The sequence below is a fragment of the Erwinia sp. PME.40.26/001 genome (assembly GCF_055556675.1).
The window spans coordinates 113,220-170,890 of sequence record NZ_JBVHNP010000002.1; the positions used below are offsets into that span (position 1 = coordinate 113,220).

Here is a 57,671-nt window from a genome sequence, read left to right on the forward strand (position 1 = left end):
ATCGTGACGATACTCAATGTAGCTGCGTGCCAGCTGGGGGTAACATCCCGCCATCAGCTGGTTTTCCACCGCGAGCTGCACCTCGGCAATATCCACCCGGGGACGGGCGGTCAGCAGGGCGCTGATCTGGCTGGCGGCGGTGGCGCAGTAGTCATTATCGTCAATGCTGGCTGCCTGTGCGGCAGCACGAATCGCTGCCTCAATACGTGTTGGATCGAAGGCGACCTGACAGCCGTCCCGCTTGATTACCTGAGTTGCCACCGCTGCTCTCCTGAAGGAAGAAAACTATATGTAGGTTTCGGTGGCTATAGTAAGCGCTATATGTAGTGTTTGTGCGGAGAATAATGGTGGTTTTATTGATTTACCGCATGGAACTTAAGAGTGGAAAATCTTTCCCGCAGCCCCCCTCAGATAACGGTTGAACGTTTCAGGCAGAGCAACGCGGCGATAAACAGCGCCAGGGCGCCGATAATGATCGACATCCTCAACGGATCCGCGTGGCCGTGGAACCATCCTGTCATCAGTGGCCCGCAAACCTGGCCGACACCATAGGTGAACGTCACCAGCGCCATCAAATTGATACCGGAAGGAACCGGCAGTTTCTTCGCCAACGGCATCACCAGTGCGGTGGTACCCATAAAAGTGAAGCCAAATCCGAGGCAGCAGAGGATCAGGAGTAAAGGTGAATGGCCATTCAGTGAGAGCAGTACGCAGATCGCCTGCAGGATAAGATTAAACATCAGGGAAAGCGTGATGCCAAATCGATATTCCATCAGCAGCCAGAAAAAACAGCCGGGAATAATGGCCAGCCCGACCAGCGACCAGAGGTGTTGAGAGATCGTGCTGTCTGAAAGCTGATGGGAGATGAGCGGCAGAAAGGTGGCGACAATAATATAGCCGAAGCCGGCCAGGCCATAAATAATGATCAGTTGCCACCAGCTCACCACGGCGCTTTTTCGCACCTGTGTCTGTTGTGACTCCGGCGTGAACGCAATGGCTTTGGGGGAAAGGATAACCAGCAGAATCAGCAGGACCAGGCCCACCAGGCCCGCACCGAACCAGAGATCATAAGAGGTTAAGTGGTGGCTGATGCCCACATTCACACATTCATTGCCGAGTAAAATCCCGACGCCAACCCCTGAAAACAAGGACGCTGTCACCCGGTGATTATTGGTGTGGTGCAGGACCGTCACTGAACCAAAGATCATTAATGCCGCACTGGCCACCCCAGCCAGAAAGCGCACGGCCAGGGCAAGGCTAATCTGAGTGACGCCCCACATCGCGAAGAGCAGAACAACGGAGAGCGTCGCAAAAATAAACACCATATGTTGCGAATGGGGGCGGTGAAAACCACTCCAAGAAAATACCAGACTCCCCACCAGATATCCGGCATAGTTGGCACTCGCCAGCCATGCAAGTTGTGGGAACGTGAAAATATGCTCTCCCAACATGGCGGGTAACATCGGCGTGTAAAGGAAACGACTGAGTCCGACCCCCAGCGCAAGTAGTAATACGCCATAGAAAGCTATCCGGATATCTTTGCGCACAAGGGCTTTTTTGGTTTTATGCAACATACCTGCAATTCCCTGACCCATCATTGATGGAAAATAAATTAGCACGAAGATAAACGATAGCGAGGTAACGATAAGTGTGATTAGGGTTATATTTTTTTTAAAGCCTTAATTTGTTCATTTAAGCATTTATTGTAGTATTAATGCGAAAAATAAAATCCGCACTTTGAGTGAAAAAATAAGAGGGATGTTCTTGTCTGATTATTCGTAACGGTTAACAGGGGGGGCAGATGGAAAAAATAAACATAGCTATTATTGGGTGCGGCTCTCGAGGTATCAGTGTATTAGAAAGGATAATTACGCTCTATTCTTCGTATTGTCAGGGTAAAGAGATTAAGATATGGCTGATTGATAAAGATAAATTGGGGTTTGGCGTTCATCGCCCTGAACAGCCAGATTATTTTTTGGCCAATACGGTTGCATGTCAGATTACTATGTTTGGAGATGACACCTTGACTGACGCGGGGAAAATCCGTAAAGGCCCCGACTTCTGGCAGTGGGCATGCACACAGGATGCTATAAATCCAGATGGTTTTTTTTCAGACCGAAAGCAAGAAAAATTAATATTACCAGACGACTACCTTCCCAGGAAAATGTTGGGTAATTACCTTCATTATGTTTATTTGAGTATTATACATGATCTTCCTCAAGAAATTACGGTTCAAGAAATCCATGGGCAAGCTGTGCAAATAAGTACATTTTCTAATCATAAAATTAAAATAAAAATAGACACAGGCTTTAAATTGAAAGTAGACTATCTTTTTCTTTCAACAGGGCATGGTGATGAATTTCCTACAGAAGATGAAGAAAAAATTCAGCGCTTTGTATCTGAAAAATCACGCCAAAACACAGCGTTACGCTATATTTCAAGGCCTTACGATCTCAACAACTACAGTAAAATTAGTTCTGCCAATAAAGTATTGATAGAAGGTATTGGTTTAACAACTTACGATATTATTTCCAACTTGACTTGTGGCTGGGGTGGTCAGTTTAGTGATTGTGACGGCAGGCTGATCTACCATCCGTCTGGCAATGAGCCTGATATTTATATCTACTCACGCCAGGCCTTACCTGCTGGAAGTCGCGGTGTTAATCAGAAAGGATCCAGCGGACAGTATTTACCTCATTTCTTCACTAGGGGGGCTATTGATCGGTTACGTACGAAAACGCCTGAGGGGAAAATTGATTTTGTCACCGACCTGCTGCCGTTGTTAACTAAGGAGATGAGTTATGTCTACAGGTGTGTCCAGCAAGATGAATGGCTGGATGCTGAAGACTATCATGCTGGCCAATATGAACGTGATGCAATAAATCAACTCTTCTACCCTCATCATAATTTAATTTTTCCAAACCTGAAATCGTATCGAAATTGGTTTAAGGTATTTCTGAAAGCTGATATCGCTGAAGCTGAAAAAGGTAATGTTTATGGTGGTTTAAAAGCTGCTGCTGATGTTATCAGAGATACCCGTGATATTATTCGCTATGCCGTTAACTACGGTGGGCTGACCCCGCAATCGCATCGTCAGTTTCTGCACGAGTTTTGTCCTATATTCAACCGGATTTCCGTGGGGCCTCCTTTGAGACGCAATAAAGAGTTACTGGCTTTGCTGGAAGGCGGTGTAGTGACACTGGGCGCAGGACCGAGGCCCCAATTAGTTTGCCAAAACGAGAGTAATTGTTTCGCATTGAACAGCACATTTCTTTACGAAAATAGTGTCACATTTGGGGATGTTCTGGTGAAAGCTCATATCCCGTCTTTTTCACCCATTAGAGACAATTCTTTGCTATACCATAATCTGCTGATGGAAGGAGTGATCAGGCCCTATGATAATGGAGGGTTTCGCGCGGGTGGTATTGATATTGACAGACAGCATCATGTCATCAACAGGAAAAAAATAAGTCAGAAGAATATTTATGCTATTGGCAATCCCGTCGAAGGCGCAAATTTCTATACTTACATTCTACCCCGGCCCGCAGTCAATTCGACAGCCTTAAAGGAAGCGGCTTTGTGTGTCATCGACATGTATAAAAATATCTGCCAACACCCTGTCAGGTGACTCGCCCTGCTGCCTTTCTGAACGCAGCGCTATTTTTTGCCGCTCATACGTGCGGTGATGGTTGCATTCAACCCTGAGGAATTACTACTATTGTCGGTTGCTGTGGAGCGAACCCTCTTTTGCTCTGGTTACTCAGGGATATTGCCCGATGTCGTCCGTCGCTTATAACGAAAAACAGGTCATTCGCTGGCTCGGCTCGCGAACCGTTGCGCGCGCGCGCGATCTGGTCGCCAGCGTACAGAATGTTCAGTGGCAGAATAACCTGTTAACCGGTGAGGTTCCGGGCCGTAAAGCGGAACCGTTCAGCGTGATGGTGCATTTCAGCCGCCCTCAGGGCCGCCTGCTTGCCAGCGGTGAGTGCAGCTGTGCGGTAAAGAATAACTGTAAGCACGTTGCGGCGCTGATGCTGGCTAATCTTCAGCCGCGCCAGCAGGACGTCACGGTGGTGCTCGACACGATCCGCGCGACGCCCGTTCCGGTGCTGCAACTGCAGTCACGGGCCAAATTTATCAGCGGCTACGGCCATTACGGCCACCGACAAAAACGCCTCGACTTTGCCTCCGTCAGCTTTGATTACGCCGGGGTCAGCGTGGATGCCGGCAGCCGTGCGGAGAGCTTCAGTGATCGTTCGGGACTGCGTTATCACGTTCAGCGTCATACGGAAGAAGAGCAGTCCTGGCTGGCTCAGATTGACTCGGCCGGGCTGAACGCCATTCCCGCCGGGCATATCTACACCCCCGCACCGCTGCCCCCGGCTATTTTTGCCCCGGCAACGCCGCCGCAGTGGCGCGACTTTATTAAAAAAGGCCTGCCGGCGCTGCGCAAACGCGGCTGGCGCATCAGCATGGATGATGATTTTACCTGGAATGTCTCCGAGGTGGATGCGATAGAAGGGCGCGCGATCCAGGGGGATGATGGCTGGTTCGATCTGGAGCTGGCGATGAAGATTGGCCGCCGTCGCGTGCGGCTGGAGCCGCTGCTGGCAAAGCTGTTCGAGCATGACCGCCGCTGGACGTCAGGCAATCTCAGCCTGATCGCAGACGATGAACAGATTGAACTGCGCGATGATAAAAATCAGCGCCTGCTGTTCCGCGCCGCTCAGCTTAAGCCGCTGGTGGGCAACCTGATCGATCTGTTTGACACCGCGCAGCCGCTCAGGCTGGCAGCGTGGGACATCGGGCGGCTCAGTCAGTCGGACGATCGCAGCCGCTGGATTTTTGACGGTGATAATGCCGTTCACCAGCTGGCCGAACGGCTGAGTGGCAACAGCGGCATTCAGGCCATTGCCCCCCCTGCCGGATTGCAGGCGACCCTGCGTGACTATCAGCAGCAGGGGGTGAACTGGATGCAGTTCCTGCGTCAGCATCAGCTGGCGGGCGTACTGGCCGATGATATGGGGCTGGGAAAAACCATCCAGACGCTGGCGCATCTGCTGCTGGAAAAAGAGGCCGGGCGGCTGGATCGTCCGGCGTTAATCGTGGTGCCGACCACCCTGGTGCATAACTGGTGCTGCGAGGCCCGGCGCTTTGCGCCCGGTCTGCGCGTGCTGGCCCTGACCGGGCCGCAGCGCAAAGATTTTTACGACCAGCTGGAGCAGTACGATGTGGTGATCACCACCTATTCGCTGCTGTGGCGCGATCAGCCTCAGCTGGTGGCACACTTCTACCATATGCTGATCCTTGATGAAGCGCAGTACGTGAAGAACAGCGCTTCGCGTGCCGCCTCGGTGATCCGCACTCTGAAGACGCGCCATCGCCTGTGCCTGACCGGGACACCGCTGGAAAACCATCTTGGCGAGCTGTGGTCGCAGTTTGATTTTCTCCTGCCGGGCTTCCTGGGCAGCGAGCGCGACTTCACCCAGAACTGGCGTATCCCGGTCGAGCGCAACGGTGACAAAGTACGGCGCGACCTGCTGGCAAAACGCGTGCGGCCGTTTATGCTGCGCCGCCGCAAGCAGGAAGTCGCCAAAGAGCTGCCGCCGAAAAACACCATTGTCCGCAGCGTACCGCTGGACGGCGCACAGCGGGATCTGTACGACCAGGTACGGGAAGCCATGCAGGATCGGGTGCAGCTGGCGATGCAGCAGCAGGGGCCGGGGCGCAGCCATCTGCTGGTGCTGGATGCGTTGCTGAAATTACGGCAGATCTGCTGCGATCCACGCCTGATGTCTGACCCGCGTGCCGAACGGGTCAAACAGTCCGCCAAGCTGGCGCTGCTGCGCGAGATGCTGCATGACCTGCTGGCAGAGGATCGGCGCATTCTGATCTTCTCGCAGTTCACCACCATGCTCGGCATTATCGCGGAAGAGTTACAGAAAGCACGTATTCCCTACGTGATGCTGACCGGCAGTACGCGCGATCGCAACGAACCCGTGCGCCGTTTTCAGGAGGGAGAGGTGCCAGTGTTTCTGATCAGCCTGAAGGCCGGGGGCGTCGGTCTGAACCTGACGGCGGCAGACACCGTGATCCACTACGATCCCTGGTGGAACCCGGCGGCAGAAAATCAGGCCACCGATCGGGCTTACCGGCTCGGGCAGGATAAACCGGTGTTTGTCTACAAGCTGATTGCCGCCAACACCATTGAAGAGAAGATCGTCGCCATGCAGCAGCAAAAAGCCGATCTGGCCGGTGAGATCCTGGATGATGAACTGAGCGAACCGGCCCAGTTCAGCCCGGACGATCTTACTGCGCTGTTTTCGTAACCAGGATGCGGGCCGGCCGGAACAAACGATCGGCCCCTACCGCAGGGTGTTCTGATACCACCACACCGCCTCCCAGGGACGCAGCATCACTTCACCCGGCGTGACGTGCGTATCCGGATAGTTGCTGATTAACACTTCCCAGTGGCCGCTATAAGCCGGGGGATGCCAGACCTGCGTTTCACCACTGAAGTTGGTCGCCACCACCAGCGTTTCCCCCGCTATCCGGCGGCAGTAACACCACAGGCGCGGATGGTCGGGCAGCAGGTCAAGGTAGTCCCCGTGGGTCAGGATGTCGTAGTGTTTACGCAGCGCGATCAGCTTTTGATAGCAGTAAAAGACGGAGTCCGGGTCTGCCAGCGCGGCGGCCGCATTCACGGTGCTCACATTGTCGCCCATGCCGATCCACGGTGTGCCCTGGGTAAATCCGCCGTTCTCACTGTCGTCCCACTGCATCGGCGTGCGGCCGTTATCGCGGGATTTACTGGCGAGGATCGCCAGCAGGTTATCGCTGTCGCGGCCCTGAGAACGCAGCTCCGCGTACATGTTGTGACTTTCAATATCGCGGTAATCGATAATGCGGGTGAAGTGCGGATTGGTCATTCCCAGCTCTTCCCCCTGGAATATATAGGGGGTGCCCTGCATGCCGTGCAGGGCCAGGGCCAGCAGCTTGGCGGATTCGACCCGATAGTTAAACTCATCCCCCCAGCGCGACACAACCCGTGGCTGGTCATGATTACACCAGAACAGCGCATTCCACGCCTGGTTGTGCATCCCCTGCTGCCAGTGGGTAAATATCTCCTTCAGTGCCACCAGATTGAGCGGCGTCAGCGTCCACTTCTGGCCCTGATAAAAATCGACCTCCACATGATCGAAGCTGAACACCATCGACAGCTCCTCGCCACTCAGCGCCCCGTAACGCTGGCAGTGCTCCAGCGTGGCGGAGGACATTTCGCCTACGGTCACCAGCTGACGCGGAATAAACACTTCGCGGCTCATCTCCTGCATAAATTCGTGAATACGCGGACCATCGGTATACAGCCGCAGCCCATCCCCCCCCGGATCATCGGCAAAATCCTGCTGCTTGGACACCAGGTTGATCACATCCAGGCGCAGGCCGTCGATGCCCCGGTCGGCCCAGAAATTGACCACCTGCTTCAGCTCGGCGCGGACACTGTCATTTTCCCAGTTCAGCTCGGCCTGCTCCGGTGCCCACAGATGCATATAGTACTGACTGCTTTCCGGGTGCCAGCGCCAGGCGCTGCCGCCAAACTTGGACATCCAGTTATTCGGCAGCTGGCCGGGAGCGCCGTCGCGCCAGATATAGTAAGCGCGATAGGGGCTGTCGCGATCCAGCGCCTCATGGAACCAGTGATGCTGAGTAGAGGTATGGTTAAACACCATATCCAGAATAATGCGCATCCCGCGCCGGTGGGTTTCCTCCACCAGATTATCGAAATCATTGAGGGTGCCAAACTGCGGATCGATGGCGGTGTAATTGGCCACGTCATAGCCGTTATCGACCTGCGGAGAAAGATAAAATGGCGTCAGCCAGATGGCATCAACGCCCAGCGTTTGCAGATAGTCCAGCCGCTGAATTACGCCGGGCAGATCGCCAGTACCGCTGCCGGTGGTGTCCTGAAAACTCTTGGGGTAGATCTGATAAATCACGCCGTTCTGCCACCAGGGTGGAGTATTTGTCATTGCTGAATCCTGATATCCAGTGGGTTGCTGAGAGCGTTATTCCCTAAGATTAGCCACAGAGAGCCAATTCCGCATAGTGTGTACCGATTTATGACATCAACGGGAGTAAATGTCGCGCAGAGACCGCTTTCGTCATGTGTAACTTGATGTGACAAGCGAATTATGTTTTAAGAGTGCATCACAAAAAAAGGATGCCCTGATATGCCACGGTCACTGCGCTGCCTGCTGCTCGCCTGTTCCCTGATGCTGCCGTTATCGCTTTCTGCCAGTCCGGCAGGTGCGTTGCCGCTGATGCCGTGGCCGCAGCAGGTGGAACTGCCGCAAGGAGGAGGCCGGCTGACGCTGACCACGCCGCTGGCGATCCAGGTGCAGGGTGACAGCCTGCGTGAGGCGCTGCCGCGCTGGCAGAAACGGTTGGCCCGGCAGACGGGAAGTCCGGTGCTGCCGACCTCCGCCAGCGCCACGCCTCTGCAGATCCGCATCGCCCGGCCGGTTGCGGCAATCCCCCAGCCGGACAGCGATGAACACTACCGGCTGGTGGTCAGCGCCGACGGCATCGTGCTTGAGGCCGCTACCCGTTTTGGCGCAATGCGCGGCATGGAAACGCTGCTGCAGCTGGTTCACAACGGCACCGTTCCCCTGGTCACCATTAACGACGCTCCGCGCTTTCCCTGGCGTGGCATCCTGATCGACTCTGCCCGCCACTTTTTACCCATTGACACCCTTAAGCGCCAGATTGACGGTATCGCGGCGGCGAAAATGAACGTCTTTCACTGGCACCTGACCGATGACCAGGGCTGGCGCTTTGCCTCGACCCACTATCCCCAGTTGCAGGAGAAAGCCAGCGACGGTCTGTGGTACAGCCAGCAGCAGATGCGCGAGATCGTCAGCTATGCGGCCAGCCGGGGCGTGCGCGTTGTGCCGGAGATCGACTTCCCCGGCCACGCCTCTGCGCTGGCGGTGGCGATGCCCGAGCTGATGTCGGCCCCGGGGCCATATCAGATGGAGCGCGGCTGGGGGGTGTTCAAACCGCTGCTCGACCCGACCCGCGAACAGGTTTATCAGTTTATTGATACGCTGGTGGGGGAGGTGGCGGCGATTTTCCCGGATCCGTACCTGCATATTGGCGGGGATGAAGTTGATGCCAGCCAGTGGAACGCGTCGGCGTCGATCCGGGAGTTTATGCAGCAGAAAGGGCTAAAGGACAGCCACGCGCTGCAGGCGTACTTTAATCAGCGCGTGGAGGCGATCCTGGAAAAACACCAGCGGCGCATGGCTGGCTGGGATGAGATCTATCACCCCGATCTGCCGCGCAGCATCCTGATCCAGTCCTGGCGCGGCCAGGATGCGCTGGGCGAAGCGGCAAAGAATAACTACCGCAGCATCCTCTCTACCGGTTTCTACCTCGATCAGGCGCAGCCTGCCGCTTTTCACTACCGCAACGAAGTCTGGCCGCAGGGGCTGAACGATGCCGACCGTATCGGCGAGGGGGAGGTGGCTCAGAGCTGGCAGTTTACGCTGCCCCGGCTGAAGGGCAATCCGCTGAAAGGTAGCGTAACGCTGATTGACGGGCGGGGAGGATGGCGTGGTTTTATCGACTTCGACGGGCGTTCACGCCGCATGGTGCGCGAGATCCGCTGGCTCTCTCCCACCCAGTTTACCTTCCGCGTTGACAGCTGGATGGGGGAGCTGCGTCCGGTGCTGACCCTGGCCGGCGACACGATGAGCGGCTACTGGCGCATTGGTAACGTGCGTTATCCAACGGTGGGAAGCCGGCTGGCACAGACCCCGGCGGGGATCCGGCCTGCACTACCGGATGACGCGCAGCTGCACAACAATCTGCTGGGCGGGGAAGCGGCGCTGTGGAGTGAAATGGTTGATGAGAACGTGATTGATGTGCGGCTGTGGCCCCGGGCATTTGTGGTGGCCGAGCGGCTGTGGTCGGCCTCGGACGTCACTGACGAGCAGAACATGTATCAGCGCCTGGCGGCGGTAGACAGCTGGTCAGCGGTTTCGGTGGGGTTGCAGCAGCACGCAGAAACGCAGCTGCAGATGATGCGCCTGGCCAACAGCAGCGACACGGTTGCGCTGCAAATCTTTGCCCAGGCGCTGGAGCCGGCGCAGTTTTACACCCGCCAGCATCTGAAATACCAGGCCGGGCATTACACCCAGGCCGAACCGCTTAACCGGCTGGCGGATGTGCTGCCCAGCGAGAGCAACAACGTGCGTGAACTGGATCGTCAGGTAGACGCACTGATTGCCAATCGGGGGAACCGCCTGGCGGCGCTGGCCATCCGGCGTCAGCTTGAGCAGTGGCGGCAGAATATTCCCCAGGTCGCTCCGGTGCTGGCACAAAGTCCCCAGCTGCGGCCGCTGATGCCGGTTGCCGAACAGGTTGAGGAGATCAGTCAGATGGGCCTGTCGCTACTGGAGGCGATAGAACAGGATCGCACGTTTGGCGCACGCGAAGTGGCCAGAATGCATCAGCGCCTGGATCAGGCGGCGCTGACCCAGGATGAAGTGGTGATCGCGCTGGTCTATCCAATCGAAAAGCTGTTACGTTACGGAAAATAGCCAGGAAGGGGCGATCGCCCCTTCCTGTCGCGCGTCGGTTAACGACGAACGGCAATCGCCTCGATTTCAATCTTCACATCTTTCGGCAGACGCGCCACTTCCACACACGAACGCGCCGGGAAGGCGGCCTGGTGTTCGGTGAAGAACGCTTCATAGGTGGCGTTCACCGTGGCGAAGTCGTTCAGATCCTTCACAAAAACCGTGGTCTTGACGATGTCACCCACTTTCAGGCCTGCAGCTTCAACAATGGACTGCACGTTCTCCAGCGACTGGCGTGCCTGAGCGGCGATATCTTCTGCCACTGCGCCGGTTTTCGGATCAACCGGGATCTGGCCTGAAGTGATGATCATGCTGCCAAGATCGACCCCCTGAACGTAAGGACCGATAGCCGCTGGCGCGTTTTCCGTACTGATTTCGCGAGACATAATTTCTCCTGAATGTGTCTGATAAGAGGGGACAGCCCATCCTGCCCACCGGGGCGGCGAAATGCAAACGGCTTTAGCCGTTTGCCATCACCACATAGTGCGCGAACTCTTTCTCGCAGTATTTGCATTTCAGGTGCAGTTCATCCTGGCGCTGCTTCACCGCAAAGCTGGAGAACACGGGTTCCGTCCGGCTAATGCAGTTGCTGTTCGGGCAGGTGAGCACGCGGTCAATACGATCCGGCAGCGTCGGGGCAATCTTCGCCACCACGTTGTAATCATCAATGCGGTTGACCGTGGCGTGCGGGGCATAGACCGCCAGCTGGTTGATCTGGTCATCGGTCAGGAAGGTGTTTTCGATCTTGATCAAATCCTTACGTCCCAGCTCACCGGAGGGCAGGTTCAGGCCGATGGTAATACGCTGGTCGGTTTCCGTCAGGCGGAACAGGGACAGCAGTTTAAAGCCCACCTGCGCCGGGATATGGTCAATCACCGTGCCGCGCTTGATCGCCTCAACCTGTAATTTATTATCTTGCGTCATGTGCTTATCCCCTTACAGAACCGGTTCGCTGTTCAGTACCAGCGCCAGAAGCGCCTGGCGTGCGTAGATACCATTGCCAGCCTGCTGGAAATACCAGGCGTGCGGCGTGCGGTCAACGTCAGTGTCGATTTCGTCAATGCGCGGCAGCGGATGCAGAACTTTCATGTTCTCACGTGCGCCCGCGAGGTCGGCAGCGCGCAGAATAAACTGGGCTTTGACGTTGGCGTATTCCGACGGGTCGAGGCGCTCTTTCTGCACGCGGGTCATATACAGAATGTCCACCTGCGGCACCACTTCTTCAATGCTGTCGTGGCGCGTCCAGACAATGCCTTTTTCGTCGAGCATGTCGGTAATGTAGGCTGGCATCGCCAGCGCATCCGGTGCGATAAAGTAGAAGCGGTTGCCCTCGAACTTCGCCAGCGCCTGGGTCAGAGAATGCACGGTACGGCCATATTTCAGGTCCCCGACCATCGCCACGCTGAGGTTGCTCAGGCGGCCCTGGGTTTCCTGCAGGGTAAACAGATCAAGCAGCGTCTGGGTCGGGTGCTGGTTAGCGCCGTCGCCCGCGTTCAGCACCGGTACGCCGTTGGAAAACTCAGTGGCCAGACGGGCAGCGCCCTCCTGCGGATGACGCATCACAATCGCGTCCACATACGTGCCGATCACCGAGATAGTATCGGCCAGGGTTTCGCCTTTCTTCCCCAGCGAGGTATTACCGCCATCGGCAAAGCCGACCATCGACGCGCCCAGACGGTGCATCGCCGTTTCAAAAGAGAGGCGGGTACGGGTGGAGGCTTCAAAGAAGCAGCTGGCAATCACGTTATGTTTCAGCAGCTCGGGCTGTGGGTTAGCTTTCAGGCTGGCTGCGGTACGCAACACCAGTTCCAGCTCGTCACGGTTGAGATCGTTAATCGAAATAATGTGTTTTTTATACAGGGGGTTAGCCATTTCCACTCCTTGTGCGGGTCATCAATCCCGGTGCAGCGCGGTGGGGCAGCCTCAGGACGGCGACAGAGCAACGTTTCAGCATTGAAATGCGGGCAAAAAAAAGCCCCTCATTGAGGGGCTTTCTTAACGATCGGTCATGCCACGGAAGGAAAAACGGTGCTGCCCGCCTGTGGAACGGCGCGTCAGTACGGCTTGATTAATGCAGCTCAGTTTCATGTATCCTCCCGGCAAACGGGGAGCATTATACGCATTCACTGGTCGGCGGCAAGTGAAAAACGCGGCAACGTAATCGTTTGCCCGGCCTGACTTATCCCCCCTGCGCCAGTGTGGCGACCATCACGGCTTTAATGGTGTGCAGGCGGTTTTCTGCCTGATCAAACACCACGCTGTGTGGCGATTCAAACACCTCGTCGGTCACTTCCATCCCGCCGTGCAGATCGTACTGCTGCGCCATCTGCTGACCCAGCGTGGTCTGGTCGTCGTGGAAGGCGGGCAGGCAGTGCAGAAACTTCACCTGCGGGTTGCCGGTAGCCTGCAGCATAGCCATATTGACCTGGTAAGGGCGCAGCAATGCGATACGCTCCTGCCAGACTTCTTTCGGCTCGCCCATCGACACCCAGACGTCGGTATAGATAAAGTCCGCGCCTTTCACACCCTGCGCAATGTCTTCAGTCAGGGTGATCGTCGCCCCGGTTTTTTCGGCAACCTGGCGGCATTCGGCCACCAGTGCGGCATCCGGCCAGCAGCTTTTCGGCGCGACCAGACGCAGATCCAGACCGGTCAGCGCGGCGGCCTCCAGTAGGGTATTACCCATATTGTTATGGGTATCGCCCACGTAGGCCAGCGTCATCTGGCTGAAGGCTTTTTCCGGCAGATGCTCCTGCATGGTGAGCAGGTCAGCCAGCAGTTGGGTCGGGTGAAACTCATTGGTCAGCCCGTTCCACACCGGCACGCCGGCATGTTCGGCCAGCGACTCAACCAGCGCCTGGCCGTGACCGCGGTACTGAATGGCGTGATACATGCGGCCCAGCACGCGGGCGGTATCCTTCATCGACTCTTTATGGCCGATCTGGCTGCCGCTCGGGCCCAGATAGGTGACGTTCGCTCCCTGATCGTAAGCGGCAACTTCGAAAGAGCATCGGGTGCGGGTCGAGTCTTTTTCGAAGATGAGCGCAATATTCTTCCCTTTCAGGTGCGGAGTCTCTTCGCCATTTTTCTTATCGGTCTTCAACGTGGACGCCAGCGCCAGCAAGCCGTTGATTTCAGCAGGGGTGAAATCGAGCAGCCTGAGGAAGTGACGTTGATATAACTGACTCATAAAGCACTCCAGGTAACGGATACCCGCCATATTTCAAGCTGTCTGTGCGTTAGCGGCTCTCGTTCATCCGCATCGCTTACCGGAGTAAGCCCATCGTGATTCACGCGTTTGCTGCCATCATACAACTCGAACTATCGTGGGTATAGAATGAATTAAAATTCAATTTAACCGTATTAATATTCACTTTCAACCCCGCAGCGCAGAAACTTGTTTTTAAAGGTAGTGGCGCAGAGGGCACTGTGGGAAAATACGCGAAATAACGCCCTAATGAGGAAGAGATCATGGCTAACGAAGCATTGTTGGAAGAGCAGCGTGAAGAGACGCGGCTGATTATTGAAGAACTGCTGGATGACGGCAGCGATCCGGACGCGCTGTACACCATCGAGCATCATTTCTCCTGTGACAGCTTTGACGCGCTGGAAAAAGCGGCCGTGGAAGCCTTCAAGCTGGGCTATGAAGTGACCGAGCCGGAAGAGCTGGATCTGGAAGACGGCACCAAAGTGATGTGCTGCGATATCCTCAGTGAAGGCGCCCTGAACGCCGAGCTGATCGACGCGCAGGTTGAGCAGCTGATCGACGTGGCCGCCAAATTCAACGTCGACTACGACGGCTGGGGGACTTACTTTGAAGACCCGGACGCGCAGGATGAAGACGACGAAGACGGTGAAGATGGCGAAGCCATCGACGGCGAAGATAACGGTATCCGCCACTAATCGCGCACTGGCCGGGGTGACCCCGGCCACGATCCCTTTACCTCTGGTCTGACTGATGAACACCGAACACCTGCTTGCCCCTGTCCTGGAATTCCTTCACTGCCGTACGCCGCAAGCCTGGATTGACGAAGCCCGTCAGCCGCAGCATCTGCCTCTTCTCCTGACCGACCATCTGGTGTGCGAACTGAAAGCCGCGCAGACCGCTATGTGGCTGATCCGTAAATATGTCGCGGATAAAGCCAGTGGCGATGCCTTGCTGGCCTGGCTCAAGCCCTGGGAAAACTTTGTCCATAACGATCGGGCCGACCTGGCATTTCTTGAGCAGCATAAAGGCCTGTCGAAAACCATTATCAGCCGCGAAGAAGTGCCGTATGGCGATGAGCTGGTGGATAAGATGGTGCTGCTGATTAAAGAGGAGCTGCACCACTTTTACCAGGTGCTGGAGATTATGCAGGCGCGGGGCATTCCCTATATGCGTATTACCGCCAGCCGCTATGCAAAAGGGCTGCTGCGCGAGATTGCTACTTACGAACCGCAAACGCTGGTCGATAAACTGATCTGCGGAGCCTATATCGAGGCGCGATCCTGCGAACGTTTTGCCAGCCTGGCACCTTACCTGGATGATGAGCTGGCGGCGTTTTATGTCTCGCTACTGCGCTCTGAAGCGCGTCACTATCAGGATTATCTTGCGCTGGCGGCGAGGATCTCACCGACCGATATCAGCACGCGGGTGCGTAAAATCGGGGAAACGGAGGCGCGTCTGATTAATGAACCGGACAGCCAGCTGCGGTTCCACAGCGGCGTGCCGGTTTTAGCCTGACGGCGTACCGCAGATAAGGGGCCGGGAAACTCACCCCCCGGCCCTTCAGCCCGCAGTGATTACAGCGTCTTCAGCATGGTGACTTCGCAGTCTACGTGGCCGGTTGACCCCATAGGCCCGTTGATATGCACGAAGCCCAGGTGTTCATACAGGCGGATGGCCCGCGTCAGCGAGGCGGTGGTTTCCAGATAGCAGCGTTTGAACCCCTGTTCGCGGGCGAAGTCCATCGCCTGAATGGCCAGGCGGCGCGCCAGACCCAGGCCGCGTACCGACGGCATAAAATACATTTTCTGCAGTTCGCAGATGTCTGCATCGCTGCACGCCAGCGGAGCGACACCGCCGCCGCCCACCACTTTTCCTTCCACTTCGACCACCCAGAACGCACAGCGATCCGCGCTGTAGACCTCGTAGAGATGGTCAAGGTTCGGGTCAGAGACCGTATAGCCTTTATCTGCCGTCAGGCCAAATTCTGCCGATACCACGCGGATCACTGAAGCAATATGCGGATTGTCAGCGGGAACGATCGGGCGCACGCGCAGGGAGGTCTGTAATACGGTTGTCATACATTTCGCTCATGGTCGGTCGGTTGCAGATAGTGTAATAACATTGCCGGCGAACAGATGCAATGGCGACACGCGGGAGCCGAACTGGTCTTAGGATCATTCTAAATGATAATTATTTATTGTCGGGTTTCTGGCGCCATGCTTAAATAGCCCGGCTATTTATTACGCTTTTTATTTTCTGCAATGCAGAAGACTATTTCTATTTTCAGGAAGAAAAACAAATGGAAAACAATACCTCGAATCAGCAACGCCATGCGGTGCTGTTCCACGGGCGTTCTGGTGAGTATTTTTCTATCTGGCTGGTCAATGTACTACTGACCCTGGTCACGTTAGGCATTTATTCCGCCTGGGCAACCGTCCGTCGCCGTCGCTATTTCTTTGGTAACACTGAAATTGCAGGCGACCGCTTTGACTATCATGCCCGTCCTGTCGATATTCTCAAAGGCCGTATTATCGTCTTTGTGGGACTGGTGCTGTTCTTTATCCTGTCCTCTGCTATGCCAGCTATTTCTCTGGTTTTCCTGCTGGCGTTCTGTGCGCTGATCCCGTGGATTATCATCCGCAGCTGGCGCTATAACGCGCTGATGAGCAGCTTCCGTGGCGTGCGGTTTAACTACCTGTGCCGCGTGGGCCGTGCTTACTGGACAATGTATCTGTGTCCGGTGCTGCTGATTGTCGCTCTCTATGCGGTCATGGCGCTGATTGGTATGGTGGCTATCAACACCGGCAGTATCAGCGTCTCGTTGATCCTCGGCATCGTGGGTTTTGTAGCGTTCCTGGCTGGTCTGGCATCGGTGCAGGGCATCGTGGCTGCACTGAACCACGATCTCTATATCAACAACATGTCCTTCGGTTCGCTGCCTTTTAAAGCTGAACTGAGCAAAAAAAGCTTCATCAAAATGGTGCTGATCAGCTTCCTGATTATGCTGCCGTTCCTGATTGTCGCGGGAATGTTGATTGGTACGTTGTTTGTTTCGATCTTTTATTCCATCGCCATGGGCATGACCGATCCTGAGATGCTGAATTCAATGATGGCGGGGAATATGTTAAATATCTTCCTGACCTTCCTGGTATTACTGTTCGGTGCTTTAGTTTCGTCTGCTTATTTAGTCTCTGCCCAGCGTAATTACGTGTTCGGCCAGACTAAACTTGGTGAAAAACTCCGTCTTAAGTCAACTATGTCTACCGGTTCGTTCCTTGGCCTGACGCTGACCAATACCCTGATCGTGATTTTCACGCTGGGTCTGGGCACGCCGATTGCCGAAGTGCGTCTGGCACGCTATATGGCTAACAGTACGGCGCTGGAAGGGGATATTTCTCTGCTGGACGTGCAGGCGCATAACGATAGTGCCGGTACGGCCGTGGCTGAGGAAGTGGCTGCCGCTTTCGATCTGAACGTTGGCATCTGACTTGCAGCTGAACGGTTTTTATCAGTACCCCGGACGGGCAGCTCGCGAGGCTGCCCGTCTCACATTGTCTGAACAGCATCTGACGCTGGAGCAGGGCAGCCACCGGCAGCTGGTGATGATGAAGGATGTGGCGGTGTCTGATGCGCTGGGCACCATCCCGCTGACTCTGACCTTCCCGGACGGCGGCCGCTTTGTGCCGGAGGATGACAGGGCGTTTCGCCAGTGGTGGCAGCAGCGTCATCGTCCGGGCCTCGTGCACCGGCTGGAGCAGCATCGCCGCGGCGTGTTGCTGACCCTGCTGGGCACGCTGGTGGCGATTGCGTGCTGGATCTGGGTGATCCTGCCGGTGACCAGTCAGGTGCTGGCGCAGCATATTCCTTCCTACGTTGAGCGGCAGATTGGCCAGCAAACCTTTACCCTGTTGCAGAACACCGGGTTCACCGCCGGACGGCTGACGCCTGCACAGCAGCAGCGCATCAACCGCCTGTTCCGCGACACGGTCCCTGCGGAGATGAAAGAGGACCCGACGCCGCTGCGGCTGAAGATCATGCATTTCGACGGCGGGGCGAACGCTTTTATGCTGGCGGACGGTACGCTGATCGTCAGTGATGACCTGGTGCGCATGGCCAAAAGTGATGACGCGATCGCGGCGGTGATGCTGCACGAGATGGGCCATCACCAGCATCGTCACGTGATGCGGATGCTGGTGCGCTCTTCGCTGGTATCGCTGAGCTACCTCTGGCTGACCGGGGACGTCAGCGGCATCGGGGATACGTTGCTGCAGTCGGCGGCCTTCATCGACCAGCTGCAGTATTCCCGCAGCATGGAGCGCGAGGCGGATGACTTCGCTATTGCGCAGATGAAAGCCCAGGGGCGTTCGCTGGCGGCGATGGCGGAGATCTACGGTCAGCTTGAGCAGTCAGCGAAAAAGGAGGGCGGGAATATCGATCTGCCGGAGTGGATGAGTACCCACCCGGATATGCCAGCCAGGATCAAAGCCGTTCAGGCGGCAGAATAACGCCATAAAAAAGGGGCCAGGCATGCCTGGCCCCTGCGGGGAAGGGTGCTGCAGGGACGGGCAAGCCCATCCCGTTACCCTTACAGCGCGGCGATCACCGCCTGCTGTTCAATCAGCTTGATCTTCGCCTGCTCAAAGTCAGCCAGACGCTCACGCTCTTTGGCCACGACGGCTTCCGGCGCGCGCGCCACAAAGCCTTCGTTACCCAGCTTGGTGGTGATTTTTTCCATCTCCACGTCCAGCTTCAATACTTCCTTCGCCAGACGCTCCAGCTCGGCAGCTTTATCCACCAGGTCAGCCATCGGGATCAGCAGCTCGGCACCGTCTACCAGCTTGGTGACGGATACCGGGCCTTTCTCGCCCGCGGGCAGCAGTTCCAGCGTTTCCAGGCGCGCCAGGGTTTTCAGGAAGTTATGGTTGTCGTTCACGCGACGAACCACATCGGCGCTGGCCCCGCGCAGCATCACGTCCAGTGGTTTAGCCGGGGAGATATTCATCTCGTTGCGGATATTACGCACCGCGACGATAGCCTGCTTCATCCATTCGGTATCGGTCATCGCCGCCGCATCGACGCGGCTTTCGCTGAACTCTGGCATCGGCTGCAGCATGATGGTGTCGTCGCTGATGTTTTTCAGGGCTGAAACCTGCTTCCAGATGGTTTCGGTAATAAACGGTATAATCGGGTGCGCCAGGCGCAGCAACGCTTCCAGCACCGTCACCAGTGTATTACGTGTGCCGCGCAGCTGGGCTTCGGAACCGCCATTCATCACCGGCTTGGCCAGCTCCAGATACCAGTCGCAGAACTGGTTCCAGGTGAACTCATACAGGATGTTGGCAGCGATATCGAAGCGATAGCTGTCCAGCGCTGCCCGGTAGGCTTTCACCGTTTCGTTAAATTCGGCGAGGATCCAGCGGTCCGCCAGCGACAGTTCCAGTTCGCCGCCGTTGAAGCCGCAGTCGTGTTCAGCGGTGTTCATCAGCACAAAGCGGCTGGCGTTCCAAAGCTTGTTACAGAAGTTGCGGTACCCTTCCAGGCGCTTCATATCCCAGTTGATGTCGCGGCCGGTAGAGGCCAGCGCCGCCAGGGTGAAACGCAGGGCATCGGTGCCGTGCGGCTCAATACCGTTCGGGAACTGCTTCTCGGTGCGCTTGCGGATTTTCTCCGCCAGCTGCGGCTGCATCATGTTACCGGTACGTTTTTCCAGCAGATCTTCCAGCGAAATTCCGTCAACCATGTCGAGTGGATCGATGACGTTACCCTTCGACTTGGACATTTTCTGCCCTTCATCGTCGCGGATCAGGCCGGTCATATAAACGGTTTTAAACGGAACCTGCGGCTTGCCGTCTTCGTCTTTGATGAAGTGCATGGTCAGCATGATCATGCGCGCAATCCAGAAGAAGATAATGTCAAAGCCGCTGACCAGCACGCTGGTCGGGTGGAAGGTGCGCAGCGCCTCGGTATTCTCTGGCCAGCCGAGGGTGGAGAAGGTCCACAGCCCGGAAGAGAACCAGGTATCGAGCACGTCTTCGTCCTGGGTCAGCACCACGTCGGCTGCAATGTTGTTTTCCGCACGCGCTTCGGCTTCGTTACGCGCTACGTAGACGTTGCCTTCGGCATCGTACCAGGCCGGAATGCGGTGGCCCCACCACAGCTGGCGTGAGATACACCAGTCCTGAATGTCGCGCATCCAGGAGAAGTACATGTTTTCATACTGCTTCGGCACGAACTGGATCTCACCCTGTTCCACCGCTTCCACCGCCACTTTCGCCAGCGGGGCGGTACGCACGTACCACTGGTCGGTCAGCATCGGTTCGATCACCACGCCACCGCGATCGCCGTACGGCACGGTCAGGTCGTGAGGTTTGATCTCATCCAGCAGGCCGAGGGCATCAATCGCAGCCACTATGGCTTTACGCGCGGCAAAGCGCTCAAGCTTCTGGAATTCAGCCGGGATGGTCGGATCGCAGGCGTCCGACTCTTCGCCGTTGGTATCGTAAACCTGTGCGGTTTCACGGATATCACCGTCGAAGGTCAGGATGTTGATCATCGGCAGCTTATGGCGACGGCCCACTTCGTAGTCGTTGAAGTCGTGCGCCGGGGTGATTTTCACGCAGCCGGTGCCTTTCTCCATGTCGGCATGTTCGTCACCGACGATCGGAATACGGCGACCGACCAGCGGCAGCACGAGGAACTTGCCGATCAGGTCCTTATAGCGCGGATCTTCCGGGTTGACCGCCACGCCGGTATCCCCGAGCACGGTTTCCGGACGCGTGGTGGCGACCACCAGATACGCTTTCCCGTCAGCAGTTTTCGCGCCGTCGGCTAGCGGATAGCGGATATGCCACATGGAGCCTTTCGACTCGCGGTTTTCCACTTCCAGATCGGAGATGGCGGTACGCAGTTTTGGGTCCCAGTTCACCAGGCGCTTGCCACGGTAAATCAGATTCTCTTTATGCAGGCGAACGAACACCTCTTTCACCGCGTTGGACAGGCCTTCGTCCATGGTGAAGCGCTCGCGCTCCCAGTCCACGGAGTTACCCAGACGGCGCATCTGGCGGGTAATGGTGCCGCCGGATTCCGCTTTCCACTGCCAGATTTTTTCGATAAAGGCATCACGGCCGTAATCTTTACGGGTTTTACCCTCTTCGGCGGCGATTTTGCGCTCGACCACCATCTGCGTGGCAATGCCCGCATGGTCTGTACCCGCCTGCCACAGGGTATTTTTCCCCTGCATGCGCTGGTAGCGGATCATGGTGTCCATGATGGTTTGCTGGAAGGCGTGACCCATGTGCAAGCTACCGGTAACGTTCGGCGGCGGGATCATGATGCAGAAGCTTTCCTGGCTCGTGTCGCCATGCGGCTTAAAGTAGCCCTGTTGTTCCCAGTGCTCGTAAAGCGGCTGCTCGATATCTTGCGGGTTATATGTCTTTTCCATGTCTGCTATGTCTTAGGCAAAGGTGGCGTTGCCGTATTCAAGTGGAATCCAACGCTGCGATAGGCTTTATAGCGGTCGCGCGCCAGCTGTTTCAAAGATGGTTCATAGGGGACGAAGTCTACCACTTCATAGAAAGCGGTGGCAAAATCTGCAAACTGCGGCAGCAGGCTGATCAACAGGTCGCGCGGCGCGTTGCCGCGACGCTGCGGCCAGGCCAGTTCTACCGGCGCACCGTATTTCGGGCCTTCACCGGCCAGATTATGCGGGACAAAGGCGTTCGCCGGACGCTGCCACAGGGCCTCATCCAGGCGGATGGCCTGCGCTTCGTCCTCACAGGCTATCAGCACGCGTTTCCCGTCACGCCAGCGGGCCTCAGCCAGATCGCAGACCAGCGCTTCCAGCGCGCTCAGTCCGTCAACCGGGGTGTCGGTTTCCAGCAGATAGAAAGTTGCGTTTTTCATGCATTCAGGCCTGGTTGAAATAAACGACAGGGGCGGATCGGTGATCCGCCCCCGGGAAACCCCGGGCGACCTGTGCCGCCCTGCGGGTTAATCGTCGCCGTTCAGACCCGCACGGTTGAGCAGGAACTGCGACAGCAGGGCAACGGGACGACCGGTCGCCCCTTTCGCTTTCCCTGAGCGCCAGGCGGTGCCTGCCACATCCAGGTGAGCCCAGTTGTACTTACGCGTAAAGCGCGCCAGGAAGCAGGCGGCGGTGATGGCACCCCCGGGACGGCCACCAATGTTTGCCATATCGGCAAAGTTGGAGTCCAGCTGCTCCTGATACTCATCGGCCATCGGCAGACGCCATGCGCGATCGCCCGCCTGCTCGGAAGCGCCAATCAGCTCATGCGCCAGCGGATTGTGGTTCGACAGCAGGCCGCTGATATGGTGGCCCAGCGCAATCACGCAGGCCCCGGTCAGCGTGGCCACGTCAATCACCACATCCGGGTCGAAACGCTCAACGTAGGTCAGGGCATCGCACAGCACCAGGCGACCTTCCGCATCGGTGTTTAACACCTCAACGGTCTGGCCGGACATGGTGGTCAGCACGTCGCCCGGGCGGTAAGCGCGGCCGCCCGGCATGTTTTCACAGCCTGCCAGCACGCCGACTACGTTCAGCGGCAGCCCCAGTTCCGCGACCATGCGCATTACGCCATACACCGAGGCTGCGCCGCACATATCGTACTTCATTTCGTCCATCGCTTCGCCCGGCTTGAGCGAAATGCCGCCGGTATCAAAGGTCACGCCTTTGCCGACCAGCACGATGGGACGCGCTTCTTTATCCGGGTTGCCTTTGTACTCAATCACCGACATCAGGGATTCATTCTGCGAACCGGCCCCGACGGCGAGATAGGCGTTCATTCCCAGCTCTTTCATCTGCTGTTCGCCGATCACGCGGGTGGTGATATTCGCCCAGGTATCCGCCAGCTGACGCGCCTGGGAGGCCAGGTACGCAGCATTGCAGATGTTCGGCGGCATATTGCCGAGGTCTTTCGCTGCCTTCACGCCTGCGGCAACCGCCAGCCCGTGCTGAATGGCGCGTTCGCCACTGGTGAGTTCACGGCGCGTCGGTACATTAAACACCAGCTTACGCAGCGGACGGCGCGGTTCGACTTTGTTGCTTTTAAGCTGATCGAAGCTGTACAGCGTCTCTTTCGACGTTTCCACCGCCTGGCGTACTTTCCAGTAAGTGTTGCGGCCTTTAACGTGCAGCTCGGTCAGGAAGCACACGGCTTCCATCGATCCGGTGTCATTGAGCGTATTGATCGTCTTCTGAATGACCTGCTTATACTGACGCTCATCCAGCTCACGCTCCTTGCCACAGCCGATCAGCAGGATACGCTCAGAGAGAATGTTCGGCACATGATGCAGCAACAGGGTCTGGCCGACTTTTCCTTCCAGTTCACCACGGCGCAGCAGGGCGCTGATATATCCATCGCTGATTTTATCCAGCTGTTCAGCAATCGGTGACAACCGGCGCGGTTCAAACACGCCCACCACGATACAGGCACTGCGTTGTTTTTCCGGGCTACCGCTTTTTACACTGAACTCCATGCACTCTCCTGAATCTTAAAGACAACGGCGCTTGCTGCGGCTAGAATGTACCGCTTCCGTAACGTATAGCGCTGGCGCATTACGTCGTTGTCAGATTGGGTTTTGGTGAAGATTGTTATTTTTTTCATCACCAGAACGCGATTGTTGTCATAAAATTTATACTTGAAGTCTGACGAGTATAACGATGACCTGGGCCATTGATGAGAATAAATGGCGTATAAGCGATGAAACTAGCGATTTTCCTGCAAAAAGACAAGTTTTCACAGGCGTACTCAGCGTGATCATTATTAGATATCTGGTTCGGGAAATGCTCAAAAGCCAGCTGGCTATCCTGTTCATCCTGCTGCTGATCTTCTTTTGCCAGAAGTTAGTCAGGATACTGGGAGCCGCGGTGGATGGCGAGATTCCAACAAATTTAGTCCTGACATTACTTGGCCTTGGCGTGTCCGAGATGGCGCAGCTGATCCTGCCATTAAGCCTCTTTTTAGCCATTCTGATGACGCTTGGCCGGTTATACACCGAGAGTGAGATCACCGTGATGCATGCCTGCGGTCTGGGCAAAAGCGTGCTGGTGAAGGCGGCGATGATCCTGATGCTGTTCACTGCGCTGGTGGCGGCGGTCAACGTGGGCCTGCTGGGCCCCTGGTCATCACGCTATCAAAGTGAAGTGATGCAGAACGCCAAGGCGAACCCGGGCGCGGCTGCGCTGGCAGCAGGCCAGTTCCAGCAGTCCGGCGATGGGCAGTCTGTGCTGTTTATTGAAAACGTGAAGGGCAACACCTTCGGCAACGTTTTCCTCGCGCAGCTGCGGCCAAAAGGCAACGCCCGTCCCTCCGTGGTCGTGGCGGACCATGGCAATATGGAACAGCGTCGCGACGGTTCACAAGTGGTGACCCTGGACAACGGCACACGCTTCGAAGGTACCGCGCTGCTGCGTGACTTCCGCATTACCGATTTTAAAAACTATCAGGCGATTGTCGGCCATCAGGAAGCGACGCTGGACCCGAATGACTCTGAACAGATGAGCTTCGGCGAGCTGTGGTCGTCGGATAAGCCTGATTTCCGCAGCGAGCTGCACTGGCGGCTGACGCTGGTCTTCTCGGTGCTGATTATGGCGCTGATGGTGGTGCCACTCAGTGTGGTCAACCCGCGTCAGGGCCGCGTCCTCTCGATGCTGCCTGCCATGCTGCTCTACCTGATATTTTTCCTGTTGCAGAGTTCGCTGCGTTCCAGCGGCAACAAAGGCCGACTCGACCCGGCCGTGTGGATGTGGGGCGTTAACCTCGCTTATCTGGCCCTGGCCGTACTGCTGAATGCGTGGGATACGGTGCCAATGCGCCGGCTGCGTGCGCGCTTCACTCGCGGAGGATCGGTCTGATGTTTGGCGTTCTTGACAGATATATCGGTAAAACGATTTTTAACACCATCATGGCGACGCTGTTTATGCTGGTGTCGCTCTCCGGCATCATCAAGTTTGTCGACCAGCTGCGTAAAACCGGGCAGGGCGAGTACACCGTGCTGGGTGCCGGTTTGTACACCGTGCTCAGCGTGCCGAAAGATATTGAGATCTTCTTCCCGATGGCGGCCCTGCTCGGGGCGCTGCTGGGGTTAGGGATGCTGGCCCAGCGCAGTGAGCTGGTGGTGATGCAGGCTTCCGGCTTTACGCGTATGCAGATTGCCGCGTCGGTGATGAAAACCGCCATCCCGCTGGTGCTGCTGACCATGGCGATTGGCGAGTTCGTCGCACCGCAGGGCGAACAGATGGCGCGTAACTACCGTGCGCAGCAGCTGGTGGGCGGTTCACTGCTCTCTACGCAGAGCGGGCTGTGGGCGAAAGACGGCGATAACTTTATTTTTATCGAGCGCATTCGTGGCGACAGCCAGCTGGCGGGCATCAGTATTTACAGCTTTAATAAAGATCGCCGGCTGCAGACGGTGCGCTATGCGGCCTCTGCCCAGTACAACGCGGATAAAAAACAGTGGGATCTGTCGCAGGTGGATCAGTCTGACCTGACCGATCCGCAGCAGATTAAGGGCAGCCAGACGCTGACCGGCGAATGGAAAACTACCCTGACCCCGGACAAGCTGGGTGTGGTGGCGCTGGATCCGACGGCGCTCTCGATTACCGGGCTGTATAACTACGCGAAGTACCTGAAGCAGAGCGGGCAGGTTTCCGGCCGCTATGAGCTGAACATGTGGAGCAAGATCTTCCAGCCGCTGTCGGTGGCAGTCATGATGCTGATGGCGCTGTCGTTTATCTTTGGCCCGCTGCGCAGCGTGTCAATGGGGATGCGCGTGGTTACCGGCATCAGCTTCGGCTTCCTGTTCTACGTGCTGGATCAGATTTTCGGTCCGCTGAGCCTGGTGTATAACATTCCGCCGGTTCTGGGGGCGCTGCTGCCGAGTGCGGCGTTCTTTGCCATCAGCGTGTTTATGCTGCTGAAACGGCGGTAATAAAGTCGCGATGGTTCATTGCATGGGCGGACCTTCTTTTCCGGTCCGCCCGTGGCGTTCCTCTGGCCCTGGCCGCTAATCCTCTACAGCACCTGCGTCCTTTCCAGCAGCTGCGGCACCAGCGACAGCAGATACAGAATCAACCCAATCACCCCACCGACCAGCGTGCCGTTAATACGGATGCGCTGTAAATCCTTGCCGATGTTCAGCTCCACCTGATGCGACATATCTTTCGCATCCCAGCTTTTCACCGTATCGCTGATATGACGGCTGAGAAACGCCGAGAACTCCGGAGCCACGCTGCTGGCGGCCTCTTCCATATGCTGATTGAGCGAGTTGCGCAGCGGTTCGTCCTGCATCAGGGTTTCGCCAAACCACTGCCCGGCGGCGCTAACCCGGGCGTGCAGCACCGAGTCGGGACGTTCCAGATCCTCCTTCAGCCAGGTTCTGAGGTCGTGCCACAGCTGGCCGATATAACTGTTCAGCGCCTCGTCCTGCTTAAGGTACGCCTTGATCTCCTCCGCTTTCACCGCCATCTCCGGGTCAGTGCGCAGACGGGCGATCAGCCGCTGCACGGCGCGGTTAAAGCCCTGGCGCAGCTGGTGGGATTCATCATGCTCGATCTCGGTGAGGATCGACTGCACCGCGCTGGCCGCCAGATCGGCGCTCTTTTCCCCCAGCCACTCGCTGGGCAGCATCTTCTCTTTCATCGGATGCTCGCGCTTCAGCCAGCTCACTACCTGATGGGCGATAAACTCGTGGGTGGTGGGTTTATTCACCAGCTGCAGGATCTGCGCCAGCGCGTCGTCCAGCAGCTGCTGATGACGGTTATTTTTGGTCAGGCTTTCCAGGATCATCGCCGTCGACTGGCTGAGGTCAACCTTATCGATGGCCTTGTGAATGGCGCGGCGCATAAACCCCTGAATGCGCTGGTCGTCGGCCAGGTCGAGGAAGCCACGCACCGTTTTCAGCACCATTCCGCTGAGTCGGGCGGCATTATCAGGGTGACTGAGCCAGTTGGCGATAATCTGCGCCGGATTATGGCGGCGGATCAGCGCCAGCAGGGAGTCCGTATTGAGGAACTTGTCCTGCACGAACAGGGCCAGGTTGTCGGCGATACGGTCCTTGTTACGCGGGATAATCGCCGTATGACGCCCCGCAAGCGGAATGGGGACGCGGCGGAACAGCGCGCTGACGGCAAACCAGTCGGCCAGCGCCCCGACCATTGAGGCTTCCGCCACCGCCTTCAGTCCGGCGATCCACGGGTTGGGCGGCCAGTACAGCGGCCAGAGAATGGTGGCGACAAACAGCAGTGCCGCCGCCGCCAGTAACAGTAACGGCAGGCGCTTCGCCCGGATTAACTCACGTTCCTTATCCATAAACGTCCTATCTTTTCCTTCCGCCCATAATGCTGCCTAACATGCCGCGAATGATTTGATTGGTGATCTGCCGTGCGGCGCTTTTGGCCACGCTCTGTACCACGCCGTCGTGCTTACCGCCGCGTGGCCCGGTGGTGCCGAACAGAATATCTTTCAGCCCGCCAAGAATGCCGTTATCCACCGCCACTGTCTCGCCTCTGGCCGGTGGCGCGCTGCTGTTGTCGGTGGCTTCCTGCATGCCCTTCTGTAGCCGTTCGTAAGCGGATTCGCGGTCAATGGCCTCTTCATACTTACCGGAAAGCGCAGAGTGGTTGATCAGGCCGTTACGCTCATCGTCAGTCACCGGGCCCATGCGTGAGCCGGGTGCAATCACCATCGCTCGCTGCACCACTGACGGGCTGCCTTTAGCATCCAGGAAGGAGATCAGCGCTTCGCCAGTGCCCAGCTCCTGAATGGCCGCCACGGTGTCGAACGCCGGATTGGCACGCATGGTCTGCGCCGCCACTTTCACGGCCTTCTGATCTTTCGGGGTAAAGGCGCGCAGGGCGTGCTGCACGCGGTTGCCCAGCTGGCCCAGCACCGCATCCGGTACGTCCGAGGGGTTCTGCGATACAAACCACACGCCGACACCCTTGGAGCGGATCAGGCGGATCACCTGCTCGATCTTATCCAGCAGCACCGCCGGGGCATCGTCAAACAGCAGATGCGCCTCATCAAAGAAGAACACCAGCTTAGGCTTCTCCAGGTCGCCCGCCTCCGGCAGCTGCTCGTACAGTTCGGACAGCAGCCACAGCAGGCTGGTGGCGTACAGCTTCGGCATCTGGTACAGCTTCTCCGATGCCAGAATATTGATCACCCCTTTGCCGTTTTCATCGGTGCGCATCCAGTCCTGGATATCCAGCATCGGCTCACCGAAGAAGTATTCCGCTCCCTGCTGCTCCAGCGACAGCAGCCCGCGCTGGATGGCACCCACCGAGGCGCTGTTGATGTTGCCGTACTGGGTCTGGAACGCTTTGGCATTTTCACCGATATACTGCGTGGCGGCGCGCAGATCCTTAAAGTCGAGCAGCAGCAGGCCCTGGTCGTCGGCCACACGGAAGATGATCTGCAACACGCCGCTCTGTACGTCGTTCAGATTCAGCAGGCGCGCCAGCAGCAGCGGCCCGAGGTCGGACACCGTGGCGCGCACCGGGTGGCCGCGTTCGCCGAAGATATCCCACAGCGCCACCGGATTGCCCTGTGGTGACCAGTCCGTCACGCCAATTTTCGCCAGCCGCGCGAGTAACTTCTCTGACTCCGCCCCGGCTTTGGCGATCCCGGTCAGATCGCCCTTCACATCGGCCATAAACACCGGTACGCCGATATTGGAGAAGCTTTCCGCCAGCTTTTGCAGCGTAACGGTCTTGCCGGTGCCGGTGGCCCCGGTGATCAGCCCGTGACGGTTGGCCATGGCGGGCAGCAGGTGCAGTTGGTGTTCAGTGGTCTGAGCGATCAGCAGCGGCTCGGTCATCATCCAGTATCCCTTTGGTTGTGAGGCAGGAGAATAGGTTAGTAAGCATAGCAGGCAGCCTGTGCACGCGGATCAGCGACAATCATGCCTGATGTCATTGCAATCAATAGTAATACATTGAAAGGCACGAAAGAGTCAGTTTTCCTGCAAAAAACGGACGCATGCTGGAAGCGGATTTCTCATTTCAGCGAGGTAACATGATGTCGATTCATGGAAAAGTGGCGCTGGTCACCGGGGCGGGCCAGGGGATTGGACGCGGTATTGCATTAAGACTGGCGCGTGATGGGGCCGATATTGCGCTGGTGGATGTTAATGACGATAAAATCCGGCGGGTAGCGGAAGAGATTATCGCCCTTGGCCGCCGCGCCACATTCATCAACGCCGATGTCAGCCAGCGTGAGCAGGTATTTGCTGCCGTTGAGCAGGCAGAAAAGCAGCTTGGTGGTTTTGATGTGATGGTCAACAACGCCGGCATCAGCCAGACCAATAACCTGCTGTCGGTCACTCGTGAGGAAGTGGAAACGATTTTCCAGATCAACGTGCAGGGTGTGCTGTGGGGTATTCAGGCGGCGGCCAGTAAATTTAAGGCGCGTCAGCAGAAGGGCAAAATCATCAATGCCTCGTCGATTGCCGGGCACGAAGGCTTTGCGCTGTTGGGGATCTATTCCGCCACCAAATTCAGCGTGCGTGCGCTGACCCAGGCGGCAGCAAAAGAGCTGGCGGCGTTCGGCATCACGGTGAATGCTTACTGCCCCGGCGTGGTGGGTACCGATATGTGGCTGGAGATTGATAAACGCATGGCGGAAGAGACGGGCGCAGCGCCGGGCGCAACCTATGAGAAGTACGTTTCCGGGATTGCCCTGGGGCGCGCCGAGACCCCGGATGACGTGGCGGCGTTCGTTTCCTTCCTTGCCGGACCGGACGCTGACTATATGACTGGGCAGGCACCGCTGATTGACGGTGGGCTGGTCTACCGTTGAGTTCCGGTCAGCATCCATGAACAGGCTGCCCGACGCTTAGTGTTGGGTGTCCTGACCCTCAAAAATATTGGCACGGCTGGTTGAGGTCGTGCCGTCACTGTAGTGCGTATCCTGGCCTTTGAATATGTTCTCCCGGCTGCTTGACGAACGCCCGTCGCTGTAGGTTGTGTCCTGGCCCTTAAAGATGTTTTCACGGCTGGTCGAGGTTGAACCATCACTGTTGCGCGTGTCCTGACCGCCAAAAATATTGGCCCGGCTGGACGAGGTGCGCCCGTCGCTGTAGGTCACATCCTGCCCGTTAAAAATGTTGGCGCGGCTGGTGGAGGTGGTGCCGTTATCATAGGTGCAGTCATAGCCATCGAAGATATTTTTACGGCAGCTGTCCGCTTGGGCGCTGGCAGAGACGCCGGTCAGCAGGATAGCGGTTAACGCGGTGAGTAGCCGGAGTTTCATCGTATTTTCCTGTAGGCAAGCCGGAGCGGCAGAACCTCACCATAAGCAAACACTGTGCAGAAAGAATGAAGAACGGGGGGCGGCAATAAAAAAAAGGCCACACAGCGGTGGCCAGGGGGAAGAAGGCGGCAAGGGGACAGCCTGACCGCCTTTAGAGAGACGTTATGAGATAAACTGTTTACCCTGCTTCAGCACCAGGTCGCAGGCTTTGGTTTTCACCTTTTTGCCCATCGGGGTATCACCCAGCGCTTTCAGGTTCACCTGCTGATTGTTGCCGGTATTCAGCAGCCCCATCAGGCCCTGCTTATAATCGGTGGTTTCCTGCTGTTTCTGCGTATCTTCCAGCCCCAGCTTGCCGAGCAGCTGCTCCTTCACTGAAGAGACATTATTATCGACAATATTGTTCTGCACGCAGTACTGCAGCACGCCCGCCGCATTGGTCATGGTACCGGCGCTGAGGGACTGGCTGCCGCCGTTCAGCAGGCCGGCAAGCGCACCCAGCGAGTTCCCGGCTGGCGCGGCGTTAGCGCCGGAGGTATTGGTGGTGCTGCTGCCGTTCTGACCCAGCGCGCTGGCGGCAGAGTTAAGCTGATCCTGCCAGCTGGCCGCACCTGCTGTGGCGCTGAACAGCGCGGTAGTAACAGAACAAGCCAGAACCCATTTCATTGCTGCTTTCATTGATATACCCATTCAGTGTGACGTGACGCACGCCGCCTGCCTGGCAACGCGACGGATCTGTACGTTCCGACTGCCAGATAGCGGGGGAGTTCCCCCACACGGCGTCACATAGCCATTATGGTGCAAGGAATGAGAATTATCTGCACAGGCGGAAAATTTGCCGAACGGGGAACAGGTTACGCACCGGTGCGCACCCCGGCATGCCGCCAGCACGACTCGCAGGAGCGACACTATTTACGGGCACCTGAGAGGCCACGCGGGTGTTTTTTCAGCATTCAGACACACCACATGCGCAAGGGGGTTGCGTATGCAGAGGGTAACGGTATAATCCACAACGTTTTCCGCATACCCTTCAGTGCCGAAGTGGCGAAATCGGTAGACGCAGTTGATTCAAAATCAACCATCGAAAGATGTGCCGGTTCGATTCCGGCCTTCGGCACCAAAAGTATGTTCGAGAACGTCCGTAACAGTCCGTAAGTTACTGAAAAAAAGCCGAAAGGCTTTTTTTTTGCTCCAAATTCGTCCGGGCACATCTGTTGCAATCCGGGCATCACTGGGGGCATCTTCACTCCGATAGAAAATGTGCCCCCAAATGAAGCTCAACGCCCGCCAGGTCGAAACCGCAAAACCCAAAGAAAAAACTATAAAATGGCCGACGGTGGCTGTTTGTATCTTGAGTTGTCCACTAAAGGATCTAAATACTGGCGCATGAAGTACAGGCGTTCTGAAATGTATCCATAAATGAGTCACCCCCTTGCTGTAAAAAAATCGCTTACAACAGCGTAAGCGATTTAATTAAATATATGGTTATTAATTTTCTTCTCGAGCACAGACAAAAAAAGGATTGGAAAGTCCCTGAAATAATACGCCATTACTATTGACGCTTGTCATTTTAGTATAAAATGCAGTACCTATCGCCCTCGGTAGGATGTACCGCTGCCACAATCCCTCTGGCACTGTATCATTATTGTCGATTTCCTCACGTGTAATGGTCGTTTTATTCAAACTGCTTAACTCTGCCTGTTTTGTTATAATAAATGTCGCTCTGCTAACAAGATACTCTTGATCACCCACTTTAAGTGAACCAGTAAAAAATAATGTCCCTCCATTATGGAACGTGAAGATAATGTTGGTGTTTGTATTTAAATGTATTTTTACACCATCTTGTTCTATATGTGAGATCAACTGCGTATCACATCTAAAATTTTGATTTATTTTATAGTGATAGTAAAAAAATCCGCATAGAGAAAAAATAATTAACATTAAAGTGGTTATTGTTTTCATTTTAGCCTACTTAACGATTCTGTAATTCGTACAGTTTTGATATTTTTTAGTATCATCATACCGACACACAGCCATAAATCTTACCTTAAAGAGATTATTCATAGGTCTTGCATCTGTATAGTAAATATCAGCAGCACTATGTATGCAGTCTATACCTTCACTTTTCATCATGCTTTTAGCATTAGCAACTAAGTCGGTTGGTGGCTTTGTGTTGCTTAAGTCATAGATATTACACACACCTATAGTGGTTATAAGATGAGTGTTTTCATTTTTTTTAAAAGTAAATAAAGTAATCCCTGATAGTATTGTTAATAAAACAGAAGCAAAAATAATGATATTTTTTTTGTATTTTATTGCTTCAAAAATTAAATTTTTTAACCTGACTCTTACATGTGTGTACGTCAAGACGGGTGGAGTCGGTACTCCAGACTTTATGACATCCCCTACTTGCTTTGAGATACCCTCTTCATTTTTTATGATCGGGAGAATATCTGCCTCCATTTTGAAGCCAGTTCTTGGTACAGTGATAATTATTTTTTTATTGATACCCAGGCTTTCAAATGCTTTTCTTAACTCGCTTATGTGATTGCTTAGACTGGCCGATGATGGAGTGAATCCATAATCTATCCATACCGTTCTGATAATATCCTCTCGAATAAGAGTGGTGTTGTTATTGTTAATTAACTCGCATAGTAATCTGGTTGCCGGTTTCGATAGCTCAATGGATAGATGTTTGTCATTCTTTAACGTTAAGGTTCTGGTGTTAACATCAAAAACTAAAGTTAGATTTATTATGTATTTCATAATGATTTGTTACCGTTGTATTTTTTTTATCAGCAGTAGTCTTGTTGCGGTGCAGGATGGTGAATTTAGATGATAAGCATCTAATTAGTCAATCTCTTGGTGATATTATTTCATTAATAAAAAATTATTTTTTTTTAATAAAAAATAATTTTTTTTAAGGTAGTTATGAGTACTTGCTGTGGCTTTTGCGGAGTGGTTTTTGGGTTTTTATTTTTAATTTATTTTAATATTCAGAATAAAATATCGACTGTTTAAGTTAAACAACATTAAGTATCTAAGGGCTGTTTTTGGGCCTAAGCTTTGTTCCGTCACGAAATGCATAACGCTGTGCTGATAGTAATATACAGCCAGCCATCGAGTTTTCTCGTTTATGCATTCAATGACCTAACTTAGGATGAAAAATTTTTATTAAGGATAAGTATCAAATGAAACTGAACAAAATCATGCTGGCTGCGGTAATGACTATGGGTACGATTTCTATGGCTAACGCGGCTAACCAGGGTAGTGGTACCGTAACTTTTAAAGGTTCAATCATTGATGCACCATGCTCTATTGAACCAGAAAGCCTGGATCAGACCGTGAAACTGGGCGATATCGCTTCTGTTCAGCTGAAAAACGGTGGCAAGTCTACACCGCAGGACATCCTGATCAAGCTGGTAGGTTGTGATGTAGAAACTGCTAAAGATGTGACCACCACCTTCAGCGGCGCCGAGTCCGAAACCGCTCCTGGTTTATTGGCAATGAGGGGTTCTGCACGTGGTGCCAGCATCGCTATCAACGACGTCGACGGTAAACTGTTACCGCTGACCAAAGCCAGCAAAGCGGTGAAAATTGAAGACGGCTTTACTACCCTGCGCTTCAGCGCCCACCTGCAGGGCGACGGCGCTTCTGCTGCCATCACCCCGGGCGAATTCAACTCTGTTGCTGACTTTACCCTGGCGTACCAGTAAGCCCACGGCGATTAATTCGCACAGTTAATTGCATGCGGGGTAACCCGCATGCTGCTTATTAACTTGTTATGTGGGGAACGGATATGCATCCACATTATGGCAAAAGGATATTGCACAGTGCGGTGTTAGTTAATCTGTTGCTGTGTTCCTCTTTAGCACACTCCGCCAATCAGGGAAGAGGTGAGGTTACGGTGAACGGCAGAATTATCGCCTCCGCCTGCGCCATTGATACCGAAAGCCTTGATCAAACCATTACCCTGGCCACATTACCTGTCAGCCAGATTATTCGTGATGGCCAGGGTGAGCTGCATGAATTCAATATTAAACTGGTGAACTGCACGTTGGAGAAATTCAACCCAGCGCTGGATGACTGGCGATATTTTTCCGTGACATTTGACGGCAGAGAAGACGCCGGACTATTTGGTATTGATGGCAACGCGAAAGGTATTGCCCTGCAAATATCCGATAGGCGGGGGAATGTCGCCGCACCGGGTATGCCTATGGCAAAAAATGAATTACAACCCGGTACCATGGAGTTTAATTATAGCCTGCGCTTGATTGGCAATAATCAGGTAATGAAGGCAGGGAGTTATTACTCCACCGTGCGCTTTAAAATGGATTATTACTAAAGCTGTCTGAACGCGGTAACTGCGAATTAAATAATTATTGATAAGGGTCTGCGGATGTCAACTACTCCGTCATTTGGCTGTATAGGGAAAATACGACCGCGAATCCTGGGGCTGTTGATTGCCTTTATTCTGGCGGAGAATGCTGCCTGCGCCGTAGCTGCTGATATTGAATTCAACACCGACGTACTGGATGTGACGGATCGCGCCAATATTGACCTGGAGCAGTTTTCTCGCGGCAACTTTATTATGCCCGGCGATTATCTGTTTGCCGTGCACATTAATAAACAGACATTAACCGATCAGCCGGTGGTGTTTTACCCGCCGGATGACGATGCCAAAGGCAGTGAAGCCTGTATTACGCCGCAGTTGGTTGAACAACTGGGTTTAAAAGAATCTGCATTACCGAAATTGACCTGGTGGCACCAAAACCAGTGTCTTGATCCCCATAGCCTGGAGGGGATGGAAGTACGCGGCGATTTAGGCGCGGCGGCGCTGTACCTGAATATTCCTCAGGCGTATCTGGAATATACCGCTGAAAACTGGGACCCGCCGTCGCGCTGGGACGAGGGTATTCCCGGCCTGCTGTTAGATTACAACCTGAATGCGCAAAGCCAGCGTCAGCAAAAGCAGGGTACGCAGAGTTATAACCTCAGCGGCAACGGCACGGTGGGCGGCAATCTGGGGGGCTGGCGGCTGCGGGCCGACTGGCAATCGCGGCTGGATCGCCAGGGCGGTTCCGGTGAGTCGACCCGCACCAGCTGGGACTGGAGCCGTTACTATGCCTACCGCGCACTGCCGAAGCTGGGCGCCAGGCTGACGATGGGCGAGGACTATTTAAATTCCGACATCTTCGACAGTTTCCGCTTTGCCGGCGTCAGCCTGGTGACCGACAACAACATGTTACCGCCTAACCTGCGCGGCTATGCGCCGGAGGTGACGGGGATAGCGCGCAGCAATGCGAAAGTCATCATCCGCCAGCAGGGGCGCGTGCTGTATGAAACCCAGGTGGCGGCGGGGCCGTTCCGCATTCAGGACATCAACGATGCGGTCAGCGGTCAGCTGGATGTGCGGGTGGAAGAGCAGGACGGCAGCGTACAGGAATTCAAGATGGACACCGCCAGCATCCCGTACCTGACCCGGCCCGGCTCCGTGCGTTACAAAGTGGCGGCCGGCCGGCCGGAAGACTGGGAGCACCACAGTAACGGACCGCTGTTCGGTACCGGCGAGTTTTCCTGGGGCGTGAGCAACGGCTGGTCGCTGTACGGCGGCGGCGTGGCGGGCGGCGATTACAACGCGCTGGCGCTGGGGGTGGGGCGTGACCTGATGATGTTTGGCGCATTGTCGTTCGACGTCACCCAGTCGCGCGCCAACCTGCCGCAACAGGGCACCCTGAGCGGCGGTTCATACCGCCTGAGCTATTCCAAGCGCTTTGACGACTATGACAGCCAGGTGACCTTTGCCGGCTACTGCTTCTCGGAGCGCAACTATATGTCGATGGGCGAATACCTGGATGCCCGCCGCGACGGTACGCGAAGCAACAGCAGCAAGGAGATGTACACCATCACCTTTAACCAGCAGTTCCGTGACCTGGGGTTGAGTGCCTATCTCAACTACAACCACCAGACCTACTGGGACCGGCCGGCGAATGACCGTTACAACCTGACGCTGTCGCGCTCTTTCGATCTGGGGCGTTTCCGGAATATCAGCCTGTCGCTGACCGGCTATCGCAACAAATATAACGGCACCAACGACGACGGCATGTACCTGTCGCTGTCGCTGCCGTGGGGCAGTAACGGTTCGCTGAGCTACAGCGGCAGCTACAACCGCAACGATAACACCAATCAGGTGGGGTATTACGACCGGCTCAATGAGCGCGATACCTATCAGGTGAGTGCCGGTACTGCGCGCAGCGGCGCGACCGCCAGCGGCTACTACAGCCACAGCGGCGATCTCAGCCAGGTGAACGCCAGCGCCAGCTATCAGGCCGGGCAGTACAGCTCGCTGGGGCTGTCGATGCAGGGTGGCGCGACCGCCACCCTGAAAGGGGCGGCGTTGCACCGCAACAGCATCAGTGGGGGCACCCGTATGCTGCTGGATACCGACGGCGTGCCGGGGATCCCGATCCGCGGTTACAGCTCGCCGACGCTGACAAATGCGTTCGGCAAAGCGGTAGTGGTGGACATCGGCAGTTATTACCGCAACCAGTTCAGAATCGATCTGAATGCGTTGCCGGAAAACGCCGACGTCAGCCAGAGCGTGGCGCAGGCCACCCTGACCGAAGGTGCCATCGGCTACCGACGTTTTGAGGTGATCGCCGGCGAGAAGGCGATGGCGATCGTGCGGCTGGCGGACGGCTCTGTCCCACCGTTTGGTGCCACGGTGCGCAACGGCAGGCGGCAGGAGGTGGGGATTATCAATGACAACGGCGAAGTGTACCTGAGTGGCATCAACGCCGGAGAAGCGATGAATGTGAGCTGGGGCGGCGCGGAGCAGTGCGGCTTCACCCTGCCGCAGACGCTGTCGCCGGGCCAGTTAACCAATCTGTTACTGCCTTGCGGCCCGGTGGCCAACGACAAGGCGTTAAACACTGTTAAAGAGTAGAGAGCAATGAAAATCAATAATCTAGTGACATTAATTGCCAGCGGCCTGGCGGGCCTGCTGTGCGCCCAACAGGCAACGGCCGCCATCGCGCTGGACCGCACCCGAGTGATCTTCAGCGGCGGCGACAAGTCGGTGAGCATGAGCATCAGCAACGAGAACAAGCAGCTGCCTTACCTGGCGCAGGGCTGGATCGAAGACGCCACCGGCAAAAAGATCACCAGCCCGCTGACGGTATTGCCGCCGGTGCAGCGCCTGGAACCGGGTGCCAAGAGCCAGGTGAAGGTGCAGGGGCTGCCGGCCGCCAATAAGCTGCCGCAGGATCGCGAAACGCTGTTCTACTTCAACCTGCGCGAGATCCCGCCGAAGAGCGACAAGCCGAATACACTGCAACTGGCGTTGCAAACCCGCATCAAGCTGTTCTACCGGCCGAAGGCGATTGCGGTAGCCAACCCGGAAGCCAGCGCGCCGTGGCAGGAAAAACTGACCCTGACCAAGCAGGGCAACAGCTACCAGGTGAACAACCCGACGCCGTACTACGTCACTCTGGTTGATGCCAGCAGCAAAAAAGGCGCTGCCAGCGCACCGGGCTTCGAACCACTGATGGTGGCACCCAAGGGCAGTGCGCCGCTGAAGGTTGCTGCGTCTGCACTGGGCAACGCGCCGGTGCTGACCTACGTCAACGACTACGGCGGCCGCCCGCAGCTGACTTTTAGCTGTAACGGCGCGAGCTGCCAGGCGGTGGCGGGCAGCAAATAAGCTTTATTGAAACAAAAGGCGGATAAGTGATGCGAACAACATCCCGGCGATGGAACGGCGGCGGTTACCACTGCTATGAATGGTTGTATGCCCAGGTGATTACCGCAGCGGCGTTGATGGTGTCATTGTGCGTTTGCGCGATGTTATGGCTGCTGCCGTCAGCAATCGCGGCAGACAACTGGCAGGTGGAAGGTGCCCATGGCGTGCTGCATGTGCGCGGCGAACTGACCGAAAGCGCCTGTCGTCTGGAGATGGCGAGCGCGTACCAGGCAGTGTGGCTGGGCAGTACCGCGACGGCACAGTTGGCGAAGGTTGGAGATCGTGGCGTGCCGGTGAACGTGCAACTGCACCTGCGCGACTGCCTGCGCGGCCCTTCCGCCAACCGGGATACGCGCAGCGGTAACCTGCTGTGGAGCGCCCAGCAGCCGGCGGTGTCGGTCCGCTTTATCGCACCGGCGGATGCTGATAACCCGGAACTGGTGAAGGTACGCGGTGCTTCCGGACTGGCGTTGCGTATAAGTGATGAGCGCGGCGGGGATATCCGCCTCGGTAGCCGGGGCGCGCCGTTGGCCCTTGCAGTGGGGCAAAACGCGCTGAACTACCGCATCACGCTGGAACGCACCCGTGCGCCGTTGCTGGCCGGTGCTTATGCAGCGGTGGTGGATTTCCAGCTCAGCTATGACTAAGGGAATGTGCATGAAGGCAAGGTTTAGACAGTGTTTATCCGGCAGCAGTTTAGCCGCATTCATGTTGTTCGGTTCGCTGGCTCAGGCCGCCAGTATGATGGTCAAAGTGACGGTGACCATCGTGGCGCCGCCGCCGTGCGTGATTAACGACAATAATCTGATCGAAGTGAAGTTCGGTAACGACGTGATGACCACCCGCATCGACGGCAGCTACAAGAAACAGCGGGTGGTGTACTCGGTGGAGTGTAAAGACGCGCCGACCAATGCAATGAAAATAAAAATTCAGGGAACCGGCGCCAGCTTTGACAGCGATGTACTGCGAACCAACAACAACGATCTGGGGGTGGCGCTGTTGCGCAACGGTAATCGGCAGCCGATCAACACCTGGGTGAATTTTTCCTACCCCTATATGCCAACGCTGGAGGCAGTGCCGGTCAAACAGGCCGGGGCGACGCTGAGTGGCGGGGCCTTCTCCGCAGGGGCGACGATGATGGTGGAATACCGGTGAAAGGGGCTGAGGCAATGGCGCGATACGGCAGCATTTTTCTGTTAATGGCCCTCGGCGGCCCGGCAGCGGTGGCGGACAACATGCGTTTTTCCGGCACCCTGATCGAACCGCCGCCGTGCGTGATTAACAACAATGACCTGATCGAAGTGAATTTTGGTAACGACGTCATGACCACCCGCATCGACGGCAGCTACAAGAAACAGCCGGTGGTGTACTCGGTGGTGTGCACAAACGCGCCGGACAATGCAATGAAACTGCAAATTCAGGGTACCGGAGCCGGCTTTAATTCTGACGTGCTGAAAACCAACAAGGATGATTTGGGGGTGGCGCTGCTGCGCAACGGCAATCGGCAGCCGATAAACCGCTGGGTGAATTTTACCTACCCCAATCTGCCGACGTTTGAGGCGGTGCCGGTCAAGCAGGCCGGGGCGACGCTGAGCGGTGGGGCGTTTTCTGCCGGGGCGACCATGAATGTGGAATACCAGTGAAAGGGGCGGAGGCAATGGCGCGATATGGCAGCATTTTTTTGTTAATGGCCCTCGGCGGCCCGGCAGCGGCGGCGGACAACACGCGTTTTTTCGGCACCCTGATCGAACCGCCGCCGTGCACCATTAATGACGGTGGCGAGGTGGATGTCGATTTCGGCAACCGGGTCGGGGTCACCAAAGTGGATGGCGTTAACTACCTGCAACCGGTGAACTACCGGATCACCTGTGGACCCGGTGCCGGGGCATGGAGCATGACGCTGGCAGTGGTCGGCACTCCGGCGGATTACGACGAGGCAGCGATTGAGAGCAACGTGGACGATCTGGCCGTTCGCCTGATGCAAAACGGCAAGCGGTTTACGTTGAATCAACCGATCCCCATCAAGTTGAACGCTGTGCCAACGCTTGAGGCGGTGCCGGTCAAACGACCGGGCTCAGCGCTGAAGGAAGGCGCGTTTGAGGCCACGGCTACCCTGCTGGCAGTGTACCAATGAGCCGGAGAAGAACCATGGTGAATAAAACAGGCTGGTGCGCAACGGCCGCACTGCTGCTGTGCAGCCATTTGAGCCTGGCGGCGGACAATATGCGCCTGCACGGCGCGCTGGTGGCTGAACCCTGCGTGATCCCGCCGGGCGATGAAACGGTGGTGCTGGATTTTAACACGGTAATCGACAAGTACCTGTATCTGAACACCCGCACCGCCGGCCAGGTGTTCAAGCTGCATTTGGTGCAGTGTGATCTCAGCCTGGGCAAAACGGTCAGGGTGACGTTCAGCGGTAATGAAAGCACCGCGCTGCCGGGTTTACTGGCGCTAAACGGTGCCAGCCAGGCCAGCGGCATTGCTATCGGTATGGAAACTTCGCAGGGCGAACCGTTGCCCATTAACCAGCAAGGCAAGGCGCAGGCATTGGTGAGCGGGGCCAACACCGTGACGGCACAGGCCTATGTGCAGGGTGAACCGGACGCGTTGAAGCGTAAAACCATTGAACGCGGGCCGTTCAGCGCGGTGGCGACCTTTAGTCTGGAATATGAATAACCACACGGCGGCATGACAAGCCGCATCTGCCGGGGTTGCGCGCTGAGCCCGCTGCCTGGCGGCAGCTTGTTGCACCACGTAGATAACTTTTTTAACGCCCAGGAGGGCCTGTGGTATGCGCGAGACAGGGATGACTTTTTGCTGTTTACCCGCACCCGCTGGCAACTGCGGCGCAGCGTTAAGCGGCTGCATGAATTTTTTGAGCTGGTCAGGTGTGAAACTCACCCGGGCAAGACCCAGCTGGGCAGGAATGCACAGGGTTTTGACTGGCTGGGGATATGGTTTACCCCCACGGGGACCGCCATAGCGCCCAGAGCGCTGGAAAACCATCGTGTACGACGCGCGCGGCTTTACGGGCAGGCTCGCCGACAGGGGCTGTCATCGACAGAGACTGAGTTGCGGGTGCGAACGTACGAGGCACGGTGGGCAATATGGGCACGAAGGATGCTGGGGAATAATTTCGATTGTCTATGACATGCGGATTTATTAATCATATCCGGTACTCACTACGGCGTGAGTGCTTCTGCCTGATTTTCTAATACTTTTTCTGTGGAATATCCATATGTCTCATGTCTGCCGGACTACATCTTATCTCCTCTCCATCCTGATCGTAGGCGTGCTCCACATCCCTCCCGCATCCGCCATCCTGTGGCCGACGGTCACCTCAAGCGAAGTGTACGAGTGCGAGGAAGCGTGGGGTTTCGGCGATCCCTGTACCCACCACTTCCTTCGTGGGACTTCCAGCATGGTAGAAAGGGGGCCAGCTGTCCGTAAACCCCCGGGGCGGAATAATAAACCTTCATGGTACGGGATACACTGCGGCCAAGGGTCCAAAAAAGACGGGTTTAAATCGTGTGAATGGACTCCCCGCACTCACGGGCCATCCACCCCCGAGACTTGCGAGTACCGCGGGGGCCCGTCCGACGAGTACACATGGGAACTCGCTGACACCTGTCAGATTCCTGCTACCTGGCAATGGGGCCCCCACAACGGGGCTCAACCTGGCGGGGAGTGCTCCGTGTTTGGGGTCATGGCGGGACTGAGCCTCAGTACACCATGGTCTTTACTCGACCCAATGACTGTGGCGAACTCAGGGTCCACGTTCTGCGTGAAAGCAAGCGACCCCACGATCCCGTGTTCTGTGGGGTCAATCGCCGAACTCAACCATGGTGAGGTCGGCCCAAGCACCGTTCACACCGTGTCTAAGACTGCGACTGTGAACTGTGGGGGGCGACCCTCGCTCACGGTCATAGGCGGACCTACCGTCGTCCTTAGTGAAGGGGTTTCGTCTCAGCTCACTGCCGAGATGATATCGCCCACCACCCTCCGCGTTGAATCGCGACTGTCTAACCGGGGGGGGATGCCCGGTCGATACAGCATGTCGAAAATAGTGGTTGTGTCACCCGATTAACAACACGGCGTACCTAAACGCTCGCACCGGTGTAAGTTCCACTCGTACACGACCTTGTGTCCAGGCTGCGCGGGTCGTGTGGGATGGATCCCTCCCGCGCCAGTTCTTCTGCGATGTACCAGAAATACCTGGCTGCCCTTGCGGGATATTTTTTGATAATACTGCCAAGTTTTTCTTATGATATTCGGTCGTATTTTTTTCTTATTTGTATTTTTGCTGTTTATTCCGCTGGCGATATATATCTCCAACCCCGGCGGGATTGGATTGTCGCCATCCCGCACCCGCTGGCAACTGCGGCGCAGCGTTAAGCGGCTGCATGAATTTTTTGAGCTGGTCAGGTGTGAAACTCACCCGGGCAAGACTCAACTGGGCAGGATTGCACAGGGTTTTGACTGGCTGGGGATATGGTTTACCCCCACGGGGACCGCCATAGCGCCCAGAGCGCTGGAAAACCATCGTGTACGACGCGCGCGGCTTTACGGGCAGGCTCGCCGACAGGGGCTGTCATCGACAGAGACTGAGTTGCGGGTGCGAACGTACGAGGCACAGTGGGCAATATGGGCACGAAGGATGCTGGGGAATAATTTCGATTGTCTATGACATGCGGATTTATTAATCATATCCGGTACTCACTACAGCGTGAGTGCTTCTGCCTGATTTTCTAATACTTTTTCTGTGGAATATCCATATGTCTCATGTCTGCCGGGCTACATCTTATCTCCTCTCCATCCTGATCGTAGGCGTGCTCCACATCCCTCCCGCATCCGCCATCCTGTGGCCGACGGTCACCTCAATGGAAGTTTGGGGGTGTACTGAATGGGGTGGTATTCCCTGTTTCGAACACGGCCTAAAAGGGACTGCCAGCATGCTTGAAAGGGGGCCAGCTTTTCTCCCCCCCCCGCCGCGGAACACCAGAACTGGGTGGTTCGGGATACATTGCCACGGTGGGAGCATAACCACCGGGTTCTTAGTGTGTAAATGGTGGCACGCCAGCCACGGGCCAACCTACCCCGAGACTTGCGCGTTCCGCGGTGGCCCGTCCGACGCGGACACATGGGAACTCGTTGACACCTGTCAAACTCCTGCTGCCTGGTACTGGAGCACCCACTCCGGGGCTCAACCTGGCGGGGAGTGCTCCGTGTTTGGGATCGAGGACGGACTGAACGTCAGAACCCCATGGGGTGTACTCGACGCTATGACTGTGGCGAACTCAGGGTCCACGTTCTGCGTGAAAGCAACCGACCCGGTGGTCCCGTGTTCTGTGGGGCCACTCGCCGAACTCAACCATGGTGAGGTCGGCCCAAACTCCGTTCACACCGTGTCTAAGACTGCGACTGTGAGCTGTGGGGGGCGACCCAAGCTCCAGGTCGTGGGCGGAACAACCGTCGACCTTAGTGCAGGGGTTTCGTCTCAGCTCACTGCCGAGATGATATCGCCCACCACCCTCCGCGTTGAATCGCGACTGACTAACCGGGGGGGTGTGCCCGGTCGATACAGCTCGTCGAAAATACTGGTTGTGTCACCCGAATAACAACACGCCGTACCTAAACGCTCGCACCGGTGTAAGTTCCACTCGTACGCGACCTTGTGTCCAGGCTGCGCGGGTCGTGTGGGATGGATCCCACCCGAGCCAGTTCTTCTAGCAATGTAACAGAAATACCCGGTTGCCCTTGCGGGATATTTTTTGATAATACTGTCAGGTTTTTCTTATGATATTCGGTCGTAATTTTTTCTTATTTGTATTTTTGCTGTTTATTCCGCTGGCGATATATATCCCCAACCCCGGTGGGACTGGATTGTCGCTGCCGTTTAATTTGCTGGTCTACGGCGGTGCGGCTCTATTAATGGGGGCTTGCTGGCGGGCAACACCGCTGTGCCGAACGGTGATAACGCCGACCTGTCGCGCCATATTTGTCGCATGTGCAGTGCTGGTGCTGCCGGCTATATTTACCCGGCCCGAATGGCAAAGCGCCGCCGTTTGGCGGCTGGCTGGTTTATTTGCCGGAGCGGCGTTCTATTTCACCTGGCTGCAGGTGCGTATGACCGCGCGTCAGCGCCATGCGGTGCTGTATTTGATTTTATCGGCGGCGGTGGTTCAGGCGTCAATCGCGCTGTTACAGCTGTTTGCGCCAGCAATGGCACAATCCTGGATCCCATCCGGCAGCTCGCGCGCCTTCGGCATTTTCCAGCAACCTAACGTGCTGGCGAGCTTTATCGCCACCGGGCTGGCGCTGGCGTTGGCGGCGTATGTGCTGCCTGGGTTCCAGCGGCTGGATCCGCGTGCAGAACGCTGGCGTCGCCGCGCCCTGGCCGCGGTGCTGGTGCTGCTGCCGATGGTGTTGGTGTGGGGGCAATCCCGCACCGGCTGGCTGGCGGGTGCTCTGGTGCTGGGGTTATTTATCCTGTTTTTTTGCCGCCGTCATCCGCAGGCTGTGGCCATTGCCTCGCTGCTGGTTGCCGGCGGCACCGTGGCGGCGGCGCTGGTACTGTGGTGGGGGAGTGAGCTCGGCGGTGCGTTGCGCTACGCCAGCCATACCAGTTCCAACCATGCGCGCTACGCCATGCTGCGCGATACGCTGGCGATGATCGCCGAAAAGCCGCTTTTTGGCTGGGGTTACGGCGGTTTTGAGTACAGTTTTCAGCATTTTCGTATAAACCAGACGCCACCCACGGTGGTGACTGAAATCGCCCGTCATCCGCATAATGAATTGCTGCTGTGGTGGGTGGAAGGGGGCGTGGTCGCGCTGCTGGGTATGCTGCTCCTGGTGGGGGCGGGCATCAAACTGCTGACCCACGCCCACTGGCGCGACAGGCGTGCTGTTGCCTGCGGTAAATCATCGGCGGGTGAGGCACTGGCTCTATGCGTGGCACTGCTGCCGATTGCGCTGCACAGCCAAACTGAATACCCGTTTTACCTGTCGGCACTGCACTGGCTGGTGTTTCTGTTGTTGCTGGCAATGCTCGATCGGCTGGTCAGTCCGCGCCTTGCCACCGGCTGTGGGTTAAAACGATGGCGACTGCCGATGCTGGCCCTGTCGCTGGTGGCGCTGTTCGTGATGGTGACCGGATTTTACAGCGGGCAGGTATTGACCCAGGCGGAGCGCGGCGGGTTGCAGGATATGCGGCAGGTGGACGCCTTGCCGGGCTGGGCAAGTTGGATGCATGACGATCGCCTGCAGTTTGATCGCCAGTTGGCAGGCTTGCTTGCCTTTAACCGAACGGGTGACGGGCAACGGCTGGAAACTTATGCCCAATGGGCGCAGCGTTATCTGAATCACCGCATTGATAAAAACGTTTACGCCAACCTGTGGGTGATTCTGCGCCAACAACAGCAGTGGATGTTGGCTGAGCAGTACCGGCGTGACGCCGCGCGTTTATTTCCCCAGGATGGCCGGTTTACTGATGCAATGACTGGATCAGATTCGGGGTCAGGATCACAAGCCGCTTATCCCTGATTATGAACGGATCACATACGGGGATCGGGTCACCCATTATGGTGTCCCCGCCGGACGATGAAACGGTGGTACTGGATTTTGACACGGTGATCGGCAAGTACCTGTATATGAACACCCGTGCTCACGGCCAACCGTTTGAACTTTATCTGGCACCGATGCAGGCGTATCGGCGGCAGCACGGGCAGCTCTGGCCGCCGGAGAATACGCTTTGGTCTACTGAAAGGATATTCTCGGTTATTACCGGCATATCCGTAAGCAGCAGGCAATCAATCAGCTGAAATGACCTTTGGCCGCTCCGATACTATTCGATGTGATTCGACAATTCGTGCATTATAGCGTAGAAGACGGTGGGGAGTTTTATACCCTGCAAACGGTATCTGCCGGGATTACGCGTTGAGCCCGCTGATTGGTGGAGGCTTGTTGCATCATATCGATAGTTTTTTTAATGCAAAGGAGGGCATGTGATATGCGCGAGATAGGAATGAATTTTTGCTGTTTACCCGCACCGCTGGCAACTGCGCCGCAGCGTTAAACGACGACTTGAATTTTTTGACCTGAGCGGGTTTGAAACCCACCCGGACAAAACCCAACCGTGCAGAATTGCACAGGATTTTGACTGGCTGGGGGTATGGTTTACCCCCACAGGAACCCTCATAGCGCCCATAGCGCTGGAAAACATCGTGCACAATGCGTGCGCCTTCACGAGAAGGCAGGGGCTGTCATTGGCAGAGACTGCGTTACGAGTGCGGACATACGAGGCACGGTGGACATTATTTGCAGAGCGAATGCTGGGTCATCAATGGGATGATATTTAGTGGTAGCTGCCAGATAATAAAACTTCAGAGAAATATACCCATGAATATCCATACAACAGTCTCTGTCCTGTATGTATTTGTTGTCCTCTTCCTCGGAAATGCACATGCCAATGTTACGATTTCAGTGAGCACTGTCCCTGAAGCACCTGGCGGTAATTTTTCTGCATCGATCGTTGGCGCATCGAACCAGGACAAGACCCGCAATCCGTGTTACGCGAGATCTGGGTGCAAGCTTCGGTTCTTCACGATCTCCGAATCCTGGCTTCCCTCCGGCCTGGCGGGATACATGACCAAAGACGGACAGAGTTGGCAACACACCGGTGGGGGGCTTGACCACGAATATGCTACTGTCGGGTCGTGGTGGTCGTCCGTAACAAACAAAGACCGTGTGGGCAGGGACAACCTGCCCACACTATATGGTGATGACCCCTGCGTCGTATTAGCCGCGGACAATGGTGGACAAGCTATGCTTGTTAACACGAACATATCTAACTGCGCCAAGGGTCTGGTACAAGTGCCCAGTTGCAAGGTCAGTCCTGAACAGATCATTGTTACATTCGACACAACCGCAGGACAAGATATCTATGAACAAACGGTCCCGGGCGTGCAGGTGAGCTGTTCTCAGTCTGTGGATTTACGGATAGAAACGAACAGCGCGGAAGAAATTCCTCTCGGTGGTGACAACGCCACTGTAGCCATCCTTGACTGGGGTCGGGGATACGGTCGTCCTGGTGTCTTCAACTTATCCGGAAACGAAAGTCGTCCTGTACCACTACGCGTCAAAACGCGGGGCATCGACCGTCTCGGACCTGGTGTGTACTCAGGCACCGCGATCGTGAATGTCACCTACGACTAACACCGAGATCCGGCCCCACCGCCTGGCCCGCCCGCATTGTGGAAAAGACACCAACCCTGTGCCTGCCGGTGTCCTGGTGCTGGGGCTGTTTGTCCTGTGGTTTTTCCGCCGTCATCCGCAGGCTGTCGCCATTGCCTCACTGCTGGTTGCCGGCGGCACCGTGGCGGCGTAGTGAGCTGGGCGATGCGTTGCATAGCCAAACTGAATACCCGCATTGATAAAAACGTTTACGCCAACCTGTGGGTGATTCTGCGCCAACAACAGCAGTGGGTATTGGCTGAGCAGTACCGGCGTGATGCCGCGCGTTTATTTCCCCAGGATGGCCGGTTTACTGATGCAATGACTGGATCAGATTCGGGGTCAGGATCACAAGCTGCTTATCCCTGATTATGAACGGATCACATACGGGGATCGGGTCAGGCGAAGCTGCTCGTTTAGTATTTATAGAAAGGATATATCGCGATCATCACCACCACATTCAGCACCACACTAATGATGAAGTACGTTTTAAACGGTTGTTTCTGCGTTTTATGGCGAAAGCGTTGCTGACCGGCAATCGCGCCAGGCCATCCTCCCATCAAGCCAAAGACCAGCAAGGTGGACTCCGGTACCCGCCGCCAGCTTTTGCGGGCAGCCTGTTTATCTCCGCCGTAGATCAGAAACGTCAGTGTGCTGGCCAGCAGGAACCACATCACCACAGGGTGAGGCAGGAATGCGCTGCCGGTGGCCGCCAGGGCCAGCAGCAGGTAACAGAACAGATTCAGTGTCATTCAATAAGCCTGTAAGTAGACCCGTTCAGCCCAGTGGACTCTTTTCGGAAGTGGATATCATAATGAATAACATCATGTGGTGTAAGTATCCCATCAAAACGGCCCATTCACGTTCAGAGACCTTCCTGCATACTGATTATGCCACCTGAGAAGATCGCTATGCGTAAGATCCGTTTCATCGGGCACCCGATCATCGTCGTACCGAAATCCGTCGATATCAAAAAAACAAAGATCTTGAGGGTGAGATTCATCGTCTGAAGCAGATGTTGGCCGATCGGAGTCTGGAAAGTCGGGCGCTGAAAGACGTCATCGAAACCAGTGGTGATTAACGCTCTTATACTTTTAATAAGTGCGGTTAATATTATATTAGATCGAATAATTTTCTATATTTTTTAATATTTTCTAAACGGCCTGATAATTTTCATTGGGTTTTAAGTTATCCTCACTTTAACTATTTATAGTGTCTTTACCTGATGATTAGTGTATTTTCTGAAAATTTATATTTTTTCGCAAAAAATACTTGACCTTCCAGGCGTGGTAAGTCGGATAAATACAGCAGGAGCTGCCAAGGCTCAGCAAAACCCATTCGTCTCCAGTTGCGGAAGGTAACATGATGAAAGTCAGAAAAATAACACTGCTCACAGCGGCAATAAGCCTTGCGCTAGCTATTGCTGGCTGCAAAGAAGTCGACTCCACACCGGCGGCTCCAACAGCACCTGTTTCTGCTCCAGTGGCCGAAGTGATTGTCAGGCCAATAACCCCCTTTGCAGAACTCACGGGGTCACTCACAGCGGTTAATCATGTCGAATTACGTCCAAGAGTTGCCGGCTATATACAGAAAGTAAGTATGCCTGAAGGACATTTCGTCGAAAAGGGCAGCGAACTATTTCTTATTGATCCACGGGTGTTACAAGCGGCGTTTAATAATGCAAAAGCAGGTTTGCGAGAAACAGAAGCCGCATTGATGTTAGCTAAAGCTGAATATTCTCGTACTGAAAAATTGTTTGCTCAAAAAATTGTTTCACGCGCTAATCTCGATACTGCCATTGCCACACTGAATGCCAGAAAAGCACAGGTGGATGCAGCCAAAGCAATGCTTGAATCAGCACGGCTTGAGTTAAGTTTTACCCATGTCACCGCGCCAATTAGTGGGCGCGTGGGTCAAACTTTGGTGACTGAAGGGAATTATGTTGCCAGCGGTGTTACACCACTGACGACAATCGTCTCAATTGACCCTTTGTATGTTTATTTTGATATTGACGAACGTACTTATTTGCAGTTTTTCGCTGCAAATCGAGCCAATGCTAAGCTCAAGAGTTCTCCAGCCGCAAAAGTAGAAATCGCATTACTTACTGACAAAAGCTATTCGCGACAGGGGCGTGTTGATTTTCTTTCCAATGGTGCTGAACGTCAAACGGGAACCGTGCGTGTCCGTGCAGTTATCGATAACCCTGATGGAAAATTAACGCCAGGCTTATTTGCCAAAATTAAATTAGAGACGGGGCCATCACAGCCTAAAGTTTTGATATCCGATCTATCGATTGGTGCCGATCAAGGTGGTCGCTATGTATTAGTGGTTGATAAAGAAAATAAGACAGAGTATCGACCGGTAGAATTAGGCACTACCGTGGACGGTTTACGTGTCATAGAGCATGGCTTGCAGCCAGGTGAACGTATCGTCGTCAAAGGGTTTATTCGTCCAGGTATGCAAGTTAAGCCACAATCAGTCGGAATTGATGGCAAACCTGTCGAAGTTACAGAGAAGCAAACTGCAGGAGATAAGCCATGAAATTTCCTCGTTTCTTCATTGAACGGCCAATCTTCGCTATTGTTCTTTCTATTCTGATGGTTCTCGGGGGGATTGTCGCTTTTTTCCAGTTACCCCTCAGTGAATATCCAGCGGTAACGCCCCCGACAGTTCAAGTGACAGCATCTTACCCTGGCGCTAATCCAAAGGTGATTGCTGAAACCGTTGCTGCACCACTTGAACAAGCCATTACAGGTGTTGAGGGCATGTTATATATGTCCTCACAGTCGGCAACCGATGGTCGTATGACGCTTACCGTCACATTTGCACAAGGAACGAATGCCGATATGGCACAAATTCAAGTGCAAAACAGAGTTTCGCGAGCACTGCCTCGTTTGCCTGAAGAAGTACAACGTCAAGGCGTTATCACTCAAAAAACCTCACCAGATATTCTGATGGTGGTTCACTTATTGTCTGCGGATAAACGTTACGATCCACTTTATATTTCCAATTATGCTTATCTCCAGGTTCGCGACGAATTATCACGTATACCCGGTATCAGCGATGTCCTCGTTTGGGGCGCTGGCGAATACAGTATGCGGCTTTGGCTTGATCCTGATCTTATTGCTGCCAGAATGCTGACGGCGGGTGATGTCATTGCCGCAGTTCGTGAACAAAACGTACAGGTTGCGGCAGGTTCTGTTGGTCAAATGCCAAATTCAAATGCAGCTTTCCAGGTAACAGTAAACACACTTGGACGATTAACTGACGAAGAGCAGTTCGGTAATATTATTATTCGTACTGGCGATAATGGACAGGTTACCCGTTTACGGGATGTGGCTCGCATCGAAATGGGTGCTGATGCGTATGCACTACGTAGTCTGCTTGATGGCGAACCGGCTGTTGCGCTTCAAATTATTCAGAGCCCTGGCGCTAATGCGCTTGATGTTGCACAAGCAGTGAGAACAACGATGCAACGGCTTGAAGGTGATTTTCCTGCTGGATTAAGCTCACGTATTGCTTATGATCCGACTGTATTTGTTCGCGCCTCTCTTCAATCAGTGGCAACAACTTTACTTGAGGCAATTTTTCTTGTTGTTATTGTCGTTGTACTCTTTTTACGGAGCTGGAGAGCATCACTTATTCCATTGCTGGCAGTACCTGTCTCATTAATTGGTACCTTTGCCATCATGTACATAATGGGGTTTTCACTTAATACCTTGTCATTATTTGGCCTTGTCCTTTCGATAGGGATCGTCGTCGATGATGCGATCGTGGTGGTTGAAAACGTTGAGCGCCATATCGAAAATGGAGAAACGCCTGTACAAGCCGCAAGGCTGGCAATGGATGAAGTTACGTCGCCGATTATTGCCATTACCTCTGTACTTTCGGCAATTTTCATCCCAACTGCATTCCTGAGTGGTCTGCAGGGTGAATTTTATCAGCAATTTGCGCTAACCATTGCAATATCGACTATCTTGTCAGCCATTAATTCACTCACACTCAGCCCTGCACTTGCAGGCATGTTATTACGTCCACGTAAAGCGCATGTTGTGAGTGACCCACATACTTTGCCTGGACGCGTTAATCTATTTTTACAGATGATCGGCAAGCCGTTTAAGCGAGCACCCAGTGCTTATAGTAACACGGTACGAAAAGTGGTTAGCGTCAGCGGTCTGGCACTTTTAGTTTATGGTGGATTACTTGCGCTAACTTATTTTGGCTTCAAGGCTGTTCCACCAGGTTTTGTGCCAATGCAGGATAAGTATTATCTTGTAGGAATCGCACAGCTGCCTAATGGATCATCGTTAGATCGTACCGATGATGTTGTTAAAAAAATGTCTGAAATAGCGCTCGAAGAACCGGGCGTTGAAAGTGTCGTTGCATTTCCTGGGCTTTCAATCAATGGATTTGTTAATGTTCCTAATGCTGCCGTTATGTTCATTATTCTTGATCCATTTGAAGCTCGTACGACTGATGAGCTTTCGGCCATGGCTATTACAGGGCGATTACAAGCTAAATTTTCAACCATTCCTGATGGCTTCCTGGGTGTATTTCCACCACCACCGGTACCGGGTTTAGGTGCAACTGGCGGTTTTAAAATGCAAATTGAGGATCGCAGCGGTGCCGGGCTTGATGCATTAGTGAAAAATACCCAAATTTTGATGACTAAAGCCACTGAATCCGGGATGGTGACAGGGCTTATGACCAGCTTAGATATTAATGCTCCTCAATTTGATGTCACGATTGATCGAATTCAAGCTAAGAGTCAGGGCGTTAATTTAGCTGAGGTATTCGAAACACTGCAAGTTTATCTTGGCTCTATCTATGTTAATGATTTCAATCGTTTTGGCCGCACTTACAAAGTCATGGCGCAAGCCGATGCCGCTCATCGCATGCAGGTAGAAGCGATAGGACGTTTGCAAGTCCGTAATCTGGCAGGAGAAATGTTACCCCTGTCATCATTTGTAACCGTTACACCAGGCTCTGGCCCCGATCGTGTCATTCATTATAACGGCTATCCTTCTGCTGATATATCAGGCGGTGCCATGTTGGACGTTAGTTCAGGTCAGGCAGTTGAAACCATGGAGCGACTGGCAAAAGAAATATTACCAGAAGGAATGAGTTTCGAATGGACTGAATTGACTTACCAACAAAAAGGGGCTGGCAATTCTGCACTGTTTATTTTCCCGATGTGTCTATTGCTTGCGTATCTTATCCTTGCTGCACAATATAACAGCTGGCTGCTTCCTTTAGCCGTTCTCCTTATCGTGCCAATGTGTTTGTTAAGCGCCATTACTGGTGTTTGGTTGATGGGGGGTGACAATAATATCTTTGTCCAAATAGGTCTTATTGTCCTGGTTGGCTTAGCCGCCAAGAATGCAATTTTGATTGTCGAATTCGCCCGAAGTCTTGAAAGCGAAGGCGTCAGTACTCTGGATGCGGTTATCAAAGCGTGTCGATTACGTTTACGACCTATTCTGATGACATCACTTGCATTTATTGCCGGTGTTATTCCATTAGTTTTGGCCAGTGGCGCTGGGGCTGAAATGCGTCAATCCATGGGAATTGCAGTCTTTGCGGGGATGCTCGGTGTGACGCTATTCGGTTTATTCTTAACCCCTGTATTTTATGTTGTTATGCGCAGGTTGTCTGTGCACTACGAAAAATACCGGGCCAAAGTTAAATTGCACAAAGAGGGGCGTATATCATGAATACACTTTCTCAAAAAGTATTGTTCTCTTTGAGTGCTCTTATTTTACTGTCCGGATGTACAGCTGTAGGTCCTGATTACTCGCCACCTTTATTACCATCCCCTGCAAATTTTGGTGGATCGGTTGCGGGTATGGGTTCCGGCGCTGTTGAAATTGAGTGGTGGAAAACATTTGATGATCCTGCACTCGTTATCTTGATCCAACGCTCACTTGCTGCAAACCATGACATCGGTATCGCCGTCGCCCGGCTTGAAGAAGCAAACGCGATTCTGCGTGAAAAAAGACAAAATTTCTTACCACTGGGTGGTATAGAGAGTGGTTATGAGCATCGTCGGCAAAGCCGGACGGAAACTTCATCCGGCCAGACATCGCAGTTCGATACTTATCGAATTGCGGTTGATTCATCCTGGGAAATAGATCTCTTTGGCCGTGTACGTCGTTCAGTGGAAATGGCCCAGGCACAAGCTGGCTCACGTGAAGCATTATTACGACATGTACAAGCAGGTGTCGCTGCTTCTGTCGCTGCTACATGGTTCGAACTTCGAGGTGTTGAAGCCGAACTTGCCGTTGTTACTGATATTAGCCAAAGTCAGCGCGAAAGTTTCAGGCAGACCGAACGCTCCGTAAAGGCAGGTTCTGCCAGTCAATTTGACCAATTACGAGCAGAAGCTTTGCTGCGCAATATCGAAGCGGCTGTGCCTGAACTGGAACGCCGCCGAACCGCTTCTGTTAATGCATTGGCGATCTTGCTTGGTGAAGTCCCTCAGGATTTTAAATTACCGGCGGCTGTACCTTCAACAACACAAACACACAAAACCCTGGTTCTGCGAACCCTGGACGTGGGTGATCCAGCCTCGCTTCTCTCGCGACGAGCGGATATTGCTGCTGCTGAGCGTTCTCTGGCGGCCGCAACGGCTCGGGTGGGGATTGACACAGCAAGTCTGTATCCTGACGTTCAGATACAAGGTTCTATTGGGCTTGTTGCTGGAAGCCTTAATGCAATGAATGATACCAGTATTTTATCGGGCTTTATTGGCCCGATTATACGCTGGTCTTTTCTCGATACAGCGCGAGTGCGTGCTCAAATTGCAGCCAGCGAAGCACGAACTAAAGCGGCATTAATCGTTTACGATCAGACCGTACTGCGTGCATTACAAGAAACGGATGATGCCTTCAAAGCTTATGATGCGGCAAATAAGACCCTTGAGTTACACCAACTTGAATCAGTCGCACATTCTGATGCCGCACGTCTTGCTCAATTACGGTTTTCCCTCGGTGAGGGGATTTACTCAGATGTACTTGAGGCACAAAAATCTGATTTTATTAGCCGCCGTGCCCTGGCGATAGCCTATACCAATCAGCAACTCGCCATTGTGAGTATTTACAAAGCATTGGGGGGTGGTTGGGAAATTTGTACAGCGAAAAATAGTGATTGTTCAGGGGCTGAGGGCAGGCAATATTCCTATGTTAAAAATTAAATTCAAAATGAATAAAAAAATCCTTGACCTTGCCCTTAGGGTCAACCTTATGTTGCTACCCAACAACCATATTTAAGGGGAATCTCAATGAATACTAACCCAACAATATCCTCAGCCACCCGGCTCAGTTTACCCGTTGAAGGTATGACTTGTGCATCTTGTGTCGGTCGTGTTGAGAAGGCATTAAAAGCCGTGCCTGGCATAAGTACAGCATCAGTCAACCTGGCGACAGAACGTGCTGATATCACAGTGACTGATTCAGGCGATGCACTGTCTGCTGTTCGTGCCATTGAGAGCGCGGGTTATAGCGTCCGTCATGAAATAACAGAACTCGCCATTGAAGATATGACCTGTGCATCTTGTGTCGGACGTGTTGAAAAAGCACTGGCACAGACTCCCGGCGTTATCGAAGCTGGTGTGAATTTAGCGACAGAACGTGCCCGAATTATCCATTTTGCTGGCGTTGTTTCTGTAGCCGACCTTGAAGCGGCTGTCGTTAAGGCTGGTTATACATCTCGTCGATTATCTGCCGAATCGGCAAATACAGAAGATCAAGACAATGAACGTCGTGAAGGTGAAGCGCGTTCATTACGCCGGGCGCTATACACTGCGGCTATTTTTACGTTACCCGTTTTCATACTCGAAATGGGATCGCACGTTATCCCCGGTATGCACGACCTGGTAATGAGAACATTGGGCCAACAGGTGAACTGGTACATTCAATTTGTGCTTGCAACTATCGTTCTGTTTGGCCCAGGAATGCGCTTCTTCCGCAAGGGAATACCGGCACTGTTACGTGGTGCTCCTGATATGAACTCACTGGTTTCTGTTGGCACAATTGCAGCCTATGGATATTCTGTTGTCGCCACTTTTATCCCCGGGGTACTGCCGAAAGGAACAGCAAACGTCTATTTTGAAGCGGCGGTTGTGATAGTCACCCTGATCCTGCTTGGACGTACTTTAGAAGCGCGTGCAAAAGGCCGTACTTCACAGGCAATCAAACGGTTAGTCGGACTTCAGGCAAAAACAGCTCGCGTTGATCGCAATGGCAAAATAGTTGAGATTCCACTCGATCAAGTAGCAACAGATGATGTCATTCTCGTTCGTCCTGGCGAAAAAATTCCTGTTGATGGTGAAGTTGTTGACGGTTCATCTTATGTTGATGAAAGCATGATTACTGGTGAGCCTGTACCCGTATCGAAAGGTATTGGGGCTGAAGTTGTCGGAGGCACCATCAACAAAACAGGCGCTTTCAGCTTCCGTGTGACAAAGATTGGGGCAAACACCGTTCTTGCACAAATTATTCGTTTAGTTGAACAAGCACAAGGTTCCAAATTACCCATCCAGGCCTTAGTCGATAAAGTAACCATGTGGTTCGTGCCAGCAGTAATGACAGGGGCGGGCTTAACGTTCATTATTTGGTTATTCCTGGGTCCAGATCCCGCGCTAACTTTTGCGTTAATTAATGCAGTTGCTGTTCTTATTATTGCCTGTCCATGTGCTATGGGGTTAGCTACACCAACATCTATCATGGTGGGTACTGGGCGTGCAGCAGAACTGGGTGTTCTCTTCCGCAAAGGTGAAGCGTTACAAGCATTGCGTGATGTTAGTGTTGTTGCACTCGACAAAACAGGGACACTGACCAAAGGACGTCCTGAGCTAACCGATTTGGTTCCGGCTGAAGGTTTTGAATACAAGGAAGTATTAGCTTTAGTTGCTGCAATTGAAACACGTTCTGAGCATCCAATTGCTGAGGCCATTGTGGCCGCCGCTAAGCAACAAGATATCACTCTGGCTTCTGTTGAAAGCTTCGAAGCCGTTCCTGGGTTTGGTGTATCTGCTCAGGTTGCAGGCCGGACTGTTGCTGTTGGTGCAGATCGCTACATGACTCAGCTTGGCCTTGATGTAAACAGCTTGCAACCGACGGCGCGGCGTCTGGGTGAACAAGGTAAGAGTCCACTCTATGCTGCCATTGATGGCCGTCTGGCAGCAATAATCGCGGTCGCGGATCCCATCAAAGAAACGACGCCTGAAGCGATTAGGGCGCTGCATGCTCTGGGCCTAAAAGTTGCAATGATTACGGGTGATAATAAAGCTACCGCTGCCGCAATTGCCAGACAACTCGGTATTGATGAAGTGGCAGCAGAAGTGTTACCCGATGGTAAAGTTGCAGCCCTGAAAAAATTCCGTGCTAATGGCGCTCGAGTTGCATTTGTTGGCGATGGTATTAACGATGCGCCAGCACTTGCTGAATCTGATGTGGGTTTGGCCATTGGTACAGGTACAGATGTGGCCATCGAGGCTGCTGATGTCGTGTTAATGTCGGGGGATCTACGTGGTGTTGCTGATGCTATTGCACTTAGCCAGGCGACAATTCGTAACATCAAACAGAATCTGTTCTGGGCCTTTGCTTATAATGCCTTACTGATCCCCGTGGCTGCCGGTTTGCTTTATCCTCTGAACGGTATGTTGCTTTCACCGATGTTTGCCGCTGCGGCAATGGCACTTTCCAGTGTCTTTGTTCTGGGCAATGCTCTGCGATTAAAACGTTTTCAGCCACCCATAAAGCAAACCGTTATGCAAGATGACGACCGTCATCAGATTCATGCAGCTGAATAAATCAAAAGGGCAGCCAGATGTGAATATAACCAATCCTGACGTCATGGCAGAAACCAAAGTGCGTACCGGCGTCCGGGTTGCACCGATCGGCGCGATCGGTGAGCAAATAGTTTACGGTACATTGTCATCACAAAAGCCAAACCTGATTAAGGCTCTCGGCTTGTCGGGTTTATAGAGAGGAAAAAAAATGAATATCGGTCAGGCAGCTAAACTCTCAGGTATCTCGGCGAAGATGATCCGTTATTACGAACAAATTGGGTTGATACCAAAAGCAATTCGTTCTGATGCTGGTTACCGTCATTACAGTTCATCGGATATTGATAGTCTTCATTTTATTCGTCGTTCACGTGACCTTGGTTTTTCTGTTGAACAAATTTCGGGATTAATGAACTTATGGCTCGATGGCGAACGAACCAGTTCTGACGTGAAAACAATGGCGCTTACCCATATTTCAGAGCTAAGATCCAGGATAGCTGAATTACAGGCAATGGCGGAAACGCTTGAGCAATTAGCCCGTGACTGCCAGGGTAATAATCAGCCTGGCTGCCCAATTATCGCGGGATTAATTGAACCCAAAACGCTAACTGAACAACAATCGCAAAAACGTCAAAGAGTTCAAAGAACACCCCGGTTTGGGAGCAGTTCACTTGCTCCATTGCGCAATCGAAGGTCATTGTAACGATCCCAGCTTTGGTTCCAGGCCCTTTTCCAGGGTGGAGATGAATGTCGGCAGATTCGATGTGCTGTACCAAGATCGACTGGA

Annotated in this window: 47 protein-coding genes, 1 tRNA gene and 2 pseudogenes (2 of these 50 cut by a window edge); 32 read left to right on the forward strand and 18 right to left on the reverse strand. The window is 54.5% G+C overall.

The features are described from left to right. Both nrdD and ACZ3HG_RS08080 read right to left on the reverse strand, forming a co-directional pair. On the reverse strand, positions 1–261 hold the 5' portion of the coding sequence (gene nrdD / locus ACZ3HG_RS08075) for an anaerobic ribonucleoside-triphosphate reductase (RefSeq protein ID WP_191935048.1). The gene continues 1,878 nt to the left of window position 1, outside the view; only the first 261 of its 2,139 coding nucleotides appear in the window; its start codon is at positions 259–261; the stop codon falls past the left edge of the window. A gap of 146 nt (positions 262–407) precedes the next feature. After that, the gene (locus tag ACZ3HG_RS08080) at positions 408–1,574 is read right to left on the reverse strand and encodes a YbfB/YjiJ family MFS transporter (RefSeq protein ID WP_465332639.1); all 1,167 of its coding nucleotides are present in this window, start codon (positions 1,572–1,574) and stop codon (positions 408–410) included. Between the two features lie 227 nt (positions 1,575–1,801). Between ACZ3HG_RS08080 and ACZ3HG_RS08085 the strand changes: the two genes are divergently transcribed. Together ACZ3HG_RS08085 and ACZ3HG_RS08090 are read left to right on the forward strand one after the other, a co-directional pair. Next, positions 1,802–3,628, forward strand: coding sequence for an FAD/NAD(P)-binding protein (locus tag ACZ3HG_RS08085; protein ID WP_465332640.1), 1,827 nt, complete (start codon positions 1,802–1,804; stop codon positions 3,626–3,628). 148 nt (positions 3,629–3,776) lie between these two features. Continuing rightward, positions 3,777–6,329, forward strand: a complete 2,553-nt coding sequence (locus ACZ3HG_RS08090; protein ID WP_465332641.1) for a DEAD/DEAH box helicase — start codon at positions 3,777–3,779, stop codon at positions 6,327–6,329. A 36-nt stretch (positions 6,330–6,365) separates the two neighbouring features. Here the strand turns inward: ACZ3HG_RS08090 and treC are convergent, their stop codons facing one another. Continuing rightward, positions 6,366–8,030, reverse strand: a complete 1,665-nt coding sequence (gene treC / locus ACZ3HG_RS08095; RefSeq protein ID WP_191937068.1) for an alpha,alpha-phosphotrehalase — start codon at positions 8,028–8,030, stop codon at positions 6,366–6,368. 201 nt (positions 8,031–8,231) lie between these two features. Between treC and ACZ3HG_RS08100 the strand changes: the two genes are divergently transcribed. Further along, positions 8,232–10,604: a beta-N-acetylhexosaminidase gene (locus ACZ3HG_RS08100; protein ID WP_465332642.1), complete on the forward strand. Its 2,373-nt coding sequence runs from the start codon at positions 8,232–8,234 to the stop codon at positions 10,602–10,604. A gap of 38 nt (positions 10,605–10,642) precedes the next feature. On the opposite strand, the gene ridA is transcribed toward ACZ3HG_RS08100, so the two are convergent. The 4 genes from ridA to argF form a co-directional block, all read right to left on the reverse strand. Continuing rightward, complete coding sequence (gene ridA, locus ACZ3HG_RS08105) at positions 10,643–11,029, reverse strand: 2-iminobutanoate/2-iminopropanoate deaminase (protein ID WP_465332643.1); 387 nt, start codon at positions 11,027–11,029, stop codon at positions 10,643–10,645. Between the two features lie 73 nt (positions 11,030–11,102). Then, the gene (gene pyrI, locus ACZ3HG_RS08110; protein WP_191935053.1) at positions 11,103–11,567 is read right to left on the reverse strand and encodes an aspartate carbamoyltransferase regulatory subunit; all 465 of its coding nucleotides are present in this window, start codon (positions 11,565–11,567) and stop codon (positions 11,103–11,105) included. 12 nt (positions 11,568–11,579) lie between these two features. Further along, on the reverse strand, positions 11,580–12,515 hold the full coding sequence (pyrB, locus tag ACZ3HG_RS08115; RefSeq protein WP_465332644.1) for an aspartate carbamoyltransferase: 936 nt from the start codon (positions 12,513–12,515) through the stop codon (positions 11,580–11,582). Between the two features lie 307 nt (positions 12,516–12,822). After that, positions 12,823–13,833, reverse strand: a complete 1,011-nt coding sequence (gene argF / locus ACZ3HG_RS08120; protein ID WP_191937070.1) for an ornithine carbamoyltransferase — start codon at positions 13,831–13,833, stop codon at positions 12,823–12,825. A gap of 281 nt (positions 13,834–14,114) precedes the next feature. Here argF and rraB point away from each other — a divergent pair, with 281 nt between their 5' ends. Together rraB and miaE are read left to right on the forward strand one after the other, a co-directional pair. Then, positions 14,115–14,546: a ribonuclease E inhibitor RraB gene (gene rraB, locus ACZ3HG_RS08125; protein WP_062744429.1), complete on the forward strand. Its 432-nt coding sequence runs from the start codon at positions 14,115–14,117 to the stop codon at positions 14,544–14,546. A gap of 55 nt (positions 14,547–14,601) precedes the next feature. Continuing rightward, positions 14,602–15,366: a tRNA isopentenyl-2-thiomethyl-A-37 hydroxylase MiaE gene (gene miaE / locus ACZ3HG_RS08130; RefSeq protein WP_191937072.1), complete on the forward strand. Its 765-nt coding sequence runs from the start codon at positions 14,602–14,604 to the stop codon at positions 15,364–15,366. 59 nt (positions 15,367–15,425) lie between these two features. Here miaE and ACZ3HG_RS08135 read toward each other — a convergent pair whose 3' ends face one another. Continuing rightward, complete coding sequence (locus tag ACZ3HG_RS08135) at positions 15,426–15,929, reverse strand: GNAT family N-acetyltransferase (protein WP_465332645.1); 504 nt, start codon at positions 15,927–15,929, stop codon at positions 15,426–15,428. A 221-nt stretch (positions 15,930–16,150) separates the two neighbouring features. Here ACZ3HG_RS08135 and ACZ3HG_RS08140 point away from each other — a divergent pair, with 221 nt between their 5' ends. Both ACZ3HG_RS08140 and ACZ3HG_RS08145 read left to right on the forward strand, forming a co-directional pair. Further along, positions 16,151–17,338, forward strand: a complete 1,188-nt coding sequence (locus ACZ3HG_RS08140; protein WP_465332646.1) for a YjgN family protein — start codon at positions 16,151–16,153, stop codon at positions 17,336–17,338. 1 nt (position 17,339) lies between these two features. After that, complete coding sequence (locus ACZ3HG_RS08145) at positions 17,340–18,356, forward strand: M48 family metallopeptidase (RefSeq protein ID WP_465332647.1); 1,017 nt, start codon at positions 17,340–17,342, stop codon at positions 18,354–18,356. Between the two features lie 80 nt (positions 18,357–18,436). On the opposite strand, the gene ACZ3HG_RS08150 is transcribed toward ACZ3HG_RS08145, so the two are convergent. The 3 genes from ACZ3HG_RS08150 to pepA form a co-directional block, all read right to left on the reverse strand. Beyond that, positions 18,437–21,292, reverse strand: a complete 2,856-nt coding sequence (locus tag ACZ3HG_RS08150) for a valine--tRNA ligase (RefSeq protein WP_191937074.1) — start codon at positions 21,290–21,292, stop codon at positions 18,437–18,439. 5 nt (positions 21,293–21,297) lie between these two features. Continuing rightward, positions 21,298–21,753, reverse strand: a complete 456-nt coding sequence (locus ACZ3HG_RS08155) for a DNA polymerase III subunit chi (protein ID WP_062744424.1) — start codon at positions 21,751–21,753, stop codon at positions 21,298–21,300. An 87-nt stretch (positions 21,754–21,840) separates the two neighbouring features. Beyond that, positions 21,841–23,349 carry a leucyl aminopeptidase gene (gene pepA / locus ACZ3HG_RS08160; protein WP_133843979.1) on the reverse strand — a complete coding sequence of 503 codons (1,509 nt, stop codon included), beginning with the start codon at positions 23,347–23,349 and terminating at the stop codon, positions 21,841–21,843. Between the two features lie 277 nt (positions 23,350–23,626). On the opposite strand from pepA, the gene lptF reads away from it, so the two are divergent. Both lptF and lptG read left to right on the forward strand, forming a co-directional pair. Further along, the gene (gene lptF / locus ACZ3HG_RS08165; protein WP_191935061.1) at positions 23,627–24,727 is read left to right on the forward strand and encodes an LPS export ABC transporter permease LptF; all 1,101 of its coding nucleotides are present in this window, start codon (positions 23,627–23,629) and stop codon (positions 24,725–24,727) included. Next, positions 24,727–25,803 (forward strand): LPS export ABC transporter permease LptG, encoded by a 1,077-nt coding sequence (gene lptG / locus ACZ3HG_RS08170; protein WP_191935062.1) that lies wholly within the window; start codon positions 24,727–24,729, stop codon positions 25,801–25,803. The genes lptF and lptG overlap by 1 nt, the downstream gene beginning before the upstream one ends. An 83-nt stretch (positions 25,804–25,886) precedes the next feature. Here the strand turns inward: lptG and ACZ3HG_RS08175 are convergent, their stop codons facing one another. Further along, on the reverse strand, positions 25,887–27,182 hold the full coding sequence (locus ACZ3HG_RS08175) for a DUF445 domain-containing protein (protein WP_191937075.1): 1,296 nt from the start codon (positions 27,180–27,182) through the stop codon (positions 25,887–25,889). Positions 27,183–27,189: 7 nt separating this feature from the next. After that, a complete protein-coding gene (locus tag ACZ3HG_RS08180; protein ID WP_191935070.1) occupies positions 27,190–28,692 on the reverse strand; it encodes a helicase HerA-like C-terminal domain-containing protein in 1,503 nt (500 codons plus the stop codon). A 200-nt stretch (positions 28,693–28,892) separates the two neighbouring features. Here ACZ3HG_RS08180 and ACZ3HG_RS08185 point away from each other — a divergent pair, with 200 nt between their 5' ends. Continuing rightward, on the forward strand, positions 28,893–29,672 hold the full coding sequence (locus tag ACZ3HG_RS08185) for an acetoin reductase (RefSeq protein ID WP_465332793.1): 780 nt from the start codon (positions 28,893–28,895) through the stop codon (positions 29,670–29,672). A gap of 36 nt (positions 29,673–29,708) precedes the next feature. On the opposite strand, the gene ACZ3HG_RS08190 is transcribed toward ACZ3HG_RS08185, so the two are convergent. Together ACZ3HG_RS08190 and ACZ3HG_RS08195 are read right to left on the reverse strand one after the other, a co-directional pair. Beyond that, positions 29,709–30,125 carry a hypothetical protein gene (locus ACZ3HG_RS08190; RefSeq protein WP_191935064.1) on the reverse strand — a complete coding sequence of 139 codons (417 nt, stop codon included), beginning with the start codon at positions 30,123–30,125 and terminating at the stop codon, positions 29,709–29,711. Positions 30,126–30,287: 162 nt separating this feature from the next. Beyond that, a complete protein-coding gene (locus ACZ3HG_RS08195; RefSeq protein WP_465332648.1) occupies positions 30,288–30,803 on the reverse strand; it encodes a YjjA family protein in 516 nt (171 codons plus the stop codon). Between the two features lie 357 nt (positions 30,804–31,160). Between ACZ3HG_RS08195 and ACZ3HG_RS08200 the strand changes: the two genes are divergently transcribed. Together ACZ3HG_RS08200 and ACZ3HG_RS08205 are read left to right on the forward strand one after the other, a co-directional pair. Beyond that, positions 31,161–31,245, forward strand: a tRNA-Leu gene (locus ACZ3HG_RS08200). A 150-nt stretch (positions 31,246–31,395) separates the two neighbouring features. Next, a pseudogene (locus ACZ3HG_RS08205) lies at positions 31,396–31,526 on the forward strand (Arm DNA-binding domain-containing protein); the annotation flags it as partial. 87 nt (positions 31,527–31,613) lie between these two features. On the opposite strand, the gene ACZ3HG_RS08210 reads toward ACZ3HG_RS08205, so the two are convergent. Next, positions 31,614–32,087: a hypothetical protein gene (locus ACZ3HG_RS08210; protein ID WP_465332649.1), complete on the reverse strand. Its 474-nt coding sequence runs from the start codon at positions 32,085–32,087 to the stop codon at positions 31,614–31,616. A 6-nt stretch (positions 32,088–32,093) separates the two neighbouring features. Further along, positions 32,094–32,891 (reverse strand): winged helix-turn-helix domain-containing protein, encoded by a 798-nt coding sequence (locus ACZ3HG_RS08215; RefSeq protein ID WP_465332650.1) that lies wholly within the window; start codon positions 32,889–32,891, stop codon positions 32,094–32,096. A 425-nt stretch (positions 32,892–33,316) separates the two neighbouring features. Between ACZ3HG_RS08215 and ACZ3HG_RS08220 the strand changes: the two genes are divergently transcribed. The 14 genes from ACZ3HG_RS08220 to ACZ3HG_RS08285 all read left to right on the forward strand — a co-directional run bounded on the left by ACZ3HG_RS08220 (position 33,317) and on the right by ACZ3HG_RS08285 (position 47,466). Beyond that, positions 33,317–33,841, forward strand: coding sequence for a fimbrial protein (locus tag ACZ3HG_RS08220; RefSeq protein WP_465332651.1), 525 nt, complete (start codon positions 33,317–33,319; stop codon positions 33,839–33,841). A gap of 83 nt (positions 33,842–33,924) precedes the next feature. Next, positions 33,925–34,470, forward strand: a complete 546-nt coding sequence (locus ACZ3HG_RS08225) for a fimbrial protein (RefSeq protein ID WP_465332652.1) — start codon at positions 33,925–33,927, stop codon at positions 34,468–34,470. A gap of 54 nt (positions 34,471–34,524) precedes the next feature. Then, complete coding sequence (locus ACZ3HG_RS08230) at positions 34,525–37,071, forward strand: outer membrane usher protein (RefSeq protein WP_465332653.1); 2,547 nt, start codon at positions 34,525–34,527, stop codon at positions 37,069–37,071. 6 nt (positions 37,072–37,077) lie between these two features. After that, positions 37,078–37,827 (forward strand): fimbria/pilus periplasmic chaperone, encoded by a 750-nt coding sequence (locus tag ACZ3HG_RS08235; protein WP_465332654.1) that lies wholly within the window; start codon positions 37,078–37,080, stop codon positions 37,825–37,827. Between the two features lie 29 nt (positions 37,828–37,856). Then, positions 37,857–38,513, forward strand: a complete 657-nt coding sequence (locus tag ACZ3HG_RS08240) for a fimbrial protein (protein ID WP_465332655.1) — start codon at positions 37,857–37,859, stop codon at positions 38,511–38,513. A gap of 61 nt (positions 38,514–38,574) precedes the next feature. Beyond that, the gene (locus ACZ3HG_RS08245; RefSeq protein ID WP_465332656.1) at positions 38,575–39,021 is read left to right on the forward strand and encodes a fimbrial protein; all 447 of its coding nucleotides are present in this window, start codon (positions 38,575–38,577) and stop codon (positions 39,019–39,021) included. Positions 39,022–39,065: 44 nt separating this feature from the next. Next, entirely contained in the window at positions 39,066–39,509 is a 444-nt protein-coding gene (locus ACZ3HG_RS08250; protein WP_465332794.1) for a fimbrial protein, read from the forward strand. Between the two features lie 14 nt (positions 39,510–39,523). Next, positions 39,524–40,000 (forward strand): fimbrial protein, encoded by a 477-nt coding sequence (locus ACZ3HG_RS08255; RefSeq protein WP_465332657.1) that lies wholly within the window; start codon positions 39,524–39,526, stop codon positions 39,998–40,000. A 14-nt stretch (positions 40,001–40,014) separates the two neighbouring features. Next, a complete protein-coding gene (locus ACZ3HG_RS08260; protein WP_465332658.1) occupies positions 40,015–40,542 on the forward strand; it encodes a fimbrial protein in 528 nt (175 codons plus the stop codon). Positions 40,543–43,662: 3,120 nt separating this feature from the next. Next, a complete protein-coding gene (locus ACZ3HG_RS08265; RefSeq protein ID WP_465332659.1) occupies positions 43,663–45,408 on the forward strand; it encodes a PglL family O-oligosaccharyltransferase in 1,746 nt (581 codons plus the stop codon). Between the two features lie 38 nt (positions 45,409–45,446). After that, entirely contained in the window at positions 45,447–45,686 is a 240-nt protein-coding gene (locus ACZ3HG_RS08270) for a hypothetical protein (protein WP_465332660.1), read from the forward strand. A gap of 577 nt (positions 45,687–46,263) precedes the next feature. Beyond that, complete coding sequence (locus ACZ3HG_RS08275) at positions 46,264–47,079, forward strand: abortive infection protein (protein ID WP_465332661.1); 816 nt, start codon at positions 46,264–46,266, stop codon at positions 47,077–47,079. Next, positions 47,063–47,251 carry a hypothetical protein gene (locus ACZ3HG_RS08280; protein WP_465332662.1) on the forward strand — a complete coding sequence of 63 codons (189 nt, stop codon included), beginning with the start codon at positions 47,063–47,065 and terminating at the stop codon, positions 47,249–47,251. Before ACZ3HG_RS08275 ends, ACZ3HG_RS08280 begins: the two co-directional genes overlap by 17 nt. Continuing rightward, on the forward strand, positions 47,251–47,466 hold the full coding sequence (locus ACZ3HG_RS08285; protein ID WP_465332663.1) for a hypothetical protein: 216 nt from the start codon (positions 47,251–47,253) through the stop codon (positions 47,464–47,466). The genes ACZ3HG_RS08280 and ACZ3HG_RS08285 overlap by 1 nt, the downstream gene beginning before the upstream one ends. A 47-nt stretch (positions 47,467–47,513) precedes the next feature. On the opposite strand, the gene ACZ3HG_RS08290 is transcribed toward ACZ3HG_RS08285, so the two are convergent. After that, the gene (locus tag ACZ3HG_RS08290) at positions 47,514–47,849 is read right to left on the reverse strand and encodes a DUF1294 domain-containing protein (RefSeq protein WP_465332664.1); all 336 of its coding nucleotides are present in this window, start codon (positions 47,847–47,849) and stop codon (positions 47,514–47,516) included. A gap of 610 nt (positions 47,850–48,459) precedes the next feature. On the opposite strand from ACZ3HG_RS08290, the gene ACZ3HG_RS08295 reads away from it, so the two are divergent. The 6 genes and pseudogenes from ACZ3HG_RS08295 to ACZ3HG_RS08320 all read left to right on the forward strand — a co-directional run. Beyond that, entirely contained in the window at positions 48,460–49,638 is a 1,179-nt protein-coding gene (locus ACZ3HG_RS08295) for an efflux RND transporter periplasmic adaptor subunit (protein ID WP_465332665.1), read from the forward strand. Continuing rightward, on the forward strand, positions 49,635–52,811 hold the full coding sequence (locus ACZ3HG_RS08300) for an efflux RND transporter permease subunit (protein WP_465332666.1): 3,177 nt from the start codon (positions 49,635–49,637) through the stop codon (positions 52,809–52,811). The genes ACZ3HG_RS08295 and ACZ3HG_RS08300 overlap by 4 nt, the downstream gene beginning before the upstream one ends. Next, a complete protein-coding gene (locus ACZ3HG_RS08305) occupies positions 52,808–54,289 on the forward strand; it encodes an efflux transporter outer membrane subunit (protein WP_465332667.1) in 1,482 nt (493 codons plus the stop codon). The genes ACZ3HG_RS08300 and ACZ3HG_RS08305 overlap by 4 nt, the downstream gene beginning before the upstream one ends. 87 nt (positions 54,290–54,376) lie before the next feature. Next, complete coding sequence (locus ACZ3HG_RS08310) at positions 54,377–56,908, forward strand: heavy metal translocating P-type ATPase (protein ID WP_465332668.1); 2,532 nt, start codon at positions 54,377–54,379, stop codon at positions 56,906–56,908. Between the two features lie 187 nt (positions 56,909–57,095). Further along, positions 57,096–57,587, forward strand: coding sequence for a Cu(I)-responsive transcriptional regulator (gene cueR / locus ACZ3HG_RS08315; RefSeq protein WP_255887541.1), 492 nt, complete (start codon positions 57,096–57,098; stop codon positions 57,585–57,587). 70 nt (positions 57,588–57,657) lie between these two features. Further along, a pseudogene (locus ACZ3HG_RS08320) lies at positions 57,658–57,671 on the forward strand (type I restriction endonuclease subunit R) (its annotated part continues 601 nt past the right edge of the window); the annotation flags it as partial.

Bases quoted from the DNA above. Each gene is read 5' to 3' on its own strand.
- pepA (WP_133843979.1), bottom strand. From the start codon at position 23,349: ATGGAGTTCAGTGTAAAAAGCGGTAGCCCGGAAAAACAACGCAGTGCC.
- ACZ3HG_RS08265 (WP_465332659.1), top strand. From the start codon at position 43,663: ATGATATTCGGTCGTAATTTTTTCTTATTTGTATTTTTGCTGTTTATT.
- ACZ3HG_RS08255 (WP_465332657.1), top strand. From the start codon at position 39,524: ATGGCGCGATATGGCAGCATTTTTTTGTTAATGGCCCTCGGCGGCCCG.
- ACZ3HG_RS08185 (WP_465332793.1), top strand. From the start codon at position 28,893: ATGTCGATTCATGGAAAAGTGGCGCTGGTCACCGGGGCGGGCCAGGGG.
- ACZ3HG_RS08180 (WP_191935070.1), bottom strand. From the start codon at position 28,692: ATGACCGAGCCGCTGCTGATCGCTCAGACCACTGAACACCAACTGCAC.
- ACZ3HG_RS08220 (WP_465332651.1), top strand. From the start codon at position 33,317: ATGAAACTGAACAAAATCATGCTGGCTGCGGTAATGACTATGGGTACG.
- ACZ3HG_RS08210 (WP_465332649.1), bottom strand. From the start codon at position 32,087: ATGAAAACAATAACCACTTTAATGTTAATTATTTTTTCTCTATGCGGA.
- ACZ3HG_RS08260 (WP_465332658.1), top strand. From the start codon at position 40,015: ATGGTGAATAAAACAGGCTGGTGCGCAACGGCCGCACTGCTGCTGTGC.
- ACZ3HG_RS08140 (WP_465332646.1), top strand. From the start codon at position 16,151: ATGGAAAACAATACCTCGAATCAGCAACGCCATGCGGTGCTGTTCCAC.
- ACZ3HG_RS08295 (WP_465332665.1), top strand. From the start codon at position 48,460: ATGATGAAAGTCAGAAAAATAACACTGCTCACAGCGGCAATAAGCCTT.
- miaE (WP_191937072.1), top strand. From the start codon at position 14,602: ATGAACACCGAACACCTGCTTGCCCCTGTCCTGGAATTCCTTCACTGC.
- ACZ3HG_RS08085 (WP_465332640.1), top strand. From the start codon at position 1,802: ATGGAAAAAATAAACATAGCTATTATTGGGTGCGGCTCTCGAGGTATC.
- ACZ3HG_RS08310 (WP_465332668.1), top strand. From the start codon at position 54,377: ATGAATACTAACCCAACAATATCCTCAGCCACCCGGCTCAGTTTACCC.
- ACZ3HG_RS08270 (WP_465332660.1), top strand. From the start codon at position 45,447: ATGGTGTCCCCGCCGGACGATGAAACGGTGGTACTGGATTTTGACACG.
- lptG (WP_191935062.1), top strand. From the start codon at position 24,727: ATGTTTGGCGTTCTTGACAGATATATCGGTAAAACGATTTTTAACACC.
- ACZ3HG_RS08290 (WP_465332664.1), bottom strand. From the start codon at position 47,849: ATGACACTGAATCTGTTCTGTTACCTGCTGCTGGCCCTGGCGGCCACC.
- ACZ3HG_RS08100 (WP_465332642.1), top strand. From the start codon at position 8,232: ATGCCACGGTCACTGCGCTGCCTGCTGCTCGCCTGTTCCCTGATGCTG.
- rraB (WP_062744429.1), top strand. From the start codon at position 14,115: ATGGCTAACGAAGCATTGTTGGAAGAGCAGCGTGAAGAGACGCGGCTG.
- ACZ3HG_RS08190 (WP_191935064.1), bottom strand. From the start codon at position 30,125: ATGAAACTCCGGCTACTCACCGCGTTAACCGCTATCCTGCTGACCGGC.
- ACZ3HG_RS08175 (WP_191937075.1), bottom strand. From the start codon at position 27,182: ATGGATAAGGAACGTGAGTTAATCCGGGCGAAGCGCCTGCCGTTACTG.
- ACZ3HG_RS08280 (WP_465332662.1), top strand. From the start codon at position 47,063: ATGTCACCTACGACTAACACCGAGATCCGGCCCCACCGCCTGGCCCGC.
- ACZ3HG_RS08215 (WP_465332650.1), bottom strand. From the start codon at position 32,891: ATGAAATACATAATAAATCTAACTTTAGTTTTTGATGTTAACACCAGA.
- ACZ3HG_RS08240 (WP_465332655.1), top strand. From the start codon at position 37,857: ATGCGAACAACATCCCGGCGATGGAACGGCGGCGGTTACCACTGCTAT.
- ACZ3HG_RS08225 (WP_465332652.1), top strand. From the start codon at position 33,925: ATGCATCCACATTATGGCAAAAGGATATTGCACAGTGCGGTGTTAGTT.
- cueR (WP_255887541.1), top strand. From the start codon at position 57,096: ATGAATATCGGTCAGGCAGCTAAACTCTCAGGTATCTCGGCGAAGATG.
- treC (WP_191937068.1), bottom strand. From the start codon at position 8,030: ATGACAAATACTCCACCCTGGTGGCAGAACGGCGTGATTTATCAGATC.
- ACZ3HG_RS08230 (WP_465332653.1), top strand. From the start codon at position 34,525: ATGTCAACTACTCCGTCATTTGGCTGTATAGGGAAAATACGACCGCGA.
- pyrB (WP_465332644.1), bottom strand. From the start codon at position 12,515: ATGGCTAACCCCCTGTATAAAAAACACATTATTTCGATTAACGATCTC.
- ACZ3HG_RS08300 (WP_465332666.1), top strand. From the start codon at position 49,635: ATGAAATTTCCTCGTTTCTTCATTGAACGGCCAATCTTCGCTATTGTT.
- pyrI (WP_191935053.1), bottom strand. From the start codon at position 11,567: ATGACGCAAGATAATAAATTACAGGTTGAGGCGATCAAGCGCGGCACG.
- ACZ3HG_RS08080 (WP_465332639.1), bottom strand. From the start codon at position 1,574: ATGTTGCATAAAACCAAAAAAGCCCTTGTGCGCAAAGATATCCGGATA.
- ACZ3HG_RS08135 (WP_465332645.1), bottom strand. From the start codon at position 15,929: ATGACAACCGTATTACAGACCTCCCTGCGCGTGCGCCCGATCGTTCCC.
- ACZ3HG_RS08155 (WP_062744424.1), bottom strand. From the start codon at position 21,753: ATGAAAAACGCAACTTTCTATCTGCTGGAAACCGACACCCCGGTTGAC.
- ACZ3HG_RS08195 (WP_465332648.1), bottom strand. From the start codon at position 30,803: ATGAAAGCAGCAATGAAATGGGTTCTGGCTTGTTCTGTTACTACCGCG.
- ACZ3HG_RS08305 (WP_465332667.1), top strand. From the start codon at position 52,808: ATGAATACACTTTCTCAAAAAGTATTGTTCTCTTTGAGTGCTCTTATT.
- ACZ3HG_RS08275 (WP_465332661.1), top strand. From the start codon at position 46,264: ATGAATATCCATACAACAGTCTCTGTCCTGTATGTATTTGTTGTCCTC.
- ACZ3HG_RS08090 (WP_465332641.1), top strand. From the start codon at position 3,777: ATGTCGTCCGTCGCTTATAACGAAAAACAGGTCATTCGCTGGCTCGGC.
- ACZ3HG_RS08245 (WP_465332656.1), top strand. From the start codon at position 38,575: ATGTTGTTCGGTTCGCTGGCTCAGGCCGCCAGTATGATGGTCAAAGTG.
- ridA (WP_465332643.1), bottom strand. From the start codon at position 11,029: ATGTCTCGCGAAATCAGTACGGAAAACGCGCCAGCGGCTATCGGTCCT.
- ACZ3HG_RS08235 (WP_465332654.1), top strand. From the start codon at position 37,078: ATGAAAATCAATAATCTAGTGACATTAATTGCCAGCGGCCTGGCGGGC.
- ACZ3HG_RS08250 (WP_465332794.1), top strand. From the start codon at position 39,066: ATGGCCCTCGGCGGCCCGGCAGCGGTGGCGGACAACATGCGTTTTTCC.
- argF (WP_191937070.1), bottom strand. From the start codon at position 13,833: ATGAGTCAGTTATATCAACGTCACTTCCTCAGGCTGCTCGATTTCACC.
- ACZ3HG_RS08150 (WP_191937074.1), bottom strand. From the start codon at position 21,292: ATGGAAAAGACATATAACCCGCAAGATATCGAGCAGCCGCTTTACGAG.